At 61.8% G+C, this 57671-nt stretch carries 46 protein-coding genes, 1 tRNA gene and 1 pseudogene (1 of these 48 running past the window's edge); 24 read left to right on the top strand and 24 right to left on the bottom strand.

The genetic code is table 11. The features are described from left to right. From EN955_RS11140 to EN955_RS11090, 11 genes are all read left to right on the top strand, one after another. Nucleotides 1-505, top strand: the final stretch of a protein-coding gene (locus tag EN955_RS11140) for a sugar ABC transporter ATP-binding protein (protein ID WP_024505179.1). Its footprint begins 1079 nt before the window's first position; 505 of the gene's 1584 nt are visible here — the last part of the coding sequence; the start codon falls outside the window, past its left edge; it ends in the stop codon at nt 503-505. Further along, nucleotides 502-1449, top strand: a complete 948-nt coding sequence (locus tag EN955_RS11135) for an ABC transporter permease (RefSeq protein WP_027035675.1) — start codon at nt 502-504, stop codon at nt 1447-1449. The genes EN955_RS11140 and EN955_RS11135 overlap by 4 nt, the downstream gene beginning before the upstream one ends. 159 nt (nt 1450-1608) lie before the next feature. After that, on the top strand, nt 1609-3135 hold the full coding sequence (locus EN955_RS11130; protein ID WP_027035676.1) for a sugar ABC transporter ATP-binding protein: 1527 nt from the start codon (nt 1609-1611) through the stop codon (nt 3133-3135). Then, nucleotides 3132-4148 carry an ABC transporter permease gene (locus tag EN955_RS11125; protein WP_024505176.1) on the top strand — a complete coding sequence of 339 codons (1017 nt, stop codon included), beginning with the start codon at nt 3132-3134 and terminating at the stop codon, nt 4146-4148. The genes EN955_RS11130 and EN955_RS11125 overlap by 4 nt, the downstream gene beginning before the upstream one ends. Nucleotides 4149-4270: 122 nt before the next feature. After that, nucleotides 4271-5194, top strand: a complete 924-nt coding sequence (locus tag EN955_RS11120) for an ABC transporter permease (RefSeq protein ID WP_050580526.1) — start codon at nt 4271-4273, stop codon at nt 5192-5194. Between the two features lie 204 nt (nt 5195-5398). Continuing rightward, nucleotides 5399-6499, top strand: coding sequence for a sugar ABC transporter substrate-binding protein (locus EN955_RS11115; protein ID WP_245265401.1), 1101 nt, complete (start codon nt 5399-5401; stop codon nt 6497-6499). A 59-nt stretch (nt 6500-6558) separates the two neighbouring features. Then, nucleotides 6559-7848 carry a histidinol dehydrogenase gene (gene hisD / locus EN955_RS11110; protein ID WP_024505173.1) on the top strand — a complete coding sequence of 430 codons (1290 nt, stop codon included), beginning with the start codon at nt 6559-6561 and terminating at the stop codon, nt 7846-7848. Between the two features lie 59 nt (nt 7849-7907). After that, the gene (locus EN955_RS11105) at nt 7908-8951 is read left to right on the top strand and encodes a LacI family DNA-binding transcriptional regulator (protein WP_024505172.1); all 1044 of its coding nucleotides are present in this window, start codon (nt 7908-7910) and stop codon (nt 8949-8951) included. Next, nucleotides 8938-9501 carry a hypothetical protein gene (locus EN955_RS11100; RefSeq protein ID WP_024505171.1) on the top strand — a complete coding sequence of 188 codons (564 nt, stop codon included), beginning with the start codon at nt 8938-8940 and terminating at the stop codon, nt 9499-9501. The genes EN955_RS11105 and EN955_RS11100 overlap by 14 nt, the downstream gene beginning before the upstream one ends. Before the next feature lie 10 nt (nt 9502-9511). Further along, on the top strand, nt 9512-10402 hold the full coding sequence (locus EN955_RS11095) for an N-acyl homoserine lactonase family protein (protein WP_024505170.1): 891 nt from the start codon (nt 9512-9514) through the stop codon (nt 10400-10402). Between the two features lie 11 nt (nt 10403-10413). Beyond that, nucleotides 10414-11346 (top strand): 3-hydroxyacyl-CoA dehydrogenase, encoded by a 933-nt coding sequence (locus EN955_RS11090; protein WP_245265400.1) that lies wholly within the window; start codon nt 10414-10416, stop codon nt 11344-11346. Between the two features lie 240 nt (nt 11347-11586). On the opposite strand, the gene EN955_RS11085 is transcribed toward EN955_RS11090, so the two are convergent. The 5 genes from EN955_RS11085 to EN955_RS11065 all read right to left on the bottom strand — a co-directional run bounded on the left by EN955_RS11085 (nt 11587) and on the right by EN955_RS11065 (nt 16787). After that, entirely contained in the window at nt 11587-12969 is a 1383-nt protein-coding gene (locus tag EN955_RS11085; protein ID WP_024505168.1) for an MmgE/PrpD family protein, read from the bottom strand. 32 nt (nt 12970-13001) lie between these two features. After that, a complete protein-coding gene (locus tag EN955_RS11080) occupies nt 13002-13910 on the bottom strand; it encodes an NAD(P)-dependent oxidoreductase (protein WP_024505167.1) in 909 nt (302 codons plus the stop codon). Between the two features lie 45 nt (nt 13911-13955). Further along, complete coding sequence (locus tag EN955_RS11075) at nt 13956-14756, bottom strand: N-acyl homoserine lactonase family protein (RefSeq protein ID WP_024505166.1); 801 nt, start codon at nt 14754-14756, stop codon at nt 13956-13958. A gap of 59 nt (nt 14757-14815) precedes the next feature. Continuing rightward, nucleotides 14816-15646 (bottom strand): SDR family NAD(P)-dependent oxidoreductase, encoded by an 831-nt coding sequence (locus EN955_RS11070; RefSeq protein WP_050580524.1) that lies wholly within the window; start codon nt 15644-15646, stop codon nt 14816-14818. Between the two features lie 151 nt (nt 15647-15797). After that, a complete protein-coding gene (locus EN955_RS11065; protein WP_024505164.1) occupies nt 15798-16787 on the bottom strand; it encodes a LacI family DNA-binding transcriptional regulator in 990 nt (329 codons plus the stop codon). 202 nt (nt 16788-16989) lie between these two features. On the opposite strand from EN955_RS11065, the gene EN955_RS11060 reads away from it, so the two are divergent. Together EN955_RS11060 and EN955_RS11055 are read left to right on the top strand one after the other, a co-directional pair. Next, nucleotides 16990-17466, top strand: coding sequence for a hypothetical protein (locus EN955_RS11060; RefSeq protein ID WP_024505163.1), 477 nt, complete (start codon nt 16990-16992; stop codon nt 17464-17466). A gap of 22 nt (nt 17467-17488) precedes the next feature. Next, entirely contained in the window at nt 17489-18367 is an 879-nt protein-coding gene (locus tag EN955_RS11055) for an N-acyl homoserine lactonase family protein (RefSeq protein ID WP_024505162.1), read from the top strand. 133 nt (nt 18368-18500) lie between these two features. On the opposite strand, the gene EN955_RS11050 is transcribed toward EN955_RS11055, so the two are convergent. Next, nucleotides 18501-19283, bottom strand: coding sequence for an SDR family NAD(P)-dependent oxidoreductase (locus tag EN955_RS11050; RefSeq protein ID WP_024505161.1), 783 nt, complete (start codon nt 19281-19283; stop codon nt 18501-18503). Nucleotides 19284-19707: 424 nt separating this feature from the next. Here EN955_RS11050 and EN955_RS11045 point away from each other — a divergent pair, with 424 nt between their 5' ends. From EN955_RS11045 to EN955_RS11035, 3 genes are all read left to right on the top strand, one after another. After that, nucleotides 19708-20637, top strand: coding sequence for a sugar ABC transporter substrate-binding protein (locus EN955_RS11045; protein ID WP_024505160.1), 930 nt, complete (start codon nt 19708-19710; stop codon nt 20635-20637). A gap of 67 nt (nt 20638-20704) precedes the next feature. After that, nucleotides 20705-22222, top strand: coding sequence for a sugar ABC transporter ATP-binding protein (locus tag EN955_RS11040; protein ID WP_164752817.1), 1518 nt, complete (start codon nt 20705-20707; stop codon nt 22220-22222). Next, complete coding sequence (locus EN955_RS11035) at nt 22219-23229, top strand: ABC transporter permease (RefSeq protein ID WP_245265399.1); 1011 nt, start codon at nt 22219-22221, stop codon at nt 23227-23229. Before EN955_RS11040 ends, EN955_RS11035 begins: the two co-directional genes overlap by 4 nt. A 246-nt stretch (nt 23230-23475) precedes the next feature. Here EN955_RS11035 and EN955_RS11030 read toward each other — a convergent pair whose 3' ends face one another. The 7 genes from EN955_RS11030 to EN955_RS11000 all read right to left on the bottom strand — a co-directional run bounded on the left by EN955_RS11030 (nt 23476) and on the right by EN955_RS11000 (nt 32164). Beyond that, nucleotides 23476-24270, bottom strand: a complete 795-nt coding sequence (locus tag EN955_RS11030) for a glucose 1-dehydrogenase (RefSeq protein WP_024505157.1) — start codon at nt 24268-24270, stop codon at nt 23476-23478. A 43-nt stretch (nt 24271-24313) separates the two neighbouring features. Beyond that, on the bottom strand, nt 24314-25234 hold the full coding sequence (locus tag EN955_RS11025) for an ABC transporter permease (protein ID WP_050580522.1): 921 nt from the start codon (nt 25232-25234) through the stop codon (nt 24314-24316). A 116-nt stretch (nt 25235-25350) separates the two neighbouring features. Further along, nucleotides 25351-26952, bottom strand: coding sequence for a sugar ABC transporter ATP-binding protein (locus EN955_RS11020; RefSeq protein WP_024505155.1), 1602 nt, complete (start codon nt 26950-26952; stop codon nt 25351-25353). A gap of 15 nt (nt 26953-26967) precedes the next feature. Then, the gene (locus tag EN955_RS11015) at nt 26968-28287 is read right to left on the bottom strand and encodes a sugar ABC transporter substrate-binding protein (protein WP_024505154.1); all 1320 of its coding nucleotides are present in this window, start codon (nt 28285-28287) and stop codon (nt 26968-26970) included. A gap of 394 nt (nt 28288-28681) precedes the next feature. Next, nucleotides 28682-29410: an ABC transporter ATP-binding protein gene (locus EN955_RS11010; RefSeq protein ID WP_024505153.1), complete on the bottom strand. Its 729-nt coding sequence runs from the start codon at nt 29408-29410 to the stop codon at nt 28682-28684. Next, complete coding sequence (locus EN955_RS11005) at nt 29407-31254, bottom strand: ATP-binding cassette domain-containing protein (protein WP_024505152.1); 1848 nt, start codon at nt 31252-31254, stop codon at nt 29407-29409. The genes EN955_RS11010 and EN955_RS11005 overlap by 4 nt, the downstream gene beginning before the upstream one ends. Nucleotides 31255-31264: 10 nt before the next feature. Beyond that, nucleotides 31265-32164, bottom strand: a complete 900-nt coding sequence (locus EN955_RS11000) for a branched-chain amino acid ABC transporter permease (RefSeq protein WP_024505151.1) — start codon at nt 32162-32164, stop codon at nt 31265-31267. A gap of 552 nt (nt 32165-32716) precedes the next feature. Between EN955_RS11000 and EN955_RS10995 the strand changes: the two genes are divergently transcribed. Further along, nucleotides 32717-33883, top strand: a complete 1167-nt coding sequence (locus EN955_RS10995) for an ABC transporter substrate-binding protein (RefSeq protein WP_024505150.1) — start codon at nt 32717-32719, stop codon at nt 33881-33883. An 81-nt stretch (nt 33884-33964) separates the two neighbouring features. Here EN955_RS10995 and EN955_RS10990 read toward each other — a convergent pair whose 3' ends face one another. Continuing rightward, nucleotides 33965-34837, bottom strand: coding sequence for an MBL fold metallo-hydrolase (locus EN955_RS10990; RefSeq protein ID WP_024505149.1), 873 nt, complete (start codon nt 34835-34837; stop codon nt 33965-33967). A gap of 174 nt (nt 34838-35011) precedes the next feature. Beyond that, nucleotides 35012-35938, bottom strand: coding sequence for a LysR substrate-binding domain-containing protein (locus EN955_RS10985; RefSeq protein ID WP_032899629.1), 927 nt, complete (start codon nt 35936-35938; stop codon nt 35012-35014). A 215-nt stretch (nt 35939-36153) separates the two neighbouring features. On the opposite strand from EN955_RS10985, the gene EN955_RS10980 reads away from it, so the two are divergent. The 4 genes from EN955_RS10980 to EN955_RS10965 are packed head-to-tail and all read left to right on the top strand — an operon-like array spanning nt 36154 to nt 39668. Continuing rightward, nucleotides 36154-37047, top strand: a complete 894-nt coding sequence (locus EN955_RS10980; protein WP_024505147.1) for an NAD(P)-dependent oxidoreductase — start codon at nt 36154-36156, stop codon at nt 37045-37047. 24 nt (nt 37048-37071) lie between these two features. Beyond that, complete coding sequence (locus EN955_RS10975; RefSeq protein WP_024505146.1) at nt 37072-38493, top strand: MmgE/PrpD family protein; 1422 nt, start codon at nt 37072-37074, stop codon at nt 38491-38493. A 26-nt stretch (nt 38494-38519) separates the two neighbouring features. Next, nucleotides 38520-38918: a carboxymuconolactone decarboxylase family protein gene (locus EN955_RS10970; protein WP_024505145.1), complete on the top strand. Its 399-nt coding sequence runs from the start codon at nt 38520-38522 to the stop codon at nt 38916-38918. A gap of 9 nt (nt 38919-38927) precedes the next feature. Beyond that, the gene (locus tag EN955_RS10965; RefSeq protein ID WP_024505144.1) at nt 38928-39668 is read left to right on the top strand and encodes an SDR family oxidoreductase; all 741 of its coding nucleotides are present in this window, start codon (nt 38928-38930) and stop codon (nt 39666-39668) included. 70 nt (nt 39669-39738) lie between these two features. Here the strand turns inward: EN955_RS10965 and EN955_RS10960 are convergent, their stop codons facing one another. The 5 genes from EN955_RS10960 to EN955_RS10940 are packed head-to-tail and all read right to left on the bottom strand — an operon-like array spanning nt 39739 to nt 46502. Then, the gene (locus EN955_RS10960; RefSeq protein ID WP_024505143.1) at nt 39739-41232 is read right to left on the bottom strand and encodes a sugar ABC transporter ATP-binding protein; all 1494 of its coding nucleotides are present in this window, start codon (nt 41230-41232) and stop codon (nt 39739-39741) included. Further along, nucleotides 41229-42341: a hypothetical protein gene (locus EN955_RS10955; protein ID WP_024505142.1), complete on the bottom strand. Its 1113-nt coding sequence runs from the start codon at nt 42339-42341 to the stop codon at nt 41229-41231. The genes EN955_RS10960 and EN955_RS10955 overlap by 4 nt, the downstream gene beginning before the upstream one ends. Beyond that, a complete protein-coding gene (locus EN955_RS10950) occupies nt 42338-44458 on the bottom strand; it encodes an SMP-30/gluconolactonase/LRE family protein (RefSeq protein WP_024505141.1) in 2121 nt (706 codons plus the stop codon). The genes EN955_RS10955 and EN955_RS10950 overlap by 4 nt, the downstream gene beginning before the upstream one ends. Nucleotides 44459-44484: 26 nt before the next feature. After that, the gene (locus EN955_RS10945) at nt 44485-45489 is read right to left on the bottom strand and encodes a sugar ABC transporter substrate-binding protein (RefSeq protein WP_024505140.1); all 1005 of its coding nucleotides are present in this window, start codon (nt 45487-45489) and stop codon (nt 44485-44487) included. 35 nt (nt 45490-45524) lie between these two features. Then, the gene (locus EN955_RS10940; protein ID WP_024505139.1) at nt 45525-46502 is read right to left on the bottom strand and encodes an ABC transporter permease; all 978 of its coding nucleotides are present in this window, start codon (nt 46500-46502) and stop codon (nt 45525-45527) included. Nucleotides 46503-47471: 969 nt separating this feature from the next. Between EN955_RS10940 and EN955_RS10935 the strand changes: the two genes are divergently transcribed. Continuing rightward, on the top strand, nt 47472-47834 hold the full coding sequence (locus tag EN955_RS10935; protein ID WP_024505138.1) for a hypothetical protein: 363 nt from the start codon (nt 47472-47474) through the stop codon (nt 47832-47834). 368 nt (nt 47835-48202) lie between these two features. Here EN955_RS10935 and EN955_RS10925 read toward each other — a convergent pair. Both EN955_RS10925 and EN955_RS10920 read right to left on the bottom strand, forming a co-directional pair. Further along, nucleotides 48203-48279, bottom strand: a tRNA-His gene (locus EN955_RS10925). A 369-nt stretch (nt 48280-48648) separates the two neighbouring features. After that, nucleotides 48649-49107 carry a phasin gene (locus tag EN955_RS10920; protein WP_013530255.1) on the bottom strand — a complete coding sequence of 153 codons (459 nt, stop codon included), beginning with the start codon at nt 49105-49107 and terminating at the stop codon, nt 48649-48651. 248 nt (nt 49108-49355) lie between these two features. Here EN955_RS10920 and EN955_RS10915 point away from each other — a divergent pair, with 248 nt between their 5' ends. Further along, the gene (locus EN955_RS10915; protein ID WP_024505137.1) at nt 49356-53138 is read left to right on the top strand and encodes a PAS domain S-box protein; all 3783 of its coding nucleotides are present in this window, start codon (nt 49356-49358) and stop codon (nt 53136-53138) included. Nucleotides 53139-53463: 325 nt separating this feature from the next. On the opposite strand, the gene EN955_RS10910 is transcribed toward EN955_RS10915, so the two are convergent. After that, the gene (locus tag EN955_RS10910; RefSeq protein WP_024505752.1) at nt 53464-55422 is read right to left on the bottom strand and encodes an acetoacetate--CoA ligase; all 1959 of its coding nucleotides are present in this window, start codon (nt 55420-55422) and stop codon (nt 53464-53466) included. Nucleotides 55423-55675: 253 nt separating this feature from the next. Between EN955_RS10910 and EN955_RS10905 the strand changes: the two genes are divergently transcribed. Further along, nucleotides 55676-57529 carry an AsmA family protein gene (locus EN955_RS10905; protein WP_024505753.1) on the top strand — a complete coding sequence of 618 codons (1854 nt, stop codon included), beginning with the start codon at nt 55676-55678 and terminating at the stop codon, nt 57527-57529. Nucleotides 57530-57547: 18 nt separating this feature from the next. Here the strand turns inward: EN955_RS10905 and EN955_RS10900 are convergent. Then, nucleotides 57548-57671: pseudogene (locus EN955_RS10900) on the bottom strand (putrescine ABC transporter permease PotI); the annotation flags it as partial.

The following is a 57671-nucleotide window of genomic DNA, read 5'->3' as shown; positions in this document are numbered from 1 at the left end:
TGGCGGGCGCTCAATCGAGGAGAATCTTGCGCTTCCCCGGCTTTCCGATTTCTCGCTCGCGGGTCCCCTTGGGCCGATGGCGAAGGCGCGGATAGCGGCTCTGTTCAGACAATACCGCGACGACCTCAACATCCTGTGCCGCGGCCCCTTACAGAAAGCCCAGGAGCTTTCAGGCGGCAATCAGCAAAAGATCGTCTTCGCAAAATGGCTGGCAATGAAGCCGAAGCTGTTGATCCTCGATGAGCCAACTTCCGGCGTGGACGTCAATGCCAAGCGCGATATGCGCGAGCTTGTGCGCCGCACGGCGGGCGATGGCGTCGCCGTGCTGCTCATTTCTTCGGAACTCGAAGAACTCCTGGATTTGTCCGATCGCATTCTGGTGATGGCGCAGGGGCGGATAACGCGCAGCATGGGCAGCGCGCACGACGAGACCGGGCTTCGCGCGTTGCTGCAGGCCGAGGCCGCCAGACAAACCAGCGTACACGCTCAGGGAGTTGCAGCATGAAATCGTCCTCGATGCCGATGCGCGCTAGTGCGATGAATTTTTTCCGCGATCACATCACCTATGTGATCTTCCTGGCGATCACCCTCTATTTCGTCTTGTTCGCCCCCCACTTCGCGTCAGTCTCAACCGCAAGCGCCGTTCTGCGTATCACAGCCATCGTTTCCGTGATGGCGATCGGCATGACGTTCGTCATCATCTGCGGTGAAATCGACCTGTCGGTCGGTTCGGTTGCCAGCTTTTCAGGTATGATCGGAGCGTTGCTGCTCGATCAAAGTGTCCCGGCCTATGTCGCCGCCCTTCTGGTGTTGGGCGCCGGGGCCTCGATCGGCGCGGTGTCGGGCGTGCTTGTTACAAAACTGCGCATTCCATCGTTTCTCGTAACGCTTGGGATGTTGTCCATCTTTTCCGGACTGGCACTGACCATCACCGGCACCCGGCCCGTGTCGATCGTCGATGATGATTTTTCGAACCTGTTCTGGAACGGCAGTTTTCTGGGCATGCAGGCACCGATCTGGTGGACGATCGTCCTTACGGCCGTCGGCTACTACCTGCTGCATCAAATGCCCTACGGCAGGCGTGTTTATGCGACCGGTGGAAATGCTGTTGCCGCGCGCTTTTCCGGTGTGCGAACGGACGGCGTCAAAATCTTCGCCTTTGCGATATCCGGCATGACCGCGTCCCTTGCGGGCCTGATGCTCGCGGCCCGCTCCACGGCTGGCAATCCCAGCCTGGGAGCGGGTCTTGAACTGGACGTGATCGCGGCCGTGATCATAGGCGGGACAAGTCTCTTTGGCGGTTATGGATCAATCGTCGGTTCCGTCGTCGGCGCAATCTTCATAGGCATTCTCGGATTTGGTCTTCTCGTGCTCGGTCTATCGACCAGCATCCAGGAGGTCATCAAGGGAGCCATCATCATCATTGCGGTCTCATTGAACCGCCGTTGAAGGCAGCAGCCCGGGATGAAATCGGAAGATATGCGGTTCCGCAATTAAAGGGTCGATGATCTGTTGATCACAGCGCATTTCGATGAAATAGTAAAAAGAGAACGTTCTCACTGCGTGTTTTGGGATGGAAGAGGGCGTTTTGGAGGAAATCTGTTGAGTGTGTCGCCGCCACGATTGCAGGCCGTTGCCGTTACCAAATCCTACGGCGCGACCACAGCATTGGAAAATGTGTCGCTGGATCTGGCGGCGGGCGAAGTCCATGCGGTGCTCGGCGAAAACGGCGCCGGCAAATCCACGCTGGTCAAGATCCTCAGCGGTGTGATTGCGCCAAACAGCGGTCAGATGCGTCTCGACGGTGCGGTCTATGCGCCGCATTCGATCCTGCATGCGCGACAAGCAGGCGTCGCCACGGCTTTCCAGGAATTGAGCCTCGCGCCCAACTTGACCGTTGCCGAAGCGCTGCTGCTGCCCGCCATGAAGCGCGGGGCGTTCGGCCTGGTCTCTCCCTACCAGACAGCGCGAGCCGCAGCTGAAATCCTGCATCGCTATCGTTTGGATGACGTCTCGCCGATCGCCGGCATCGCCAGCCTGTCGCTCGCCCACAGGCAGCGGCTCGAGATCGCCCGAGCCATGCACTATGCCGAAAAGGTTCTTATCCTTGACGAGCCTACGGCAGCATTGACCGATGTCGAATGGCTGTTCGATCTGGTTCGCAGCACGACTGCGGCCGGGACCGCCGTCCTCTATATTTCACACCGCCTGGCCGAGGTGCGCACCTTGTGCAAGCAGGCAACGGTGCTGCGAAACGGCCGTTCCGTGGCAAGCGTCGGACTATCGGACGCCAGCGATGCCGATATTTTCGAGCTGATGGTCGGCCGCACGGAGATGGCGCACGGGCGCCGCACCCACTCGTTCGCTCGCGAGACGCGTTCCGCGCTCGAACTGAACAATGTCACCGGCGCAAAGCTCAAGGGCGTCACACTCGACGTGAAAGAGGGCGAGATCGTCGGCATCGCCGCTTTGGAAGGCCAAGGCCAGCGCGAACTTTTCCGCACCCTTGTCGGCCTGGATAAAGCGACGTCGGGACAAATCCTGGTCGGGGGAAAGCCCGTACAACCTAAAAGCCCACGTCATGCCATCGCGGCCGGACTGAGCTTCCTTCCCGAAGAACGCAAGGTGGAAGGGATATTCTCGACACTGTCGACGGCAGCAAACATCGTGCTGCCCGTCATCCAGAACATCAGCCGGACCGGTTTTGTCTGGCCCGCGCTGGAACGGCACAGTGCCGCACGGGCATCCGAAGGGGTCGAACTCAATCCTCGCTATCTCGATTTTCGTATCGCCGACCTCTCCGGAGGCAATCAGCAGAAGGCATTGCTTGCGCGTGCGATGTTTACGGGCGCGCGTACATTGCTTCTCTACGATCCGACCCGAGGCGTCGATGTCGGCACCAAGCAGGCTATCTACGCGGCCATTCAGGCCTTTGCCGACAGGGGTGGATCGGTGCTTCTCTATTCATCGGAACTTACAGAACTGACGCGTCTGGCCGACCGCTGTCTGGTGCTCTACGGCGCACGAATTTTCGAGCAGTTCACGGGCGAAGCCATCGAAGAGCGTGCGCTGGTCGCAGCCCTTACCGGTCATTCCCGAGACCCCGCAAAATCAAAGCGCGAGGCCGCGGCATGAGCATTCTTGCAACCAAGGCGGCAGCCACCTCTCACCGCCTCGCCCCGTCAATGCCGGCAAGGGCAAAAGCCTTACTGGCCAGCGGCACCGGCATCATCATCGTTCTCTACATCATCCTGTATGGCCTGTATTCCATATGGGATCCTACCGCGCTGACCGCCGACACAGTGCTCAACCTGACGAACAATGCCGTTCCCCTTGCGATCGCGGCGGCGGGTCAGACGTTGATCGTGCTGTCCAGAGGCTTCGACCTTTCCGTCGCCGGCGTCATCTCGCTAACCAATGTCATCATGGCGGCTTATCCGCTGGACGGCCCGTTGGGGGCAGTCGAAAGCCTTGCCATCTGCCTGGCGATCGGAGGCGTGGTCGGCCTGGTAAACGGTTTCCTGGTCGCCGTGCTGCGTCTCCAGTCGATCGCCGCCACGCTGGCGACGATGATCATCTGCCAGGGCCTTTCATTGGTCATCCTCGACGCGCCGGGAGGTACGGTCGCGGATTTCATCTCCTATGATCTGACCGACGTGCTTTTCGGCGTGATCCCGATCTCGGGGCTCTTCGTCGCGGGCGTTGTCGCTCTCTGGATGATTTGCCGACGCACGGCGTTCGGCACAGGCCTTTATGTCGTGGGGGCTGATGAAACAGCTGCGCATCTGTCAGGCATCAATGTCAAACGCGTCCGAATTCTAAGCTTTGTTATCGGTGGCATGCTCTACGGCCTCGCGGGTTTCATGCTCAGCGCTCAAACTGCGACAGGAAATCCCAACGCAGGCGCCTCTTTCCTGATGCTGACCTTCGCTGCCGTGGCGCTCGGCGGCACGTCGCTGAGCGGTGGGCGCGGCAGTGTCATCGCCAGCATCATCGGCGCCGCCACGCTCATGTTGCTGCAGAAGGTGCTGTTCGCCGGCGGCGTGTCGTCCTTCTACACCGGCATTTTCCAGGGCGTGGTGCTCGTGCTGGCGGTGGTGTTTGGAAATGTCGTGACGCATTTTGTTGAACGAAGAGGTGCAACGTGACCGAAGCGCACCCTCCCGGGGCGGCTGTAGCCCCTGCCCCGCGGGCCCAACGGCACACGGAACGTGTCGCCGACAATAGGCGTACCGCACGCTTGCGGCCAGAGACAATCACGGCGGTCTGCGTGTTCGGTATCAGTATCCTGCTGGTGCTGGGTTCACGCTTCGTCAGCCCGGCACTCGGTTCATGGGATCACGTCAACACCATAATCCTTCTGGCGTCGTTCCTGATCGTCGTGGCCTTCGGCCAGGGGATCGTCATCATGATCGGAGGTCTCGACCTTTCAGTCCCGGCGCTCATAACGCTTGGCGGCGTGCTGACGACCAGTTGGATCGATGCCTCCAGCGGCATGAGCTTGCCGCTGATACCGGCGATCTTGCTGATCTGCGCGTGCATTGGCGGGATCAGCGGCCTTGGGGTGACCTTGCTGCGTATCCCGCCCTTCATCATGACCATGGCGACGGGGATCATCACCGCTTCCGCAGCACTTGGGCTTACGAGCGGCACACCGCGCGGCGCGGCTCCCCCAATCCTGACCGCTCTGATGAAAGCGAGTTGGATCGGCATCCCGGTCATCCTCCTATTCATCCTGGTTTTCGCCATCCTCGGCTCAGTGCTGCAGGGTCGAACATCCTACGGTCGCCGCCTGACAGCCATCGGCGCGAATCCGGTCGCGGCTCATGTCGCGGGCATTGCAGTGCGCAGTTCGGTTCTGATCGCCTATATGCTGAGCGCAGCCGCATCCGGGTTTGCCGGCATGATGCTGGCGGGCTACGCAAACGGCGCAACGCTGCGCATGGGCGACGACTATCTGCTTCCCTCGATTGCGGCCGTCGTCATCGGCGGCTCGTCCATTCTTGGTGGCAGCGGCTCTTTCGTCGCCACGATAGGCGGTGCCATCCTGCTCACCGCGTTGAGTACGGTGATCTCGGCGCTTGGCATTCCACAGGGCTGGCGCACGGTCATCGAGGGCTCGATCATCCTCATTGCCCTGCTCCTGCTGAGGGAAAACACCTTCGCGTTCCTAAGACGCCGACTGGCGCGGTAAAGACCGCCCGCGCCCGGCGATCCGGGACGTTCAGTGAGAACGTTCCCATCAACAAGCGGTCAACGATCTGGGAGACCTTCGATGCCAAACTGGAAGAGAAAACTAAGTCTATGCGCAGCCGCTCTTTGTACTGCCGCGGTCAGCCTTTCGCTCACCGCCCCGTCGGCGTCAGCGCAGGACAAGAAGTTCAAAATCTACCTGAGCATGAGCTACAGCGGCAACTCTTGGCAGTCGGAGGCAGCCAACATCGTCAAGGCGCTTGCCGCCACCCCACCCTACGACAAGACCGTGGAACTGACCCAGGTGATCTCGGGCACGGATCCCCAGGCTCAGATCGCTGCGTATGAGAGCATGATTGCCGCCAAAGCCGACGGCATTATCAGCTTTCCGATTTCTTCCACCGCCCTCAATCGCGTCATCCACAAAGGCTGCGAGAAGGGCGTGAAGTTCTTCATGTACGACGCGACGGTCACCGAGCCCTGCGCCTACAACGTCAGTTACATTACCGCTGGCTTTGGCGAGAACAGCGCTCAGGCCCTGGTCAATGCGCTCGGCGGCAAAGGCAAGATCTTCCTCAGCCGCGGCGTTCCCGGCAACTCGGTCGACAAGCGCCACACCGATGGAGCCATGTCGGTCTTCAAGAAGTACCCCGGCATACAGGTCGTGGACGAATACTATTCCTTCTGGGACGACCGTACGACCCAGCAGGAAACAGCCAAGGCGCTCGCAGCGCATCCCGACGTCGACGGCATCTGGGCTCAGGCCGGTGAATACGGTGCGATCCAGGCCCTCATGGACAAGGGAAGCAAACTGGTGCCGATGACGGGCGAAAACTCGAATGGCTTCCGCCTTGCGCTGGCCAATCCAGATTTCCAGAAGCGTGGCCTGAAAGGCGTTTCCGCCGGCTCGCCGCCGGCCAGTGCTGGCTATGCTTTCAAGCTGATGATGGAAGCCCTGACTGGAAAGCGCGATCTCAAGCCGGGCAACATCGAATATCCTCTGCCATGGGTGCCCGCCGACCAGGTCAAGCTGTGCAAAGGCCAGACGTTCGAAGATGGTTGCAACGCCTTCCCGGAAGGCGTCGTGCCCAGTTCCTTCGTGACGGAGGTGTTCAGCCCGACGCTTCTGCCGGAGCTTTCCATCCAGTCGGCGCTTGAAGGCAAGCCAACCCCAGGCGCGACCATCCAGCCTTTGCCGGCCGATGTTCCGAAAGCCGCCGACGAGCCCGGCATCAACTGCCAGAAATGCGAGCCGCCGGCAGACCAGTACAAGCTCACCAAGGTTCAGCCAACCGTCAATCCGTAATGGCCAAGGCGGGCGGCGTCACGCCGCCCGCTCCACCTTTTTCAAGAACGAGGACGAACATGCCCAGTTATCTCAAGCGCGGCCAGGACGCGAGCACAGTGGCGGCGGTCGACGCCAGAACGCGATTGACCGTTGAAAATATTCTCGCCGACGTCGAGGCGAGAGGTGACGCGGCCGTGCGCGAGCTCTCTGAAAAATTCGACAACTGGTCGCCAGAAAGCTTTCGCCTTTCCGAGCAGGACATTGAAAAAGCCCTGTCCGCGGTTGCTCCACGCGATCTCGAAGACATCCGCTTCGCCCAGGCGCAAGTGCGCAATTTTGCCCAGCATCAGCGCGATTCCATCAGGGATATCGAAGTCGAGACCTTGCCCGGCGTCGTACTCGGCCACCGCAACATTCCAGTCAATGCCGTTGGCTGTTATGTGCCCGGCGGCAAATATCCGATGGTTGCTTCGGCGCATATGAGCGTAGTCACGGCGCGCGTAGCCGGCGTGAAGCGCGTGATTGCCTGCGCACCGCCTTTCCACGGCGGCCCGCATCCGGCGATCGTCGCCGCCATGCATCTGGGCGGTGCCGACGAAATCTACGTGCTTGGCGGTGTGCAGGCAGTAGCCGCCATGGCGCTCGGCACCGGTACTATCGCCCCGGTCGACATGCTGGTCGGTCCCGGCAATGCCTTTGTCGCCGAAGCCAAGCGCCAGCTCTTCGGCCGCGTCGGTATCGACCTCTTCGCCGGCCCGACCGAAACACTGATCATCGCCGACGAAAGCGTCGACGGCGAGATCTGCGCAACCGATCTCCTCGGCCAGGCCGAGCATGGGCCCACCTCGCCCGCCGTCTTGCTTACCACCTCCGAGAAGCTCGCCCGGGCAACCATGGCCGAAGTCGAACGGCAGCTTCTGCGGTTGCCGACAGCGGAACTCGCCGGCAAGGCCTGGGCAGACTACGGCGAAGTGATCGTGTGTGAGTCCGATGAGGAGATGGTGCGCGAGGCGGACCGCATCGCTTCCGAGCATGTGCAGGTCATGACGAGCTACCCTGATTACTTCTTGAACAACATGACCAACTACGGCGCCTTGTTCCTTGGGCCTCGCACCAATGTGGCATTTGGCGACAAGGTCATCGGCACGAACCACACGCTGCCGACCAAGAAAGCAGCGCGCTACACTGGCGGACTGTGGGTCGGCAAATTTCTCAAGACCTGCACATACCAGCGGGTCCTCACCGACGAGGCCAGTGGACTGGTCGGCGAATATTGCTCGAGGTTGTGCATGCTGGAAGGTTTTGCCGGACACGCCGAGCAGGCCAATATCCGCGTGCGGCGCTACGGCGGCCGAAACGCCGCTTGACGACCTTGAACAAAGCACGTCGAAACATGGTTCGCCGCTAAAACTGGAGCCTAGCAGCCATGACCGAAGTCGTCCTGAAGCAGCCTCACACGCCCCGCATAACGGTGAAAGATTTGGCAAGACAATTGGGCATGTCGGTATCCACGGTTTCGCGAGCCTTTTACGAGGACGCCGTGATCGCGCCAAAGACGCGCGCGAGAATCCTCGCGCGCGCGGCGGAACTCGGCTACCAGCCCAATCCGCTCGCACGCGGCCTCATCACCAAGAGCAGCCGCATCGTCGGCATCGTCGTGTCCGACATCACCAATCCATTCTATCCCGAAGTGCTGACGCGGCTGACAGGAAAGCTGCAAGCCCTCGACCTGAATGTGATGCTGGTGGTGACCGACCCAAAGCGCAGCGAGGATGAGACGCTTCGCGTCCTGCTCTCCTATCACCCCGACGTGGTGATCATCCTGGCCACGACGCTTTCTTCGGCATCGTCCGATGCCTGCCGCAAGGTCGGTACACCCGTCGTGTTCTTCAACCGCTACGATGCCAGCCAGCGCTCCTATGCGGTGACTTGCGACAATGAACTCGGCGGCAGGACGGTCGCCGACCACCTGATCGATCTCGGACACAGGCGCCTGGCCTATGTCGCCGGCTTGCCGAATGCCTCGACCAACGTCGATCGCTGGAAGGGTTTTCATGCCCGCTGCCTGGAAAGAGGCGTGCAGGCTCCTCTCAGCAGCGTAGGGCAGGAATTCAGCTACGCGGCTGGCTATGCCGCCGCGCATGGGTTTCTCTCGTCCGACGAACCACCGACCGCGCTTTTCTGTGCGAACGATATCCTGGCGATCGGCGCGATGGACGCGGCAAGACGCGATTTCGGCCTTTCGATACCGGACCGTCTGTCCGTCGTTGGTTTCGATGACATCGCGATGGCCTCCTGGCCGTCGCATGATCTCACAACTGTTGGTCAGCCAATGGAACTGATGGTGGAGCGCACCGTGGACCTGACGCTGTCCCTGTCGCGCAACGATGCCAGTCAGCCCGCCCTGCAGCGCATTCCGGGAAAACTCGTCGAACGCAGCACCACGAGGGCCATCGATGGCAGGCAATAAGTCTTCTCTGTCGATGCTGGACTGGGCGGCGCAAATTCATGGCCCGGACTGTGCTGGCTTTGGCCCCGCTCGCGAAGTCGCGGCCTTGTCTCTGCCTGAAGGTGTGGCGGATGAGGTGGTCGCCTATGGTCTCGAGGCCCGCCAGGTCTACAACGGTCTTAAGCGTTTAATCGGGCAGGTCGCTGGCCTGATGATCCTGCTGCAGGCAAGCGGCCGCCGCGAAGTGCTCGATCTTCCGTCTATCGCCAGTGCCGCGGAATTGTTCGACGAACTCCGCGAACGCCTTTCAAAGTTGCGGACAACGTCTCGCCTTGATGTGCATCTGCAGCAGTTGATCAGCGCACACAGGCTCGTGGGCACCTGCCTCGCTGTTCTGCGCGAGCAGCAAGCTGCCAAGAACACCCCAGACCTCGCCGAGCCGCTCGGTAATCTGTCGGCGGCTTACAGGCATCTGCAATCGGCATCCGAGGATCGCTTCGGAATGACCATGGTCGATTTCAGGCATTCCTGTTGCAACTGCGGGGCCGAAGGCCGCTTATCATCAGTCTAGGGAGGAAATAATGTCACAGTATTCGATCTGGATTCTCGAATATTCCTACGTCACCAAATACCACAAAAGTGGCGTTCTTTATGGTGCGCACAACCAGGGCTACGTCAAACTTCCGTACTGCTACGCCCTGATCAAAGGCAACGGACACGTTGCCATGGTGGATGTCGGCTACAACGACAAAGACTATGGAAAGCACCTTGGAGACAAGTTCGGCGTCGAGAACTGGCGCTCCCCAAAGGAGGTTCTCGCCGGGGTCGGCCTGACACCCGAGGAGGTCGATACGGTCTTCATCACCCACGCCCATTTCGACCATTTCGGCAATGTCGAGGATTTTCCGAAGGCGAAATTCTACATTCAGGAACGCGAGATCGCGAAGTGGACCTGGGCGATGTCGCTGCCTGACAGGCTCCGCTGGATGATGGTGGCTGTCGATCCCGGTGACATCATCCGTGGCGTCGATCTTGCGCGCCAGAAACGGCTCATTTGCGTCGATGGCACCGTAGAGAACGCTCTTCCGGGGATCGACCTTCATGTCGCCTACGACAGCCACACCTTTGCGTCCATGTGGGTCAATGTCCGCAATGACGGCAAGGCGCGGTCTTCCGATGCCTGGGTGCTCGCCGGCGACCTGGTCTATGTCTTCGAGAATGTCGAAGGCCCAGGGGGCGTCGTCGATGTCGATACGCCGATGTATGTGCCGGTCGGTCTTGCTCTTGGTAGCCAACAGAACCTGTTGATGGCCACCGAAGCGATGATGAAACAGGTCGGCTATGAAGCGCAACGTGTCATTCCAGTACACGAGGAAAGGCTCAAGGACCGCTTTCCGTCGCGGATCACCAAGGACGGACTGCGCATTTCGGAAATCTGCCTGGCTGACAGCGAGACATCCAAGGTACGATGATGTCAACAAACTTGAAGCAAGTCGCCGTTGTTGGCGGCGGCCTCGTCGGAAGCGGCTGGGCGCTGGTCTTTGCGCGTGCCGGCATCCCGGTTCGCCTATTCGACGCAAGTGAAGACATCCGGCAAGCCGCGCCCTCTCGTATCCGCGCCAGTCTTTTGGACATGCTAGAATTCGGCTTGGTCGATGACGTCGATGCAATCGCGCGGCGCATCGAAGTGGTCGACAGCATGGTCGATGCAGTATCGGCGGCCGACTACGTGCAGGAATCGGTCTTCGAACGCGCCGATGTAAAAACCGCCGTTTGCGCCGAGATCGGTGCAGCCATACGTGACGATGCGGTGGTAGGCAGTTCCAGCTCCGGCATACCGGCTTCGATGTTCACTGAACAGGCCCCAAGGCGATCGCGCTTTCTGATCGCCCACCCGGTCAATCCGCCGCATCTGGTGCCGCTTGTCGAACTGGTACCCGCGCCATGGACAGATCCGGAAATCGTTCCATGGCTGCGCGAGGCGATGGAACAAGTCGGACAGGTGCCTATCGTCGTCAACCGTGAGATCGAAGGCTTTATTCTCAACCGCCTCCAAGGTGCGCTGCTGAACGAGGCCTGGGCGCTGTTGGATGCGGGCTTGGCAAGTGTGGCCGACATCGATCGAACAGTTGCTCATGGTCTCGGCCTGCGCTGGTCGTTCATGGGACCGTTCGAGACGATCGATCTGAATGCGCCCGGTGGCATAGAGGATTACGCGCAACGTTTGGGAACGCTTTACCACTCGATCGCGCAGGATCGCCGCGATCCGAAACCTTGGTCTCCTGATCTGATAGAATTCGCCACGGCCGAGCGCCGGGAAGTACTGGCGAAGCCAGAGCTTGAGGCCCGTTCGGCATGGCGCAACCGTCGGCTTATGGCTCTGATTTCTCATAAGCGGGGTCAGCCGGAACGTTAGATTTTCCTCCTCCGCAAGAAGCGATCGAGGTCACATGACGTGTATGGGAATGGGGGTTGAGAGGCCGGCGAAATAGCGCCGTCCCGACCTTCGTCGCACTCCAGCAAGGCATCCTTTCACGACGCCTAGAGCAGTTCACCGTTTCACGGAAACGGCGACCCGCTCTAACTCCTTGTTTTTACGCAATTCCGGACGGAAAACCGTTTCACACTTTTCCTGGAATTGCTCTAGAGCAAGTGCCTAGGGATATGCCTCTTCGGGGCGAGCGAGCATCATGAGATCACCGACGTTTTTCTGATCGGCGAGCGTCCAAAGCCGATCGGCAAGCGAACGTACGGCAAGTTTCGGGCAACCGTAGCGGGCCAGGGCGGCAAATTTCTCCTGGAGCGCTGCGTCCGACATAGGTCGAGAGAGGCTGCCGGTAGCAACGCCTTCGGATACCGCTACAGAAGAGCCATCCGTGTACCGGATTGAGACATGCGCGGATTCGACCGACGCGCCAGCGTCGACCTCGACTGGGCGCACCTTGGCACGGAGAGCCTTGACCTGCGGATCGTTCACCGCGGCATCGCTGAAGTCTTCCGCACCAGCATGGCCGCGCAACAGACTGACGGCCACCGCATGCTGGGCGCTCACCTGCGCCTCGCGCCCCGTGGTGACTTCGGGGCGATCGGCGCGGGCCTTGAGCAAGGGGGCGCCGCGCACGACAACCCCGGCAATCTGGCCTGTTGAGAAATTGGGGGTGTCACGAGCGGCGAGGCAAGCGTCGATCACAGGGTTCAGCACCACTCCGCAGGGGTAGGGCTTGAACATATTGCGCATGATTTCCCACTCAGCGCCCAGTCCGTCCTCGATCCGCTCAGGCTTAGGCTGGTCCGAGCAGACTTTGAGGAAGCCGCGCGGCCCTTCGAGCGGCTGCGGCGGCCCTTCGACCCCGCACTGCGCCATCAGGGCGGAGATGAGACCACCACGGGCGGCATTGCCGACGCCAGTGCTCTTGGCCATGAAGCCGAGGGTCTCGACGAGACCTGAAGCTTGTGCCGAGGCATTGCCGAGTGACCAAAGTATCTCGTCCTCGGTCAGGTCGAGGAGCTTCGCCGCAGCCACGGCGGCGCCGAAGATTCCGCATGTGGAAGTAATGTGCCAGCCGCGGTCGTAATGGCCGGGCGAGACTGCATTGCCGATGCGGCAAGCGACCTCCACTCCGAGAGCAAAAGCATGAAGCAGTTTTGCGCCACTGACCGAGCGCATTTCCGCCAGAGCGAGTACGACCGGCAGGACGGGCGCGGTGGGATGGATGATCGTGCCGGCATGGGTGTCGTCGAAATCGAAGACATTTATCGCCGCGGCGTTCAGGAACGCGGCTGTCAATAGGTCCTGCCGCTGCGCTTGGCCGATGACGGTCGCGGTCTCGCCGGACGAAAAAGGCGCGAGGCTTTTGGTCAGCCGCAGCACTGCCTGATCGGCCGACCCGCCAAGCGCCGTGCCGAAGCCGTTGAAAACCGCCTTCATGGCGTGCGCGCGTACCGGTTCCGGGATGTCCTCCCAGCGTGAGCGATGCACGAAAGCCGCGAGCCGCCGCGAGAGGCCTGCGGCGGAAGGCTGTACAATGTCGCCGATCATAAACGCGTGTCCGATCTGCACATTGCCAAGGATCAACCCTTCGCCTTCATGCCGGCGACCGTCACGCCGGCCCAGTCCTCGATCGGCTTGATGATTTCGGTAAGATCCGCATCCGCGCCAAGATCGCTCTTTGCCACCGTCAGAAGTTGGCGAACGGCGGCGCCCACGATCATTGGCACGCCGAGCGCGTCGCTTTCCTCGAGGCAGAGACGAATATCCTTTGCAGACAGACCAATCGAGAAGCCGAAATCGAAGCTGCGCGTCAGCACAAATTTGGGTATCTTGGTCATCGTCGCATTCGAGCTTCCGCTGCCAGAGTTGACAACGTCGATCAGTATGTCGGGATCGAGGCCGGCCTTGGTGGCGAGCACCAGCGCTTCGGAGGCAATGGACAGCGCCGTGACCGACATCAGATTGTTGATCACCTTCATCATTTGTCCCATGCCCGGCTCAGCACCGACGTGGATAGGCTTGCCGAGTGTCTCGAGGATCGGTCGCACCGTCTCCATCGTCGACACGTCGCAGGCGACCATCATGGCAAGCGTGCCCTTCTCGGCCCCGCCGACGCCCCCGCTTACCGGACAGTCGACCGTTGTAATGCCAGCCGCTCTCAAGCCTTCGGCCATCTGCCGCTCTGTGCGCGGGCCGGTGGTCGACAGGTCGATGACGATCGTCGCGCCCTTGCCAGAGACAAGCCCATTGGACCCAAGCGCCACGGCATGCACGATCTCTGGCGTCGGAAGCGACAAGAGGATCACATCGGACAGGCCCATCAGTTCCGCCGGCGTCTTGGCCCTTCCCGCGCCCTCTCTCGTCAATGCCGAGACGACCGCGTCGTTGGTGTCGTAGACGCTTACTGTGTAGCCCGCCGCAATGAGCCGCTTCACCATCGGCGTTCCCATGCGTCCAATGCCGGCAAAACCCAGTTTAAGGTTAGTCATCGTGATCTCCGCTTTATAGGTTGAGTGCAGATCGCGTCTGCGCGCTCAAGGCGCTGCCGCAATCGGATCGAGGTCCAGGCGCACGATATCGTCGACCCTTGGCAATGCGGCCGGATAGCGCGTCAGGACGAGCGGGTCGTGGCCGGGGATGATATGTTTGGGCGAGCTCGCGAGCTTGCGCATCGTGTCGTAGCCCTCCAGCATGTCGGTAGCGCTCTCCAGCACCGGGAAGGGTCGGTTCTGCTCGAAATTGGCGTAGAAGTGCGAAGCGTCCGAGCCGAGCACGACCCAGCCGCGCGCCGTCTTAACCCTGACCACCTGCAATCCTTTCGAGTGGCCGCCGACACGATGCACCGTGAGGTTCGGGGCGACCTCGCTGACCCCATCATGGAATGTCACCCGCCCGGCGAAGAGCTTAGCGACCATGCTCGCCACGTCCTCGTAGGCGAAAGGGTGGCGCAGATAGTCGTGGCACATGCAACGCCCGGTGCAATAAGCCATCTCGACGTCCTGGACGTGGTAGCGGGCATGCGGAAACAGGTCGTGGTTGCCGGCATGATCAAAATGCATATGCGACAGGATGACGTCCTCGACCTTGTCGGGGTCGATGCCGATCATCTTCAGCCCCTCGCCGACCGGTCGCAGCAAATTTCGTTGTCGCTTCTTTGCCACCTTGGCGTCGAAGCCGGTGTCGAACACGAAGGTTCGCGTCTTGCCGACGATGACCCAGACAAAGTAGTCCAGCGGCATCGGACCATCATGCGGATCGCCGCCGATGAAGTTCGCGGCTGCATTGCGGTCGTGGTGACCGTAGCGAATTGCATAGAGTTCGTAGATATCATCCATCTGTGGCTCCTTTCGCTGCCAGGCCGCCGTGGTGCCGGATCATGCAGATCCGGATCCGGTCAGCTCGCAAGCCACCCTCCCTCGACCGGAAGCATGGCTCCCGTCATGTCACGGCCAATCGGTCCGCAGAGAAAAACCAGGAGATCGGAAACGCTCTGCGGTGAGACGAAGCTGCCGCCAGGCTGTTTACCCTCGAGAAAGAGGCGCTCCGCCGCACTGCGGTCGATGCCTCGATCCGCCATCAACTCTTCCACCCGGCTCTCGGTCCCGGGTGTCAGGACCGAACCCGGACAGAGACTATGGCAGGTGACGTCAACGTCCAAATTCTCCAACGCCACGGCCCGGGTAAGGCCCAGTATGGCCGATTTCGTGGTGACATAGCCGACACGGCTTGGTGTGCCGCGCATGCCGTAGACGGAGGTTATGTTGAAGATGCGCCCGAAATTCTGCGCCCGCATCGGCGGCAGCAACAGCCGGACCGCATGGAAAATGGCCGAAAGGTTCACGGCCAGCGCCAGATCCCATTGCTCGGGCGGAAAATCCATGATCGACGCGAAATGCCGCACGACCGCGTTGTTGATAAGAATGTCCACCCCGCCAAGTTCGGCGCCGGCGGCCGCGACAAGCGACTCCACGCCCGCCGACGTGGATAGGTCGGCCATGTGGTAGGCAATTTGCGCGCCCGTCCGGTGGGCCAGGGCTTGACGCTGCGGCTCGACCGTTTCGGGCGTTTCCAGCCCATGCAGCATGACGCTGCAGCCGGCCTCGGCAAGCCGAGCGGCGATCGCTTGTCCCAGCCCCCCGGTGGAACCGGTGATCAGTGCGCGGCGTCCGCTCAGAGCCTTCGCCGGGACAGGAAGCACCAGCGGTGCCGTCTCCTCCAGGCTCATACCCTGCTCCGCTGCTCTGTGAGCATCATCAACGTCCTCGTGCTTGGCCGAATAAAGGGCTGCGCGGCGATTCAAATCTGTTACCGGTAACAGATTTCGAGTTTAGAGCAGCGATGTCAGCGATGCAACGGGTGATACCGGATATCTGAAGTCAGGTGCTTTCGCGCTGGATCAATTCAAATTTCAGATCGATCACGCTGCCGCGCAGATGCTCGGCGCCGTCGATGATTCGACTCAGCAGGATTCGCGCCGTCCGTTCGCCGATGTCATAGCGCGGCAGCCTCAGCGTGCTGACGGATGGACTGACGTGGCGCAGAAGGTCCACGTCGTCGAAGCTTGCCAGGGCGATCCGGCCCGGGACCGGCCAACCCCGTTTCTGGCACTCAAAGAGAGCGCCAACCGCCAGCACGTCGCCCGCGCAAAACAGCGCGTCGACTTCCGGCACGCTCTGCACCACGCGTGCCATCACTTCCGCCCCGGCGGCGAGGCCGCGCTCGGTCTCCAGGACGATGCGAGGGTCGGGATCGAGCCCGAGCTGGTTCAACGCGGCATGATAGCCCTGCAGCCGATCCTGCGAGCGGTCGTTGTGCACCGAGTAGAGACTGGCGAAAGCAATCTTGCGGTATCCAAGACGGCCGAGATGCATCGTCATCGCATAGGCCGCTTCGCGGTTGGAAAAACTGACTACCATATCCAGCGGTTCTTCGGGTATATTTCCGTTCTCGACCACAGGTATGCCTGATTTCCGGATCTTCTCCGCCGCTTGCGGTGTATGCTCGGTGCTGTGCAGGACCAGGCCGCTCACCCGCTGACTGAGGAAGATCGTTATCAGTTCTTCCTCTTCGTTGGGGTCGTAGCCTGACTCCGCGATCATCAGCTGGAAGCCCGAGCGCTTGAGCACTTCCGACAGGCCCTTGACCGTTTGCGTATAGATAGAGTTGTCGATGCTTGGCACGATAAGGCCGATCGTCGTCGAGCGGCTCGACGAGAGGCTGCCTGCCAAATGATTCGGCAGATAGCCGATCTCGCGAACCACCCGGAGCACCTTTTCGCGCATCTCCTCGGAGACTTTGCCGGGTCCATTCAGCACGCGTGAAACGGTCATGGTGGAGACGCCGGCGCGCACCGCCACGTCGCGCATCCTGGCGCTCCCGGCCTGCGTGTTTCCGTCTCCAGACGATTTTTTTGGCATTCCTGTCACAGTCCGATGTAGCGGCAGAAATCAAATCATTGCGCACGCTCACAAACAAGCCTCTGCCGCATAATTTTGAGATTTTGTTGTTACCGCTACCAAAAACAGCTATGGCTAACGGGGGGCACCTGCAGGTGCCGCGGAGATCGCAATGGACAAAACGGCAGACAGCCGAGCGGACGAGACGGTGCTGCGCTATGTGGCGACTGCCCGGCCAGTTCAACAGCTCATCAGCGATACGCTGACACAAGTCGCTGGCTTTGCGCTGCTTCTGATGACCTCGCGCAACCGTGCCCCGCTCGCCGAAGGCGCGCTCGCCGGCGCGCGGGAGGCGGCAATGCGAGCATCCGAAGCGGTGCGCGCGCTTGCGGTCCCCAAGATTGCCGAACATCATCATCACCACCTGCGCGCTGCCGCCGCCGCCCTCCTCCAGGCCTGTGCCGCGACATTGGATTGCCTTCGGGTCGATGCCTCCGAGCAAAGCGACGCACTCGTGCGCATGCTGCGCTCGTCGAGCGATCACCTTCGGATGACGGCCCGCCTGTTACCGGGATTCGAACTTGTCGATTTCGGCCAGGCGTGTTGCGCGGCCCACGCGCCGCAGCGCCTGCTGCAGAACGTCACTTAGGAAAATTGTCAGGGAGGACAGGATGGCGGACTACTCGATTTGGGTGCTCGAATACGCGGCGGTGGAAAAATTCCCCTTCAGCGTCATGATGTACGGCCCACAGCACCAGGGCACACGCAAGCTGCCCTATGCCTATGTGTTGCTTAAGGGAAAAGGCGAGACGATCCTGATCGACACCGGCTACGACCACGTTGCCTATGGCGAACAATTGGCGACCGCCTACGGCGTGTCAAACTATCACGGGCCGCGCGCGGTCCTGGCCGAGTGCGGCGTTGCCCCGGAAGACGTGACCAGCGTGTTCATCACGCATGCCCACTTCGACCACATGGGCGCCATCCATCTGTTTCCAAACGCAAAATTCTATGTCCAGAAGAGCGAACTGGACAAATGGGTCTGGGCTCTGACCTTGAGCCCGGAATATCGTTTCCTGACCGGTGGCGGCGATCCGGCTGACATCGTGCGCGCGGTCGAGGCGGCGAAAGAGGGGCGGATGATCTGCATCGACGGCGACCAGGCGGATGTCTTGCCGGGTATCGATGTCCATCTGGCGGCGGATACCCACACCTATGGCAGCATGTACGTCACCGTCCGCAACGACGGCGCCAGGGACGGCGAGGACAAGTGGGTCTTCGCCGGCGACCTCATCTATACGTACGACAATCTGACCGGCCTTGATCCCGAGGCGCCACAGATCGTGCCGATTGGCCTGGCCGTCGGGAGCCAGCACAATTTGATATTCTCCAGTGCGCAAATGCTGAAGTCGGTGGGCGAGGAAGTGCGGCGGGTGATCCCGGTCCACGAGGATCGGCTGCGCACCACATTTCCTTCGCGCCTCACCGACAAGGGCTTGCAGGTGGTGGAGATCGCGCTTGCGAAGGGCGAGGAAAGCCGGGTCGGCTGAGCCAAGACGGGCGGGCGCGCAAGCACCCGCCCAAACGATACCAAGTCTCGACAGGAACCCAACGGCCTGGGACATTGCCAACCAAATGCCGGGATCCTGAAGCCCGACCTGCGGATAGCGTCCGGACCTATGTTCAGAGCTGGTCCGCGCCGGCGACGAAGCCGCCGCCATCGATCACGATGGCCTGGCCGGTGATGAACGAGGCCGCATCCGAGGCGAGGAACAGCACAAGCTGGGCTATCTCCGACGGATCGCTGATACGCCCCATGGGAATCATCGGCAAAACGGTATCTTTCGCGCTCTGCTCGCTGCCGAACATGCCGCTCAACAACGGCGTCATCACAGAGCCGGGCGCAATCGCGTTGACCCGGATGTTCTTGCGAGCCACTTCCAGCGCCACCGAGTTGGTCAGCCCGATGACGCCCCATTTGCTGGCGCAATAGACAGCGGTGGTGGCGAAACCCATGACGCCGAACAGCGAAGAGGTGTTGACGATGGCGCCGCCACCCTTTGCGGTCATATGCGGGATCTGATGCCTCAGCCCGTTGAAAATCCCACGCAGATTGACGTCCATCAGCAAATCGTAGTCCGCGTCGTCGAGTTCGTGCACGGGCGCCGTCTTGCCTGGCACGCCCGCATTGTTGAAGGCGACATCGATCCTGCCGAAGCGTTCGAACGCCTTCTGGTGCAGCACGGCCATCGCCTTGCCGTCGCGCACATCGGTTTCCAGGAACTCGATCTCGACACCAAGCGGCCTGACTTCCTCCTTGAGGCTCTCTCCGAATTTGGCGCCGATGCCCGAAACATAGAGATTGGCACCCGCACGGGCGAAGGCCAGCGCCGTGGCGCGGCCAATGCCGGTCGTTCCTCCGATCAAAATGACGTTCTTGCCGGAAAAATCGTACTTCACTTGCATGGTTGATCCTCCTGTAGCCATGACCGCAAGATATCTGCGGCAAAATTCACATACGCCCTCGCCATCCATAGCCTTGACGTGATACCGCTAACAAGAGAAAATAAGCAAAGACGCAAGAAGGCGATGACGGCTGTTCGTTTTTGAGCCAAAACCGGATTTTCGCGCGATTTCAGACTGTCCGGTTTCCGACTTTTCAAATGTGGACGTGATACCGCTATCAAATACGAGGGCTAAACTCCGAGCAAAGCCGTAGAATCCGATCTGCTGGCGCCGCTCGATTTTGGACAGGCATACCGCTTCGGCACTCTTCGGCGGCCGCGCTGGTCTTTAGGATACGAGGGCAAACCAATTCACGACCCCTCGTGCAAGCAAGGAACCGGCCTCGTCGTGGGGACGGACTGAAACGAAAGGGAGGAGTTTCCAAATGTATAAACTGCTGCTTGCCGCTTTGACGGCCAGCGCCATGATGGTGGCCACCGTCGCCGAGGCGAAAACGCTTGGCGTCGTTGCACTTCTGGCCAACGATGCGCTCAATATAGCCGTCATCGGCGGCGCCACCGAGGCCGCCAAGGCTGCCGGCTGGGATGTCAAGGTGACGGACACCCAGGCGAGCGCCGACCAGGCGAACGCTGCAATGAATTCTTTCGCAGCGCAAAAAGTCGACGCGATCTTCGTGCTTGCCTTCGCCAGCAGCTCCATCGGCTCCGGACTGGCCGCGGCGCGCGACGCTGGCATTCCCGTCGCCACATGGGGCGGCGAAATCGTTCCCGGCATCGTGGTGACGACAAGCGGCCGTCAGGTCGGCGACGACTCGGTGAAGTTCCTGACCGACAAGGTTGGCGACAAAGCCAACGTCCTGGCGATGACCTTCCATCCGGGAAAGCTCTGTATCGACCGCGGCGTCGCTTTCGACGAGGGCGTGAAGGCCAAGTCCGACGTCAAGGTGGATTACAGCGAAGTGGCGGCGCCGGGACAGGTCCAGTTCGGAAACGCGACCGCCGCGGCCTGGCTCACCGCGCATCCCGCCGGCGGGGACAAGCCGCTGGCCATCTGGGCCTGCTGGGACGAGCCGATGCAAGGGGCCGTCGCCGCGATGCGCCAAGCCGGACGCACCGACGTCACCACGGTCTCCATCAACGGCAGCCCACAAGCACTGCAACTGGTCAAGGAAGGCGACCTCACGGCGACCGTCTGGCAGCCGGCCTTCCAGGAGGGCAAGGAAGTGTTCCAGGCGGTTCTCGACTCGATCAAGGCCGGCGCTTCCTGGCAGCCGAAGGATATCCAGATCCCCGGCATCGTGGTCACCAAGGACAATATCGACAAGTTCATGGCCGAACATCCCAATGGACTGTGAGATCAGTTCGCGGCGCCTGGCGGGGCGGCACAGCTAGATGCCGTCCGTCGCGCCAGGCGGGCCCTGGATGCGCATCCGGGGCCTGACCAAATCCTTCGCTGGAGAACTTGCCCTCGACCACGCCGATCTCGACATCGAGCGCGGCAAGGTACATGGCCTGGTCGGCGCCAACGGCGCCGGCAAGTCCACGCTGATCCGCTGCCTCGCCGGGGTGACGGTGCCTGACGAGGGCAGCGTCACAGTGGCGGGCGAGGATCTGCAAAAGGGGTCGCCTAGAGCCTCTGAACAGGCCGGGCTTGCCTTCATCCATCAGGAACTGAACCTGATCCCGCATTTCAACGCGCTGCAGAACATATTGCTCGGCGCACCCAAGGTCACGCGTTTCGGCGTGATCGACTGGCAGCGTTCCGGTGTCGCCGCCCGCGCCGCCGCCGAGCGTGTCGGCATCCGTTTTCCACTCGAGACAAAGGTCTCCGAGCTCTCAGTGGCCCAGCGCTGGCTCGTCATGATCAGCAAGGCTCTCGTGCGCGACGCCAGCATGATCGCCATGGACGAGCCCACCGCATCGCTCTCGGGGCCGGAGAGCGAGCAGCTCTTTGCCATCATCCGCGATCTCTCCGCCCAAGGCGTCGCCATCCTCTATGTCTCCCACCGGCTGGAAGAAGTGCTTCAGCTCTGCGACAGGATCACCGTGTTGCGCGATGGGCGAATCGTCGATGCCGCGGAGCGCGGAACGCTCGACAAGAAGGGCCTGGTCAGAGCCATCATCGGCCATGACATACGCCCACCCGACGAGCGCGCCCGTTTCGCCGCCGACCGCAGCCGGCAGCCGATCTTCTCGGTCCGCGACGTCGCCTGGAAGAGCGCCGTGAAAGGCGTGAGTTTCGATCTCTACAGGGGTGAGGTCCTTGCGCTCGGCGGCCTCGTCGGTGCGGGACGTACCGAACTTGCCCATCTCGTGGCTGGCGTTGCCCGGCCGGATGCAGGCCATTTCGAACTCGACGGCAAAAGACTAGACATCGCCAACGAGGCACAAGCGGTTCGCGCCGGTATAGCTCTGGTTCCGGAGGAGCGCCGCTCGCAGGGAGTAATGCTGCAGCAGTCGGTGGGCTTCAACATCAACATATCCACCTTGAAGAAGCTGCGCGCCATTCCAGGTCTGCCGTTCGTCTCCGGCTGGAAGGCCCGCCGTCACGCGGAGGGCCTCGTAGCTCAGCTAGGCATCAAGACGCCCGGCATCGAGACGAAAATCGGCGGCCTTTCAGGCGGTAACCAGCAAAAGGCGCTGATCGCCCGCTGGCTCAATGCCGGAACCAAGCTCCTCATTCTCGACGAGCCGTCGCGAGGTGTCGATGTTGGCGCTCGTGAAGAAATACACGATGCGATCCGCGCGCTTGCCCGGTTCGGTGTCGGCATCCTGGCGATATCATCTGATGTCGAGGAACTCACGCTTCTCGCCGATCGTGTCCTTGTCATGCGCGAAGGCCGCATTTCCGGCGAGTTGACCGGCTCCGATATCACCGAGGCGCGGATCATCGAGCTCAGCTACCACGACACCAATGACGCAGAAGGAGAAATCGCATGATGGCCCAGGCCGGAACCGCGGCGAAGGACGTGCCGCTGCGCAAATCCTCATGGAAGCGAACCGCGCTGATATGGCTCTCTCGCTACGGCACGATTGTCGGGCTCCTGCTGATGGTGGTCTTTTTCTCGGCGAACGCGCCTGGAATCTTCCTGTCCCGCGCCAACTTCCTCAATATTCTCAGCCAGGCTTCCCTCACCGCGATCATCGCCTCCGGGCTGACCTATACGCTTGTTGTTGGTGAGTTCGATCTGAGCATCGGCTATGTCGCGAGCTTCGTCGGCCTGATCGTGACCGGCCTGATGGCTTACCAGGGTTTTCCGATCTGGCTCAGCATTGTCTGCGCACTGCTGCTCGGTGCGGCGATCGGCGCCTTCAACGGGATACTGGTGACCAAGGTGAGGATCAATGCCGTCATCTCGACACTGGGTGTCGGAACGATGCTGACGGGCATCGGCTTCACCTATAGCTCCTTCCCGATCGCGACCGGCATCCCGCGTGCCTTCACCGATATTGCGCTCGGCCGGCTGGTCTTCGGCCTGCCCAACCCGGTGATCATCATGGTGATCGTGCTGATTGCGCTTTGGGTCATCTTGAACAAGACCGACATCGGCCAGAAGATGCAGGCTGTCGGCGGCAATCTGGAGGCAGCAAGGCTGTCGGGCATCCGGGTGGACCGCATCAAGATCTTTGCCTTTGCCACCGCCGGCTTCTGCGCCGCATTGACCGGAACGCTGCTGTCCTCGCTGCTCGGCAGCGGTACGTTGGCGGCCGCCGACGGCTATCTTCTCGACGCCTTCGCCGCTGTATTCCTGGGGTCGGCCACGCTCAAGGAGGGTGAGTTTCACATAACCGGAACGTTGGTCGGCGTGCTCATTCTCGCGGTAGGATTCAACGGGCTCAGCATCTTCGGCGCCCCCACCCATTTTCAGCCGATCTTCAAGGGCGGGATTCTCGTGCTCGCGGTCGGTATGTCCGCGCTTGCCCGGCGCTACGCCGCTTCGGCATAGCAGAGCAATTCCGGGAACGGTGTAAAGGCGGTTCTCCGTCGGGAATTGCGTCAAGACGAAGAGATGGAGCGGTCTTGCGTTTCCGCGTGAGACGATGAACCGCCCTGTCTAAAGCGCGTCGCGTTCTACCAAAACCGAAGTCTCTTCCAGGCGACGTGTCTCGGGAGACGTTGGTGAGACCGTTCCAGTTGGCTGGAGAGGCCCCACTTTCGTCCAATGCCTGCGCGGCTCGAAGATCGGTAGAGGCTAGGCGACGGTCTTATCGGCGCCGGCGACAAAGCCGCCACCGTCGATGATGACAGCCTGTCCGGTGATGAACGAGGCTTCGTCCGATGCCAGAAACAGCACCAGGCGGGCTATCTCCGACGGGTCGGCGATCCGCCCCATCGGCAAGGACGGCAGGACCGTGTCCCTTGCACTCTGCTCGCCGCCGAACATATTGGTGAGGAGCGGGGTCATGGTCGAGCCCGGTGCAATCGCGTTGATACGGATATTCGATCTTGCGACTTCGAGGGCGGCCGAATTCGTCAACCCGATCACGCCCCATTTGCTGGCGCAGTAGACGGCCGTGGTGGCGTAGCCCATCACGCCGAATAGCGACGAGGTGTTTACGATCGCGCCGCCGCCATTCGCCAGCATATGCGGGATCTGGTACTTCATGCCGAAGAAGATGCCGCGCAGATTGACCTCGGTGATCAGGTCGAAGTCGGCCTGGTCGAGTTCATGGATCGGCGCCGTCCTGCCGGGAACCCCTGCATTGTTGAAGGCGACGTCGATGCGCCCGAAGCGCTCGTAGGCAGTTTCGTGAAACTTGCGGACAGCGTCCTCGCTGCGGACGTCGACCTCGGCGAATTCGATGGCGATGCCGGGATGACGCTTGCCGACCTCTTCGATCAGGCTGCGGCCTTCAGCGGCGCCAAGGCCGGCCACGTAAAGATTGGCGCCGGCCTCCGCAAAGGCCAGGGCCGTCGCACGTCCTATTCCGGTCGTACCGCCGATGACAAGCACCGACCGTCCGGAGAAGTCATACTTCGCTCGCATTATTGCCTCCTAAGCAACTGAAAGATCGTCTCATGTCTATCGGTCATTTAACCGACAAGAGCCGCTTGCGGTCCATGTTGACGGCAACGGCCGCGATGACGCCGGCGCCAAGAACAACGTTCTGCAGGAAGGGGTTCACATTGGCGAGATTCATGCCGTTCTGCAGGATCGTTATGATGAGAACGCCAAGAATCGTCCGGTGCGGTCCGCCGACACCCCCGGTGAGCGGCGTACCGCCCATGACAACAGCGGCTATCGCCGGCAGCAGCATCGGGTCGCCCATCGTCGGGTCGCTGCCGCCGATCCGCAGCATAAGGAATATCCCGGCCACACCGGACAGGAAGCCGGAGACCAGAAAGGCGTAGAGCTTATAGCGCGCCACCGGCACGCCGCAGAGTTTGGCCACGGTCTCGCCGCCGCCGATCGCATAGATGAACCGGCCGAAACGGGTCCGTCTGGCGACGAAAGTGGCTGCAAGCGCGATACCGATCGCCCACAGCGCGACCGTGGGCACGCCCAGCAGACTGCCGTTGAAGATCGATCCGATTACCAGGTCCGTCGGAAGGTTGATCGCCGCGCCCTGCGTGACATAGAGCGTCATGCCGTTGATCGCGTAGAGCATGCCAAGAGTGGTCAGAAACGACGGAAGCCTGGCGTAGGCGAAAAGCACGCCGGCGATAGCGCTGACGAGCATGGTGATGAAGGGCACCAGAATGACGGCCCATTCGCCGTGATCGCGGATCAGCATCGCTGCGCTCATTCCGGCCAGTGACACCATCGAGCCCACGGCGAGGTCGATGCTGCCCATCAGGATGATGAAGGTGCCGCCAACGCTGAGCACGATAAGAACGGCCGCCTGCTGCAGGATGTTGATGGCATTGCCGATGGTAAGGAAGCGGCCGTTCAACGCCGTAAACACGATGATCATCGCGATCAGCGCCAGCCACGGACTGATGGCTGCCACGGAGATTTGCGGCCGCCAGGATTGTTGCCGAAGGCTGGAATGGCCGGTGGGCCGCGCCGCGGCGGATGGGTCCTGCGTTGTAGGTTGAATTGTCCTGCTCCCTGATTGCCCGCGACCTAGACCATGTCCGCGACGAGTTCGACCTCGCCGGGCTTACCGTTCGGCGGCGCCGGCACCTCGCGCACCAGGGTGCCGCCGCGCATGACGAGAATGCGGTTGCTGAGCCCGATCAACTCGAGCAGGTCGTCACTGACCAGAAGGATGCCCACGCCCTCGGCGGCGATGCGCCGGAGGACGCCGTAGATCTCTTCCTTCGCCCCGGCATCGACACCGTTGGTCGGGTTGTCGAGGATGAGAACCTTGGTCTGACGGAGCAGCCAGCGTGCGAGCAGAACCTTCTGCTGGTTGCCGCCGCTCAGGGTCGACATCTGCGCGTCGATCCCGGCCGTCTTGATGCCCAGTGTCGCGACGAATTCGACCGCGTCGCGCCTCTCGCCCGCCAGGTTGAGCCAATAGGGCTCGCCGTGGCGGGTCAGCCGGGCAAGGCTCATATTCGAGGCTACGGAAAGCGGCGGTATCACGCCGTCCCGGCGATCGGGCGGCAGATAGCCGATGCCCAAGTCACTCATCACCCGGATTGAGAGGTTCTTCGGAACGATCGTGCCGCCGACCCTGATGGTTCCAGTGGCCCCGGACAAAGCGCCCGCAAGCACCCCACCAAGATCGGATTTGCCCGAGCCGAGCAGACCGGCCACACCCAGGATCTCCCCGCCACGAAGATTGAACGCCACATCGGCGAAAGACCCGGTCCGGGACAGGCCGCCCACCTCAAGCACCACCTCGCTCTGCGGCTCCTGCTGCTTGTGCTCGCAATAGAAGAATTCATCGCGCGTGCGTCCGACCATCAATTCGTGCAGCCGGTTCTCGGCCAAGCCGGTTGCCGGCAGTTCGGCAACCATGGCGCCATCCTTCAGCACATAGAGGCGGTCGCTGATCTCGATGACTTCGGACAGGCGATGCGAAACATAGATGATCGCCGCGCGCTCTCGCGTCGCCTGGATGAGCCGCATCAGGAATTCGACCTCGTCACCGGTCAGCGCCGCCGTCGGCTCGTCCAGCAGCATCACCGGCGATTCAATTCCCGCCAGTTTCGCCAGCGCAAACGACTTGATGATTTCAATGACCTGCCGGGTGGAAAGATCGTAGGTTTCGACCTTCCGCGACGCATCGATGCGTTCATGACCGAACTCAGCAAGGAGGTCGGTGACATGCCGCAGCATCGCCCGATTGTCGATCACGCCGAAGCGGGAAAACGCCGCCTCGTGTGCCAGCAGCATATTCTCGTAGACCGACAGGGTCGGGATCAGGGCGAGATCCTGATAGATGTGGAAAATGCCTTCCCGGTTGGCATCGGCATAGTTGCGGAGCGAGACATCGCGGCCGCTCACGAACAAGGCGCCAGAGTCGGGCCGGAGGTTGCCGCTGATCGTCTTCAGCAGCGTCGATTTGCCCGCGCCGTTCTCGCCGACGAGGCCGATGACCTCGCCCTTGCGCAGCGTCAGGCTCACACCGGAAAGCGCTCGGACGCCGCCGAAGCTTTTGCCGATGTTCCGTATTTCCAGGAGCGGCGGCGATGCGTTTCCAATGCGCTCGCTCGCAGCCGTGCGGCCGGCACCAAGTGTGCCGGGCCGTTCAGTCGCTGACGAAGAACCTGCCATGGCCGCCGAGCGCGTCTAGTTCGGCCCGATGACGATCGGACCCTTGTTGGAAGTCAGCTCGCGCACCGGTGAAAACGGATCCGACGAGAAGCGATCGGCATAGAGCTTGGCGACGCGTTCAAACTCGCCCTTGTCCTTGGCCTGCGCATATTCCTTCGGCAATTGATAGCCGGCCGGCTTCTCGCCCCGCCATGTCCAATGATCCTCGGGCACCAACGGAATGAGCAGGTTCTGCGGATTCCAATCGTCCGGATGCAGGACCTTCGACATTTTCAGGAAGTCATAGGGTGAAGCCGATCCCGAATTCAGTTCCTTGTACTTCTTTGCAGCCTCGGGCGTATCAAGTATGTAGCCGCCGAAAATCATCATCCGTTCGGGTAGCGAGGGACGCCATCCGTTGACATAGTCGAACACGGCCACCGTCGAATAGGCGCCCAGCCAGGCCGGACCATAGGCATAAGTGTTGAAGGCGCGTCCGTTGGCGATCATGTCGATCATATCGGGAATTGCGTCGCAGCCGCTGACCAGCGCCTTGATGCCACGCTGCTCCAGGGCGTTGACGACGGCGACCGCGGAGTCGTCGTTGGAGACGATCACGGCGTCGATGTCGGGATGCGCAGTCAGGATATCGGCGATTGCCGGCGCGGTCGTGGTGCGGCTCCAACCGCCGGGGCGACGGGCGACGAGTTCGATGCCCGGATAGTCCTTCAGCGCGAGGTCGAAGCCATGACCGCGCTCGGTCTCGACCGGATTTCCGAGGATACCCTCGATATAGACAACCTTGCCCTTGCCGCCCAGCTTCTCGAACACCTGTGCCGACCGTGCCCGGGTGGCTGTGACATTCGCGGGAGCATGGAACGCGACATAATAATCGCCACTGTCGACCGGCGTATTCCAAACCGCCTTTGTGTGATTGTTGACGGTCGGGATGCGCAACCGGTTGACCAGCCGCAGCAGATCGATCTCCGACCCCTCGGTCGCGGCCACCATTGTGATGCCGTCTATGCCGAGGTTCGGGGCGTTCTCCACATGGCTCTTCTGGACGTTGACGTCGCCATTGTTCAACTCACGCGATTCCGCGATGTTGAGCACCGCGGCGGCCTGCCCGGCACCACTGTCCATCTGATTGAAGTAATCGTTGTTCAGCGTGTAGAACGAATCCATGAAGTTCAGGCGCTTCTTCAGTATGCCTGCGGAGTCTGCGGCATAAGCCGACCTCCCCATCAACGGAACCGCCAACCCGGCGGCGGCGAGCAACTTGAAAAATTCCCGCCGCGAGCGGCCTCCCTCCATTTTGCTCGCAAGCAATTCCGCGAGCGCCACATCATTGCGCATGAAAAACCTCCCCAGGCCGTTTGGAATTCTTTTGCCATCCGATTGGCGTGCTAGCCGCCAATCGAAGGCAAACTAGGCCGGTTCAGGAACCTTTGCAAGGAACAATGTTAGCGGTAGCAGACTCGTTCCATTATCGCTATCGCGCACAATTTTTCCAAATAATCGTTGAATATCAGATCATTACGCGAAATTTTTGCCCCTTACGGCAGAGCCGTTGAAGCTGCCGACTTAAGAGAAATAAGCAGTATTGAGATACCGGTAACAGCAAACGCGCATCTAGGCGAGTTCCCCTGGTCCATGGCACAGGCGCCCCCCTGGCAGAACCGAGCGTCAATCGGAAGGCTCGGCCACGACCGCGTTTGTCATTGCTTCGAAGGGCTATGCGTGCCTGCCGCTAGCCAAGATATCTGCTGAGTATCGACATGCCGCCCGAGCGAACCGTTTCGGGGGTCATTTCCTCGACGATCTCGCCATGCGCCATGACATAGAGCCGGTCGCAGACCCGGGTTGCGACATCGATGCGTTGTTCGACGAGCAGCAGCGATGCACCACGCTTGCGCAGTTCCAGCATCGCCTTGACCACGATGTCGACGGCGACCGGCGACAGCGCAACGGAGGGTTCGTCGAGCAGCATGATCTCGGGATCGCTCATCAGCATGCGGCCGATGGCAACCATCTGTTGTTCTCCACCGCTTAGGAACGACGAAAGCCGATGGCGGTAGTTCCTGAGCACCGGGAAAAGGTCGTAGACCGAGCTCAGCAGCCTCTCGACCCTGGGCCGATCGTGCCGCAAATGCAGCGCGCCCAACAGCAAATTGTCTTCCACCGACTGGTCGAGAAACAGGCGCCGTCCCTCCGGCGCGATGGCGGCGAGGCCTCGCGCTATGCGATGAGTAGGCAGGTCGGAGACATCGGTCGAGCCAATGCGGATCAGGCCGCGGCGCTGCTTGACCAGGCCCATGATCGCGCGCAGCACCGTGGTCTTGCCGGCGCCGTTGGGGCCAAGCAGTGCCACCGCTTCACCCTTGCCAACCGAGAGCCCGATGTCGCGCACGACGTCGAAGCGACCATAGCCAGCGCTCAGCGAGCTGATCTCCAGTACGGGGGACGATTGTTCGTTCATTCGCCGAGATAAACCTGTCTGACCATGGGGTCGGCACGCACCTCGTCGGCCGACCCGGTTAGGATCACTTCGCCGGCGTTGAGCACGGTGACGCGATCGCACAGCGGAAACAGAAAGCGCGTCTGATGCTCGATGATAATCATCGTGACGCCCTGGCTCTTGAGATTGGCGAGGATCGTGGCCAGATGTTTCACCTCCTTCGCCGAGAGGCCGGTCGCCGGCTCGTCGAGAACGATGACATCAGGCCCCGCCACGCAGACCGACGCGAGCTGGGTGAGCTGTTCGATGCCGTGCGGAACACCTCCGACCTGCCGGGACGTCCATTCGCCGGCCCCGACAAGGGCAAGGGTTTCGGCGGAGCGACGATGCATTGCCGCCATATCGCGGCCGCCGGACGCAAGCATCGGCCAGAACGCGGCACGGCCCATGATGCGCGGCACCCGATCGAACAGGCCGACCATGACGTTCTGCGTCGGTGTCAGTTCCTTGACCAGTTGCGCGGCCTGGAAAGTTCGCCGGAGCCCGAGTTTCGAGCGGCTGCTCGCGGGCATGCCGTCGACCCGTGTCCCCTTGACCAGAACCTGGCCGGCATGAGGCGTGAGACGGCCGGAAATGACGTTGGCGAGCGTGCTCTTTCCGGAGCCGTTCGGACCTATGAGGCCGTGAATGTGGCCGCGCTGAACCGCGAGATCGACATTGCGCAGCACCTTCGGCCCAAGTCCATAACCGAATTCAATGCCGCGGCATTCGACGATGATCTCGGGCGGTGTGGTCGGGAGCGCGGTGGCGGGAAGGATTGCCGCAGCGGGGGGCGGTTCGTCGACGGCAACAATCCCGCTCGCCGGTGCAGAACCTCCAACGAGAGGCGCCAACAGGCGCTTGGCCACTCCAACGACGCCATCCGGCAAGAGAGTGATGGCAAGGATGGAGAGTGCGCCGTAGACGATCTCCTGCAGCCATGGATTGATGTTGACGACATTCGGGAACATCGAGACGAACATAGCGCCGATCACAGGGCCGACCGTGGTGTTGATGCCGCCGATAAGCACCATCACCAGCACGTTGAGCGACACTGACCAGTCGAACTGGCCCGGAGATACGACACCAAGAAAGGAAAAGAGCCAACCCGCTCCTCCAGCCATCGCGGCCGAGACGCCGAAGACGCCGACCTTGATCGCGGCTGTCCGCGCGCCTGCGGCCTCGGCAAACGGCTCGGCATCGCGGATCGAGAGCAGGACCGGATAGAACGGCGAATGCCTGACGTTCCAGACCAGCGCGAGACTGAGGAAGAGCCCTGCCATGGTGCACCAGACCAGCGGCGCGCCGAGCCATTGCAAGCCGCCTGGGAAATCCGGAAAGGCCGGGCCAAGCAGGCCCTGGAGGCCGCCCGTGACATTGACCATATCGGTCGCGAGGACGGTCAGCACCAGCGTGAAGATGAAGGTGGTGATGGCGAAGTAGAGGCCGCTGACACGCAACGACATGGCGCCTACCGCCACACCGACGAGGCCGGTCGCGGCAAGGACGAGGACAAGCAGTGCGAAGACATTCCAGCCATAGTCGTTGGCGAGAATTGTCGTCGCATAGGCGCCGATCCCGAAAAACCCACCCTGACCAAGAGAATAGAGGCCCAGCATGCCCGCTACGAGGTCCAGGCTGATGGCGAGGATGCCGAAGACGGCGGCCACCAACACGAGGTTCTGAAGGCCGAGATCGGATTGCGCCACATAGGCCGTCGCCGCCAGGTAAGCGAGGCCGACGGCAAGAAGCCCCACGGTGCGCCAGCTGCCGGCTTGTGATCCCGGGATGGCCGCCGATGCCTGGCGATCGCTCGTCAAATTCATACCCCGACCCTCAGCGGCTCGCCGCCGCCGGACGGCGCGGACGGAAGAGCGGATTGCTGGCGCTGAACAGCCCCTTGGGCGAGACGATCAGGATGACGACAAGCACGATGAAAGGAAACCAGTCCGAAGCCTGAGAGTTGATGAGCCCGTTGGCGCCTTCGGCGCAGATGCCCAGCACCAGCCCGCCGAGCATGGCAGCGATCGGCCGCTCGGTGCCGCCGCCGATCATCATGGCTATGAAGCCATAGGTGCCGAACGTGTCGCCCAGATAAGGATTGGCGAAGGTCGTCGGCCCGATGAGCAACCCGGCAATGCCGGCAAAGGCGGCGGAGACGGCGAAAGCGACGATGGCGACTACCGTGGTGTTGGCGCCGATGGCGGATGCCATTTCCGGATCCGCCGCCGTCGCCATGCCGAGCTTGCCGAACAGCGTGTATCGCCGCACGATTTCAAAGCCGGCGGCAAGAATGGCGGCCGTGACGATCGCGAGAAGCTGCTGGCCAGTGAGCACGGCACTGCCGATCGGTACGCTGATGTTGTTGAGGATTGGCGGGAAGGCCTGCGACGTCGGACCCCAGATGTAGGCAGCCGCGTTCTCGACGATCACCGCGAAGCCCAGCGTCGATACCAGCCAGCCGAAGCTGAAGCGGTTCGACAGCAGGATTGGCCGCACCGCGATCAGATAGGACAGAATGCCAATGATACACGATGAGACCAGACCGGCAGCCGCGGCCAGCCAGACAGGATAACCGGACGATACCAACTCGGCGGTGATCATCACCGTCACCATCATCAGCTGGCCCTGGGCGAAATTGATGATGCGGGTGACATAGAACGAAATCGCCAATGCCATGCCGATGAGACCGTAGATCGATCCTATGGCAATGCCACTCAGCAAGAATTGCAGCACCGTTGGCTCCCCCCATCATCCGGACGTCACCGGCTTTTTGCCGCTTCAACAGCTCCGCGGAAGTCGCATGGGCCGAGCTTTCCTGTCGCAACGTCCGGATTTGGCATGTTGCGCCGATACTGAACAACTAGTCGAAAAAGCCCACGCGGAAATAGCTTATGCCGGTGACATAACAGCTATGAGGAACGCGACGAACGGTGCGCCCGACCCGATCGATGGCGTAAGCCGTAAGCTCTGATAGGAAACGTATGACTGAGTTATGAATCAATCGCATGCGGGACGATAAATCGTTTAATACCAATGACATAATCTAATGAAGGAGCGCGCTAATATGAGCTTCGACCGCCGAGATCGCGCCGATGGAATTCCTTCCGGAGGCTGGATTTTGGGAGAGGTCTCAACCCGTCTCGAGTACCTTGCCCCGCGTTGACAAGATGGGGGTCGTGGGTGGCAAAATTCCGGGCGAAGACACGCGCGTCCCGATGAGGCGCAGGGCAAAACGGGCGATCGGATTGTCGGAGACAGGCCCGCCGATCGCAGGGAGGGAACAACATGAATAAGCTCGCGACGACGTCTACCTTGCTGCTGGCCGCAACGATCTTATGCGGTGGCACCATCCAGACGAATGCTGCCGACGACTATCTTGTCGGCCTGATCGCCGGCACCACCGGTGCCTACGGTTCGACAGGCGTTGCCACGGTCAACGGCTCGCAGATGGCGGTCGATGAGGTCAACGCCGCCGGCGGCGTCGACGGCCACATGTTCAAGCTCGACGCGCACAACGACAACGCCTCGGCAACACTGTCGGGCCAGCTCTACCAAAAGCTGATGTCGGCCGGCGCCATCGTCATCGCGGGTTCGCCCGATACCGGTCCGGTGACCGCGCAGCTTGCCGAGCGTCACAAGTTCCCGACCATCGGCGTCGTCGACGATGGCGGACTGACCGTCAACCCGAAGGGGCCGACGAGCCCGCCCAATCCATGGGTGTTCGACTTCGGTCTCAACACCTTCGCCTGGGGCGAGAAGATCGGCGAGCATGCCCTGAAGCATTGCCCCGACGGGCTTGCCGTGCTGCACGATCCCTCGACCTACGGACAGGGCGGACTCTTCGGCATCCAGCTGGCCTATGACAAGGCCGGCAAGAAGATTGCGATGGATCACACCATCACAGAAAACTGGTCGACAGGAGCCACCGCCGGCCTGATGCCCGAAGTCAACGCCATCAAGGCGGCAGGGATCAAATGCGTGGATGTATGGCTGACGCCGCAGGACCAGGCCGCCTTCATGCAGGACCTTCATTCGATAGGCTACGAAGCGATCGTCTACGGCAATGACGAGACGAATGCCGACGACACCTTCTCAAGCCTTGCTGGCGACCTGTCCGACGGCATGATCACCGCCATGCTGACCACGGAACTGCACCCGAGCCCGGAACTCCTGGCGTTCCGCGACACCTATAAGAAGAAATTCAGCGTCGATGCCACACCCTTCTCGGCAGGCGCCTACGACAGCATCAAAATGCTGGCGCAGGTGATCAAGGATGTGAAGTCGACGAAGCCGGGGGACCTGCAAAAAGGCTTCAACGCCGTGAAGGACTTCAAGGGCATGACAGGCAATATCGGCTTCTCGGAGACAAGCCACATCACCATCACCGCGGCTCAGGTCACGCTCGTCAAGCATGACGCCAAGAGCAAGACCTGGGTTGAAGTCACCGACTGATCGGACTGTCGCACCTCCCAAGCGCGAACAGAAACGGGCCGGCTCCCCCTGGAGCCGGCCCTTGGCATTTTCATGAACCGCCTAGAGCTGGACCCGCCAGGCTTCGGGTACAAGCCGAAAGCCGTCATCCGCCTTCACCAGATGGGCAAAGCCCGGCAGATGCAGGTGGCCGCCAGTGACGAGCAGGCGCTCGCTTGCAACATGGTTGAAAATCTTGCGGCGGTTTTCAGCTGCCAGCGCCTCATCGACATCGAACTCGCTGGTAATCTGAGGCAGGGGAATCTGGAGTTCCGGCACGTGCACCGTGTCGCCCCACATCACCAGCGTCTCGCCGGCCGAATCGAGTTGATAACCACTGTGGCCCGGGGTGTGGCCGGGAAGCGGCAACTGGGTGATGCCCGGCATCACTTCGCCTCCGTCCACCGGGCGAAAACGCCCGCGATGGCTTGAAAGCAAGGCGTCGGCGGAACCTGTGTAAGGTACCGCAGCCGCCGAGCGACCGCGTCGTTCGGTATCGGACCAGAAGTCGAAGTCATCCTTGTGAACGATGATGTCGGCGCGTGGGAAGAGTGGCTTGCCGGCTTCGTCCATCAGCCCGCTCGAGTGATCGGGGTGGATGTGGGTCAGAAGAACCGTGTCGAAGTCCGAGAGCTTGAAGCCCGCCGCGGACAGGTTGTGCGGTAGTTGCCCCATCGAATACACCGTTGTCGACCCGCCGCCGGCGTCGACGAGCATCGTGTTCCTGTCAGTCTCGATGACAAACGCATTGACGGTGAGGCGGGGACCGCCCTCGTGGAAATGCTCCCGCATCAATGCTTCCATGTCGCCACGTTCCGTCCCACGCAGAATGGCCATCGGGATATCGAGGAAGCCATCATTGATCACGGTGACCATGGCATCGCCGACCTTGCGTCTGTAGACGCCGGGGGTCTGCTTTCGCGGCTCATCGGTCATTTTTGGCCTCCTCCACCAGACGACGTACGCACGCAGGTCCTCCCTCGCGTGTCGTCACAATGTGACGCTCACGCACGGCCAAGTGAAGTGAACTCAATGCTCAGCTTTGCGATAGCAGATATATCGCTTCCGGCATGAATGGCACCGATGACCAGGAGAGAGCCGATCCGTTGCTTACGGCTTCGGCTCCCAGATTCCCATTTTGCGCAAAGCGCGCACTTCGTCCCGTATCATGGTCGTCAATGCCCGGATAACGGTGGTGGTTGGCCGCTGACTTGATGTTGCGAGCAGCAGTTCCCTTTCTATCGATGGATTCTGGATCCGCCAGTAACTGATCTTGCCTTGCGCAACCAGGTCGTGGCAGCTCGAATAGGACAAGATCGTATAGCCCATTCCGGCCTCCACGAGGCGCAGTGTCGAAGGCATCGCCTCGACCTCGACTTCGATCCTGGGCTCGATGCCGACCGCGCCGAAGATGTGGTCGAGCAACACCCGCAGTCCATGCGGACGGGCGGGAAGGATCATCGGTATCTTCGAAACCACCGCGGCGTCGACGGGCGAGGAACCGAGATTGCAGGGATCGTTCTTGGCGCCGAGGAGGAATAGCTCATCGCGCAGGATCGGCTCCGCGAGCAAGTTGTTCATGCGTGGCGCATTGTAGAGCACCGCCACGTCGATCTTGCCCATGACAAGCCATTCGAGGAGATGGCCACTGAACCCCTCGACCACCCGCATGCTCACCTGCGGGAACTGCTCGTGAAAATGCTGGACGAGCGGCGCGGTCAGGACAACTCCCACGGATGGCGGCATTCCAAGCACGATCGCGCCGCGCGGGTTCGACCGCATTGCTCCGAGTTCGCTCGTCGCACGCGAGGCCTGCTCGAGGATTGCGGACGCATAGTTCTGCAGAAGCTTGCCCGCCTCGGTCAGGACAATGCCACGACCGTTGCGGTAAAGAAGCGCGATACCGACGCTCTCTTCCAGGGATTTGATTTGCCTGCTGAGAACCGGCTGGCTGACCGATAGCGCGACGGCGGCCCGCGAAAAGCTCCCGAATTCCGCAACTGCTATGAACAGCTGGAGCTGCCTTAGATCGAACATGGGCTTGCCTCGTTGCAAAATGCGGAAGATCGGATTTCCGTTGTCATGCAACGAATTGAGGAGTTTGGGATACATCGAAAGCGTTGACAAGCGTTCGGCGGGCCCTTGGCAAAGCTGTTATGCGCGTGGCGAGCATTATCGCAAGGGCAGGAACTGGCCTACTCTGAGCCAATCCGAAGGCTGGCCAAATCCAATATAGTTAGAGAGGAAAAGTCGTGCAGCGTCAAACGCTTGGGTTCATCGGCCTCGGCCGCATGGGTGCGCCAATGGTGCGCCGACTGACCGAAGCCGGTCACCACGTGGTCGTCCACGACACGCGGCCGGACGCTGCGAGGGAGCTGCCCGCGGAACACACGACATTTGCCGCATCCCCCAAGGCCGTCGGTGACGAGGCCGGTATCGTGTTCTGCAGCCTGCCGACGCCTCCCATCGTCAAGGAGGTTGTGTTGGGCGCGAACGGAATCGCGGCCGGCTCGAAGGTCAAGACCATTGTCGACGTGTCCACCACAGGACCGACCATGGCAAAGATCATCTCGGAGTCCTTGGCGGCCAAAAGTATCGCATGGGTGGACGCACCGATATCGGGTGGGATCGCCGGCGCGAGCAACGGCACGCTCGCCGTTATGGTTTCTTGCCCCAAGCAGACCTATGAGGAAGTCGAACCGGTGCTGGCCAATTTTGGCCGCAGGTTTTATTGCGGAGAAACGCCCGGAAGCGCTCAGGTTGCCAAGCTTGGAAACAACATGATCGCCGCCGGCGTCATCCTTCTGTCGGCGGAGGCTCTCGCAATGGGCGTCAAGGCCGGCCTGGATCCCACGGTGATGTGCGACATCATCAATGCTTCGAGCGGGCGAAACAGCGCAACGCAGGACAAATTTCCTCGTGCCGTGTTGCCAGGAACCTTCGATTTCGGTTTCTCCACGGCTCTGTCGTACAAAGACGTGCGTATGTGCGTCGATGAGAGCGAGAACTTGGGCGTTCCCATGGTTGGTGGTTCTCTGGTGCGCCAGATGCTCGCCGCCACCAACGCCCGCTTTGGACCGGAATCGGATTTCACGTCGATGGTGCGCATCATCGAGGAATGGGCCGGCGTGGAGATCCGCGCCTAGGGCCCGCGTTGTGGAGAGCAGCACATGACGACGCGCTCACTGGAACTGGCAACTGCATTGGCCAACCTTGCCGCGCCAGTTTTTGGTCCGGCAACCATCAGCAAGGCCAAGCTGTGCCTGCTGGATTTTCTTGGCTGTGCGTTCGAGGCTTCGGAACTGGAGCCAAGCCGACAGGCGGTCGCTGCGATGCCGGCAGCGCCTGGCGGCCACATGATTGGCGAGAGCGCGACGGCGACCCCGGCGGACGCAGCATTCGTGAATGCGGTGAAAGGCCATGGCCTCGTCAGGGAAGACATGCACGCAGCATCGGTTTGCCATCACGGCGTGGTTGTCTGGCCGCTGCTTCTGGCCCTGACTGAAACGGATATCGTTTCCGGCATTGAACTGCTCCGGTCGGCGGTAGTCGCCTATGAGGTCGGCGGACGTCTCGGAAGGATGCTGATCGATCCGACGGTGTCCTCACTTTTCCGCCCGACTGGACTGGTCGGCCCAATCGGATCGGCATGCGGTGGCGCCTGGATGCTGAAGCTCGACCAACAGCAGATGGCGGCAACGATTGCCTTGGCTGCGAACACAGCGTCCGGGCTTAACCAGTGGCCGCACAGCGGCGGCTCGGACATGTTCTTCCATCCCGGCTTTGCGGCCCGAAACGCCTGGATGGCGGTTCGGCTGGCCGAAGCAGGGGCGTTTGGAAGTCCTGACATATTTGAAGGACGTTCGGGATACTTTGCCGCGCTCGCGAGGCGGCCAATGCCTGGCCGGATCGAACTCTTTCCCGATGGGGAGGCGGATATCCTCAACGTCTATCACAAGGCGGCGCCGGCCTGCAATTTTGCCCAGACGGCCTGCCAGACCGCATTGAAGCTCGTCGAGATGATCGGCCCCGATGCCGCACCGGTCGCGCGCATCCGCATCAGCGTTCCCACCGCCGCCGCCGCGTATCCAGGGTGCGACCGGACCGGACCGTTCGACAGAGCGCTTCAAGCGAAGATGAGCATTCCATTCGGCGTGGGAGCCGTGTTTGCGCACGGCCGGCTGTCGGAGGATATCTACAGCGATCTCGCCGACCCCGAGACGGTACGCCTGATCGGGGTGAGCGAACTGGTTGCCAGCCCGGATCTAACCGCGCTCTTCCCTAGCCAGCAGGGCGCGGCGATCGATGTGGTGCTCGGCGATGGCCGCAAACTGTCGATGGGCCTGCCCGACGTCGTGCCCGCTACCGAGGCACAGGTGCGCGAGCGCTTCCGCCTGGCGGCGGCGAACATCCTCGGCGCTGCCGAAGCCGATGCCATCGAGGAATTCGTCGACAGGCTGGACACCAAGAAAGATGCCGGTCGGCTGCTGCCGCTTTGCGCGGCAAAGCGAGTAGCCGGAAGACAAAGCAACGCGAACGCGAGCACAAGGCCTGGCGAAGGTAAGCGTCTGCCGTCGAGGCAGAGTTTATAGACATCCCCAAAACAGGAGCAGTTCATATGTCTAAGGAAGTCCTCGAACGCGGTTTGGCGATCCGCAAGGAAGTGCTGGGCAAGGAGTTCGTCGAGAAGTCGTTTGCCGCGGCGGACGACTTCAACCGTCCCATGCAGGAGCTCGTGACCGAGTATTGCTGGGGTGCAGTCTGGGGTCGCGAGGAACTGCCACGCAAGACGCGCTCGATGCTGAACCTTGCCATGCTCAGTTGCCTCAACAGGCCGCACGAGCTCAAGATGCACACCAAAGGCGCCCTGCGGAATGGCGTCAGCCGCGAAGAGATCCGCGAAGTCCTCTTGCAGGTGGCGATCTATGCCGGAGTGCCCGCCGGGGTGGACTCGTTCCGCATCGCGCGCGAGGCCTTCGCCGAGTTCGATGCTGAAGAAGCGTCTGCGCAGCGCTGAAGTCCGAGCATGAACGACGACCGGCAAAGGATCGCTTTCATCACCGGTGCCGCGAGCGGCATCGGACGAGCGGTTTGCCTGAGCCTTCATGGCAAGGGCTGCCGCATCGTGCTGGCGGATCGCGAGGAAGACAGCCTCGCCGTGTTGGCTGGCGAGCTTGGCGCCGGCGTCTTCCCGCTCCACCTCGACATCACCGACGGCAATGCAGTAGCCACCTGCCTCGAGCGCTTGCCGCCGGAATTCCGCGACATCGACATACTGGTCAACAATGCCGGTCATGACATCGGCGGGCGTACCCGCTTCGACATCGGCTCGGCCGACGATTGGGCGGCGATCATCGAGACCAACCTCATCGGCCTGATGCGCGTGACGCGGGCGATCCTGCCGGGAATGGTCGAGCGCGGTCGTGGCGACATCGTCAACATGAGCTCCATCAGCGCCATCCGCATGGTGCCGGACCAGGCGCCCTACTCCGCCAGCAAGGCCGGCGTGCATATGCTAAGCGACATCATTCGCGGCGAATTGGCAGAGACCGCCATCCGCGTGATCGAGATCTTGCCGGGGCTCACCCGCACCAACATCGTCGCGTCCCGCCTTCGCGGCGACGAGGAGGCGGCCCAGGAATATTTCGAGCGGTTCGGAATGGCGCTCGACCCCGAAGACATCGCCCGGTGTGTCTTATTCGCATTGGATCAGCCTCCTCACGTCCAGATCGCGCAGATGTTCGTCGTTCCCACCAACAGGTGGTAAAAACGCCGAGCATCAGCATTAAAGCGTGCGCGCATCTTTCCTTGCCAACCCGCGGCAAGCCATGGCGAACTCAGTGGACGGCCGCATACATGATCCGGCTTTCGGTTGCCTCGTCGATGTCCATCTCCTCGACGATCCGCCCCTGCCTCGCCACAAGGATCCGGTCTGACAGCGTCTTGATCTCGGGCAGGTAGGACGAAATCACCACCACGGCCATGCCGCTGTCGGCAAGCTCGTTGATGAAGTTGTGAATCTCGACGATGGTTCCGACGTCGACCCCGCGTGTCGGCTCATCGAGGATCACCAGCTTGGGCTTCTGGATCAGCGCCTTGGCCAGAACCACCTTCTGCTGATTGCCGCCGGAGAGTTCGATGACGCGGGCATCGGCATCGATCGCCTTGACGCCGAGCCGCTTCGTCCACTCGACAGCCAGTTCCCGGCCCTGCCGCGGAACGACCGGCGTCAGAAGGTTGTTGCCTTTGGCAAGGTGTCCGAGCTGGATGTTGCCGGCGATCGTCATGGTTTCGAAGAAACCCTCGATCTTGCGGTCCTCGGTGACATATACGATGCCGTCACGCACCGCCGGCCGCGGCGTCCGGTAGCGGACGGGCCTGCCTTCGAAGCGCACCGTGCCGCCGTGGAAATAGTCGCGCTTCAGCACCCCGGCGACAATCTTCATCGTTTCCGTGCGTCCAGCACCGACAAGTCCGAACAAGCCTGTCACCTGGCCGGCGAACACGGAAAACGACGTGTTGCGCACCGTATTGCCCATCGACAGATTTTCGACGCTGAGGATCTTTCTGCCCATCGGCCGCGCCACGCGTGCCTGACCGGAATAGAGTTCGCCGGACAGGCTGCGGCCGACCATTGCCTGCACGATCCGCTCGCGATCGAACTTGCTCGTCTCATCGGTCACGACCACCTTGGCGTCGCGCATCACCGTGATGCGGTCCGCCAGGTGCAATGCCTCCTCCAGCGCATGGCTGATGAAGATGATCGCGATGCCCTCTTCCTTCAGGCGGCGGGCAAGATTGAAGAAATGGAACTTTTCCTCGGGGGTCAGCGTGGCGGTCGGCTCGTCGAAGATGATGAGCCGCGCATTGTGGTGAACGGCGCGTGCGATCTCGACCAATTGCTTCTTGCCGGCTCCCAGGAAAGACACCTGGGCGGTGGGATCGACGTAGAAGTTGAGCGACAGCAGATAGCGCTGTGCCTGAATGTTCAACCCGCGCAGCCGGTTGAACAGCTTCTCGTCGCCAAGGTAGATATTCTGCGCCACCGACATCGATGGCACCAGATTGGTCTCCTGGAAGACCATCGCTATTCCGCGGTTCAGCGCGTCGGACGGCGAATTCAGCGTCACCGACTGGCCGTCCAGCAGCATCTCGCCGGAGCTCGGCTGATAGACGCCGGCCAGCACTTTCATCAGCGTCGATTTTCCCGCACCGTTCTCGCCCAGAATGGCGTGTATCTCGCCCGGCCGGATTTCGAAATCGACGTTCGAGATCGCCTGGACGCCACGGAAATCCTTGGAAACGCCGCGCAGTTGGACGAGCGGTGTCATGCCATGTGCCCCGCCAGTTCTTGGATCGCCACGATCTTTCCCGATCCCCTTGCACCAACGAGGAGCTGGTCACCGACTTCGCACAGTGAGGTCACGCCGTGCACATCGCCATCGGCGCGGCTTTGATAATTTCGCACCATGGCCATCTCCTTGTCACAGCGCACGACGAGGCCCGTCGACCAGGTCGGCGACCAAGGCTTCAGCATGTTGAGCTTCTTGCGCGCACCGCCCTGTATGGGTTCGAGGAAGCTCCTTCCGGTGGCAAGCGCGGGCGCGATCCAATAGTCCGGGTCGATTGTTTCGATCATGCGCGCGCGATACTCGTCCTCCTTCAGGACGAATTCGACAAGCGGGTTGCGCGGCGCGAACATGGCCAGCCAGAAGCCGCCTTCCGATGCTGGCGCGATGCGCCCGGGATAAGCGGGCAGCGAGCCCAGCGCGATCTGTTGGCGTGAACCGTCGACACCCATCGAAAGGACACGGTGGCGCCATGCCTCCGAGACGAAGACGCGGTCGTTCGACACGATGATCCCGGATGGAAACGCGAGCCCCGAGGCGATCGAAACGGCGGTGCGTGTGCCGATGTCGATACGCCAGATCGATCCCGCCGCCGTCTTGGTCATCAGATCGCGCTTCCAGCCATGCGCCGGATTGCGGTCGGACCCGACCGCGACGAGCAAGGTGGAGCGATCGGCGAAAGCCATCGCGGTGACGCAATGCGCATTGAGTGTCTCGATTGCGATCAACTCCGAGGATGCACCGTCGGGGCTCTCGATGCGGATACCCTCGCCTTCGACGGCGACAGCCAGCAGGTCCGCGCCCGCCGCCATGCTGGTCACCGGTTTGTCCATGCTTCTGGATCGGCTGATGGAAAGCGCGTACCCGCTATCGCCGGCCGTCGGCGCCAGCGTATGGATCTCCCGACCGACCGAACAGACGATCCGTTGCCCGCAGACCACGAGGTTGTCGACATCGGCAAGATCCAGCAGCACCGGAGCCGCGTCGAGCTTCGAATTCGGCCGCAGCGGGCCGTCCATCGGCGGCACCGTACTGCCAGTCAGATCGAAGCCACGGAAGTTCGCCCACGCCTGCTTGATGGCGCCGATCATTTACGCGGGCCCCAATAGGCATCCTGCGCGCACCAGTTGGGGTCGGCATCGGGCAGCTTGTAGCGGCCGATCCGGTTGTTCGAAACGCCGCCCAGATACAGCCATCCCCTGTGCTCGCGCATCGAGGTGATCATCGGGTGGTTGCGGCCCCCGAGATCCCACAGATTGTCGAGGATCTCTCCCTTCTCGTTGAACTTCACCACGCAGCCGGTGTTGATGTTCGGATACAGCCACTGATCAGGCGCGACGCGGCGGGCCATGCGCTTGCGGAAGCCGGGCATGCGCATGGCAAGATCGAGCGCCGGCCCGCGCATGCCGAGCAGCGCCAGCCAATAATTGCCGTCCGAGGACCGGTTGATGTTGTCGGGGTAGCCGGGCAGGCTGGAGATGACGCGCTCGGTCTTGCCCTTCTTGGGTCCGTCGAACCAATATCTGCTGATGGAACAGGTCCAGCTCTCCGCGAACATGAAGGACTGTCCGTCGGGACACATGGTGACGCCGTTGGCGAAGACCAGCTTTGGAATCTCGGTGTGGGTCTTGCCCGTCTTCGGATCGTAGCAGATCATGCGCCCGCTCGCCCGGCTTTCCAGTGCGTCGGTTGCCCAGTCCTCCTGCTCGTAACGGATCGTTGCCTCGCTGAAATAGATGCGCCCGTCGGGTGCGACGTCGACGTCATCGGCCAGGCGAAGACGTGAATCGTCCACCACGGACGTCCAACTCCTGTTCGTCTCGTCGGTGAGTTTGGTGACGGTCCTGTCGGGGGCAACCTGGAACAGACCCATGCCGCCGATGCAGACGAGCAGGTTTCCGCTGCGATCGAATGCCATTCCGAGGGGATGGCCGCCGATATGCGCGAACACTTCGGAACGTTTGTGGTCGGGACCGAAGAAACGGACAATATCGCCATGCCGGGTGCCGCAATAGAGATTGTCGTCGCAGTCGAGGATGACGTCTTCAGGGCCCTCGATCTGCCCAAGCCCGATGATCTCAACGGAACGCAAACGATCGTTCAGCACATAGGGCGACCCGGGTGCGTCGACCTTCGGAGCCGGCGGCAGGGAAAGGTAGGCGGGCGAGACATAGACCTTGGCGAGAATGCGGTGGCGGTGCTTCTGCCAGCGCATGTCGACGAAGACGGCCGTGAGCAGGATCACCCCCAGGATGGTCGAGGTGATCGGGCCGCTGATGCCGAGGTTGATCAGGCCGTTGGTGAGCATCAGCACCAGCAGGCTGCCGATGATCGCCTTTGCCACCGAACCCCGGCCGCCGCCGATCGCCGTGCCGCCGAGGACGGCCGCGGTGAGCGCCTGCACTTCGAGCCCGACGCCGGTGTCTGATCCGGTGCTGCCCAGCCTGGCCGCGAACAGGAAGCCGGCCAGCGCGCACATGGTGCCGGAGGCGACATAGGTGAGGAACACCATGAAGCGCACGTCGATGCCGGCGTTGAAGGCAGAACGTCGCGCCCCACCCACAGCGGTAAGCCGCCAGCCAGGACGCATCCGCGACAGAACGAGATGCCAGGCAAGGGCAATAACCAGCGTGATCACCAGCGAGGTCGGGACACCGAACACCGTGCCTTCGCCGATGAACAGCCAGAGGTCGGACATGGAGAAGCCCGACATCATGGACGTCGACATCTTCACGAAGACGATCTCATAGATCGAGCGGAAGATGATCAGGCTGACCAATGTGGTCAGGAAGGCGCGCAGCCGCAGATAGCCGACAAGCAGCCCGTTGATGGCGCCGCAGCAAATGCCCATGACCAGGATGCCGGCCAGCACGACCGGTATTGGCAACTCGTAGACGTTTACCCCGATCAGCGAGAACAGGACGGCCAGCGAGAAAACGGAAGCGACCGAAAGGTCGATGCCGCCTGAAATCATCACGACTGTCAGGGCCAGAACCACGAGCCCGAATTCGGCGAACTGCCGGGCGAGGTCGGAAAGGCTCGACAGGGACAGAAAGTCGGGAATGATCGAGCCCAGTATCACGATCGTGAGCACTAGGGCGGAAAACGGGATCGCATTGTCGACCCAGCGTTTCGACAGGATCTCCCCGATCAGGTGATCGGGGAGATAGCGCGAACGCAGATAGGCAATTGTGTCGCTGCTGGCCATGATGATCTTTGATGTCTTCCGTTGGCCTACTTCAGCTGGTCGAGCTGCCAGCAGGTACGCGGACCGATATTGTCCTTCGTCAGCAGCGTGAGAGGCGTGTAGTAAGAGGTCTTGCTCTCTCCGGCCTTGGCTGGCGACAGCAGCGATTGCACGATCTGCTGGTTGATAGCATTGCCCTGGAGCGGGACATCGTAGCTGATGATCAGGTCGAGCAGGCCCTTCTTGATGTTGTCGCAACCGATCTGGTTGCCGCCGCCGGAGGTGACGACATAGACGTCGTCGGCCTTTCCGGCCGCCTGGATCGCGGCGCCGGCGCCGACATCCTGGTTGTCCCAGTTTCCGACGACGCCACAAAGGTCGGGATGCTGCTGCAACACCGTCTCCATGATCGCGCGCGCCTTGGCAGGATCATACTGAGCCGCCTGTTCCGACACGATCTTGATCGACGGATCCTTGGCGAAGGTTTGCTTATAGGCATAAAGCTCGTAAAGGTCGGAAGCAGCGGTAGGCTGACCACGGATGATGGCGATCTTGCCCGACTTGCCGGAACCGGCCCCGCACTGTTTCACCAACGCATCTGCCTCGATGTAGCCCACCCGCGACCAGTCGGCGCCGACATAGGCGTCGGTCGGAACCACGGATTCGAGATTGAGCTGGACCACCTTGATGCCGGCGTCCATGGCACGCTTCAGCAAGCGAGCGTAGGATTGCACATCGGGATTGTGCGCGATGATGAGGTCGGGTTTCTCGGCGATCAGCGCGGTCAGCGCCCGCGTACCCGCATCCGTGCTCCAGTTCGGATCGCGGATTTCGAGCGTATAGCCAAGATCGGCCGCTTGCTTGCGCATGATCGCGGCCCACCCCTCCGTAAGGTCGAACCCCATCGCCAGGGGGATGAAGACAACGCGCTTTCCCTTCAGCCCGTCGTAGAATGGATTGCGCGACGGGTTATCCAAGCCGTCATCGGCATGCGTGGTGCCCACCAGCCCGAGGGCCATCAGCCCTGCGGCCAGAATAGTGCGAATTTTCATGGTTTCCTCCCGTTGAATCGCAAACAAGATATCGTTCAGATGTCCCCTTGGCTTTGTTGCGAGGTCTGCTCGTCCCTGGGGTTGATGAAGCTGTCCACCATGATCGCCAGCAATAGGATCAAGCTCTTGATCAGGTTTTGTGTGGTGTAGGTGATGTCGAGAATGGTCATGCCGTTGAGCAACACGCCGACCAGCAGCGTTCCCACCAGCACGTTGCGCACGCCGCCACGGCCGCCGCTCAGGCTTATACCGCCCAGCACTACGACGAGCAGTACATCGTAGATCATGGTGGAGTTGTAGACACGCGTGCTCATGCCGGACACAGCCGCCGCCATGACGATGCCAGCAAGGAAGGCGATCAGCGAACTCACGACATATTGCACCACGATCAGCGGCCTTAGCGGCAAACCAGTGATGCGGGCCGCCAGCGGATTGTCCCCTGCCGCGTAGACGAACCGGCCAAAACGGGTGCGCAGCAGCAGCAAGGCAATCAGGGCCGCAAGTACGGCGAAAGCGGCGATCGGCATCGGCAGGCCGAACAACAAGCCACGTCCGAGAAAGTCGAACCATTCGACGCCGGTCGGGGAGTTCTGCACGTCGATCTCAAACAGGAAGGCGCGTCCTGATCCGTAGATCACCAGCCCCATGGCCAAGGTCGTGAAGATCGCCGGAATGTCCGCATAGGCAATCAGGATGCCGCTCGCCAGACCGATGGCGACGGCGAGCAGGAAACCATACGCCAGGGCGGTATCGAACGGCGTGCCGGACTGCGCCATGGACAGGACCCACGACAGCGAGACCACCATCGTGGCGACCATTGCGAGGTCTATTCCCCGGCCGATCACCACCAACCCCATGCCGAGCCCGAGGATGCCCAGAATCGAGACGCTGCGCACCAGCGCTATGAGGTTGCCGGCGGTCAGGAAATTGTTGAGTGAGACCGCGAAGACGGCGAACATCGCAACGGCCAGTGCGAACACCACGCCCTCTTGCGACAATTGCACCTTCCCCATTCCGGACCTCCCAGACCGGCCGATGCCGATCCGCGGATGCGAACCCGCGCGATCGGCATCAAGCTGGCACAACATCCCTTTTTTGGAGGAGCCGAGACAGACCCGTCGATGGAATATCAGTTATGCTGGCCCGCCGCTCTATCGAGTCCGCGGCCCAAGCGGTGCCAAGCCCGTGTGGTCAGTCCGCGGCCCAGCCGCCGTCGATGATCATGGCGTCCCCGATCATCGAGCAAGACGCGTAGGTTGCATGATGGGACTATTTGGCCATGGGCTGCATTGATGGTCGATTTTAACGGAGGGTTTGCCATGTCCGCCATCGACAGCATCACTGGAATTTTCTCCTCGAAGCAAGAGGCCAAGAGGGCGGCGTCTGCAAAGGCTGCTCCTAAGAAAGCCCCTGCAAAAAGGCTGTTCCGGCTAAGTCAACAACGACCAAGAGCAGCGGCCCCGCACCCGCGATGGCAGCCCATTCCAAAGATGCCGCGAGCAAGGGCAAGTCTGGCCAACCTAAGGCTGCCAGCTCAGAAAAACCGGTTGAGCCAAGAAGGAAAACCCGCTTTGGCGGGTTTTTGTCGCCGAACGAGAGCCATATGTGCAAGCAAGATGGGGCTCGCTGATCTGGCCGCCGGTCCGCCACTATCGACGGTCGTCCTACAGGACACTGGGCTCCGAGTCGCTGCCTCCTTCTCGCGAAGAGTGCTGCCGAAGGCACCTTGTTTGGCTCGCGGACGTTGCTGGCAAAAGGCTGCGTTGATCGTAGCATCACAAGGAATGGGTGGCCGGCAGCGCGTCGAACGGTCCTCGAAGGTCGCAGAGGCGACACTGCTTTTCTTTTCGAACGGACCAACAGTCCCGGCCTTGGGGCGGTGTGGACGCGCTTACTGGCGTGACCGGGTCTCAGGATGTTTTCCTGTGTGAAGACTGACGGTAGGGATTGCCGATTGCAAGAGCGGGTCCATAGTGACGCGGATGGGGGCGCAGTACGTTGATCTCGTTTTACTCGAGCAATCGCTGGCCGATACCGGTGGTTCGAATCGCCCGTTCTCTGATCGCGTGACCGACATTGCGCAGAAGACGGCTGGCTCCGTGCTGTTCGACGTTCGCGTCTACGACAATCCTGGCATTCAACGGATCGCGGCAATCGCCTACGGAGCGGACGGCGTCGTCGCGATCGTTATGGCCAGCGATGGAGGACTTGCTTCGGTGCCAGTCGATGAGGGCAACTACGTCCTGATCGCGGAACTTAGCGCCTGGTACGCGCTGCCGATGGCAGAACAGATAAACACCAGTTACCTCGAGGCGGCGACCAAGCTGCTTGTCGAGATCGCCTAGGCTGGCCGCATCCACAGGCGCATTCCGCTGGGAATCCTCGTCGGAAAGCGCCGTCACGAGCTTGATGGCCTCGTTCCAATGTCGCGCCACGTCAGCACGGGTAATGGTGCGGTCAGGTCGATAGGCCGGCAGAGCCCGAAAGTGCCTTCAGGTCGCGCAACACGGACGCAATGTGCGGCCATGGGAAATCGGTCGGATCGCCAATATCCCTGTCGGCGCCAACAATCATCTCCAGCTTTGCGATGACCTAGCGAGCTACAGCCCCATTTGTACCACAATAGGTAACACAAAAATGGAAAATTGCCGCGAGACCGCTCACCGGAATCCGGAAAGTCTATAAAGAATTCAATGGCCTATAGGAAAGCCGATGGTACCGTTGGCTGGGATCGAACCAGCGACCTCCGGATCCACAATCCGGCGCTCTAACCATCTGAGCTACAACGGCACGTTGCCTGAGCGGATCGAAACAGAAACTCATCCGCCGCTCTGTCGTTCGGCGATGCGTCCTTACGGGCTTATGGATTCTAATTCAAGGCTTTTGGAAAGCAAAGGTCACTTCCCCACATCGGCGCGGCATTCGCCCAGCAAGAAGGCGCAGGCAAGGACCAGGCGACGGACAAAGAAAAAGGCCGGCGGGAGGAGGTGCCGGCCTTTTCCTGTTCCGAGCCAGCGGGAGGAGGTGCTGGCTGGTCACCCCGGGGAGCAGAGGGAGGAGGTTCCACTCACCGGGTATTCCTTGATGGCTGCCATCATACACCTGATCGTTTTTAAGAAAATGCGACCTTTTGTTGCATCTTCAGATCATGCGCAAATGTTAGGCAACCTTGATTTCCTTCATCGCCTTCTCGAAGGCGGTCTTGATCGGCTTGGAGACGTCCTCGGCGGCCTTGGAGGCAACGGCCTGGAAGTCCTTGGCCTGCTCGACGGTCGATTCGACGCGCTTGCGCAGGAAGGCGGTCTGCAGCTCGACGACTTCCGACAGCGACTTGGCGCCGATCAGGGCTTCGAGGTGGGAAAAACCGGCCTCGGCATTGGCACGCAAAGCGGAGATGGTCTTGAGCGACAGGTCGTTGGAAACGGTCTTGGCGGTCTCGTAGGTCGACTCCAGAGCCTTCTGGGTCTCCTCGGCGCCGGTCTTCAGCTTGGCATAAGCCTCTTTCGACTGCTCAACGCCCTTTTCGGCGAAAGCGCGAATCTGGTCAGTCGCCTTGGAAGCGTCGAAGCTCGGGAATTCAACGTTTTCGATCGTCTCGGCGGTCTTGGTCCTGGACATTTTCCATCCTTTTCAGCGGCAGCGGCTTTGACAGAAAGCCGTCTCGTTCATGTATGATGGCAATATAAAGGCAAATTTTGTGCATTGCAATATCTTTGTTGCAGTGCACCATAAATTTCTTTTGGGCCGTTAACCAAGAGCCCAGATTCCAGCCTTTGCACGTTCTGGCTTGTGGACCTTCGCGCCTCCGGCTTTTATTAACAAAGCGTTAACTGCAAAATCGCCGCTCCGTGAGGTCCGCCAAGCGCATGCCGTCCGAATATTCCTTCCTTGATGTCGCCGTGCTCGACGCGGTCCGCCAGGGCTTTGCCGCAGGCGACGCGATCGCGATCCTGTCGGCGGATCTGGAGCAGGTGATCTGGGCCAATGGGCCAGGAGCCGCGATGTTCGGTTATCCCGACATCGAGGCGATCATAGGCGCCTCGGCGCAGTTGCCCGTGATCGCCAGGCGCCAGATCATGGCGACCAGCGGATTTCCCGAGATTGGCAGCGACCGCGCCATCATGGTGCGGCTGGCGACCGGCATGACCAGCCGCGCCGTCGGCTTCCTGGCCAGTGCGGTGACCATGCCGGACGCCGAGAAGGCGATCATGCTGGCAGTGCCGGCGGCTCAGACAGGGTCACGCAGTGCCGGCGAAATCGCCGCGCGCGCCATTAGCGGCTTCACCGAGGATGGTCATTTCATCGCCTTTGTCGATGCCAGGGGCAACGTTGAGGCGGCCTCGGAAGGATTTTCGGCACTGGGCATCCTGCCGGAGACGCTGGCAGCACTGGTTGCCGACGTCGCAGCCGAGAGCGACCGCATCGTCAAGCGCCTTGTCCCGGGCGGCACGGCCTCCTACCCGGCAGGTCTGGCAAGATTGACCGAGGAGCGGCATCTGCTGGTGGTGATCGACGAGGACCAGCTCGACGACACAGCCCCTGCGGGCGAACACCTCACGCAAACCATTGCCGAGGCGGCACCAGCTGGCGATGCGGCTTCGCAGCCGGAACAGGGTGGCGAGACACCGACCGAGGAACCAGGCGCCGCACTGCCGACCGAGGACGTCGCCGCATCGCAGCCGCATGCGATCACCGACGCGATCGGGCAGGCGCCGACGGCTGCCAATAGCGATCAGGCGGCAGCAGAGCCCACACCGGCGCAACACGACCATTGGTACTTCAACGCCGGCGAGGACGGAGGGGAACAGGCGCCGCGACCAGCTGCGTCCGGACCTGAAGCGCCTCAAGAACCGGCGGCCCTGGAAGTCCAGTCCACCTCCGCGGCCACGCCGACGACCGTCTCGGCGATAGACCGCGCAGCGGCGCCGGTGCGCTTCGTCTGGCGCACCGATGCCGAAGGCAAGTTCAGCGCGCTGTCGCCGGAATTCGCCGACATCGTCGGCAAGCCGGCGGCCGACGTGATTGGCCGACGCTTCAGGGATGTCGCCGCCACATTCGGCCTCGACCCCTCGGGCGAGATATCGGGGCTCCTCGAACGGCGCGATACCTGGTCCGGACGCTCGGTGCTGTGGCCGGTCGTCGGCACCGATCTGAAGATACCCGTCGACCTGGCGGCGCTGCCTGTCTATGGCCGCAGCCGCGCCTTCGAGGGTTTCCGCGGCTTCGGCGTCGCCCGCGCCAGCGACGCGGTCGTCGATCCGGAGGCCATCGGCATGGCGCTGGTGCCCAATGGCCGGGCGCCGGCAACGCCGGAACCGCAAGTCATCCAACCCGCGCCCGAACAGCCGAAGGCTGAGGAGCCCAGGGCCGAGGACGCTCAGGCATCGGATCCGTTCAAGGGCGAGGTGCCGGCGCTGACCATCGTGCCGAAACAGGAGCGGCGCTTTGCCGACAAGGTGATCCGGCTCGCCGAACATCGGCAGCCAGCCAACGACAAGGGCCTCTCGACCCTGGAACGCAGCGCCTTCCGCGAAATCGGCGAGCGGCTGAAGAAGGAGAGTGCTCCGGTCGAGCCACCAGAGACTGAGACTGCTGAGGCGTCGGCAGCGGAGACCGAGGCTCCGGTCAAGGCGTCCGACGACCCGATGCGCACCGGCGGCACCCCTGCCTCAGGGCCAGAGAACGAACCGGCCGAGCCATCCGAGACCGATGTCGATGCCGAAGACGAGCAGGATCTGGCACGGCTTGACGGTCACCCGGACGAAGCGGCTCGTGAAGCCCCCCCTGGGATGAATGTGACGGGCTCGTTGCTGGACTATGCCGGCCAAGATGACGAACGTGGCCCCGTGGCGGCGGAACCAGAAAACACCGCTGCGGTTTCGCCCGGCGAAGAGCCTGAAGCCACTGACACGACACATGACGTCCTCGATGACGACAGCATGACGACAGCAGATTTTCGCGATGCCGAAGACAGCGAGGATTGGGCGCAGCCCGACGAGGAAGCCGCATCGCCTGACGAGCAGGCGGTTGCCGAGCAAACCGTCAATGCAGGCGACGCTGCGGAAATACGCGTCGAGCGCCCTCGCCTGCAGGTTCCGCCGCTCAAGGCCGAAGGGTTCGTGCCGTCGGCGTTTTCCGCCGGAGATGAACACAAGGCCCCGGACACGTCGCTGCTCGGTAAGCTGCCCGTGCCGTTGCTCATCCATTCCGGAGACCAGTTGCACTATGCGAACGAGGAATTCCTCAGCCTGACCGGCTACGAGGCGCTCGACGATCTGGCGGATGCCGGCGGCCTCGGCGCGTTGTTTGCCGACCCCTATGCCGACGACGGCGTTTCCGACGGCACCGATCGCGCGCTGCGGTTGAAGACGCGTGATGGACAGGAATTCCCGATCGAGGCCATTTTGCGCTCTGTCCCCTGGCGCGACGGCAAGGCGCTGATGCTGGTCGTGCGACGCTCCGGCGAGGATGATGCGCCGGCGAGCCTGCATGTGGTTGGCGACGAGCAGACGCAGCCGGATATTTCCGAGCTCAAGGCGCGCATCGCCGAGATGCGCACCATTATCGACACCGCCACCGACGGCGTCGTGCTGATCGGCCGTGACGGCACCATCCGATCGATCAGCCGGCCAGCCGAAGCACTGTTCGGCTTCGACAGCGACGATGTGACCGGCAAGCCGTTCGCTTCGCTGTTTGCCATCGAAAGCCAGCGCGCCGCACGCGACTATCTCAACGGACTGTCCGAGCCCGGCGTGGCGAGTGTCATGAACGATGGCCGCGAGGTGATCGGGCGCGAGTCGCAAGGCCGCTTCATTCCGCTGTTCATGACCATCGGCCGGCTGCCCAACGACAGCGGCTTCTGCGCCGTCGTTCGCGATATCACGCAGTGGAAGCGGGCCGAAGAGGATTTGACGCAGGCGCGTGCCGTGGCCGAGCGCGCGTCCTCGCAGAAGACCGATTTCCTCGCCCGCATCAGCCACGAGATCCGCACCCCGCTCAACGCCATCATCGGCTTTTCCGAACTGATGGTCGACGAGAAGTTCGGGCCGGTGGCCAACGACCGCTACCGCGACTATCTGCGCGATATCAACCGCTCGGGCAATCATGTGCTCGACCTGGTCAACGACCTGCTCGACATCTCCAAGATCGAGGCTGGCCAGCAGGAGATGGCCTATGAGGCGGTGTCGCTCAACGACACGCTGGCCGAGACGGTGGCGATGATGCAGCCGCAGGCCAACCGCGAACGGGTCATCATCCGCTCCAGCTTCGCTTCGCGGCTGCCGGAAGTGGTGGCGGACCTGCGCAGCGTGCGCCAGATCGCGCTCAACATCCTGTCGAATGCCATCCGCTACACCCAGGCCGGCGGCCAGGTGATCGTCTCGACCGCCTATGAGACGTCGGGCGACGTCGTCATGCGGGTGCGCGACACCGGCATCGGCATGAGCCATGCCGAGATCGAGCAGGCGCTGAAGCCGTTCAAGCAGATCAACGCGCTGAAGCGCGGACGCGGCGACGGCACCGGGCTTGGACTGCCTTTGACCAAAGCGATGGTGGAAGCCAACCGTGCCCGGTTCACCATCAATTCGACACCGGGCGAAGGCACCTTGGTCGAGGTCGCTTTTCCATCGACCCGTGTGCTCGCGGAATAGATCAGCCCTCCACGCTTCGATCCCGATAAAAAGAAAAAGGCGCCCAAAGGCGCCTTAAGAGATGGGATTGCTGTCACAACGGGGGCTTGAGCGAATTCGGATCCTCGGGGCTGAGGAACGGGATTTCTCCCTCAAGTTACCTGCGACTATCGAGGCCGGACCTTAACAACTCCTTACCGGGGCGCCGGAAAATTTACGAATGTGTACCACTCATGAAATCTAGGTAAATTCTAGCGAGATATTTCGTTAACCATTCCGAAGTCACTCTTTCATACGTGTCGTTGCCTCAAAACCGGGGCCACTTTTGAGCGACATGCATTAGCAGCTACTCGGCCAATTGCGGCAGGTTCTTGAACAGCTCAAGCGCCTCTGGATTGGCGAGCGCCTCCTTGTTCTTGATGGCGCGGCCATGCACCACGTCGCGCACCGCAAGCTCGGTGATCTTGCCCGATTTGGTGCGAGGGATGTCGGTGACGGCGACGATCCTTGCCGGCACGTGACGCGGGCTCGCGCCGCTACGGATTTTTGCCCGTATGCGTTTTTCCAGATCCTCGTCGAGCTGCACGCCGGCGGCCAGGCGCACGAACAGGATGACGCGCACGTCGTTGTCGAAGTCCTGTCCGATGCACAAAGCTTCCAGGATCTCAGGCATCTGCTCGACCTGATTGTAGATCTCCGCCGTGCCGATCCTCACCCCGCCCGGGTTGAGCGTCGCGTCGGAGCGGCCATGGATGATGAGGCCGCCATGCTCGGTCCATTCGGCGAAATCGCCATGACACCAGACATTGTCGAAGCGCTCGAAATAGGCCGCCCGGTACTTCTTGCCATCGGGGTCGTTCCAGAAGCCGATCGGCATCGCCGGAAAGGCTTTTGCGCAGACCAACTCGCCCTTCTCCTGTCGGACCGGCCTGCCGTCGTCGTCCCAGACATCGATGGCCAGGCCGAGGCCGGGTCCCTGGATCTCGCCGGTCCAGACCGGCTGCGTCGGCACGCCGAGCACGAAGCAGGAGACGATGTCGGTGCCGCCGGAGACCGAGGCCAGATGTACGTCCTTCTTGATGCCGTCATAAACGAAGCGGAAATCTTCCGGCGACAGCGGCGAGCCGGTGGAGGAGATTGCCCGCACAGTGGACAGATCATGCGTGCGGATCGGCTTGAGGCCGGCCTTGCGCACGGAATCGATGAACTTGGCCGAGGTGCCGAGGAAAGTCATCTTCTCGGCATCGGCGAAATCGAACAGCACATTGCCGTCGGGATAGAAGGGCGAACCGTCATAGAGCAGCAGCGTGGCGCCCGAAGCGAGACCCGACACCAGCCAGTTCCACATCATCCAGCCGCAGGTGGTGAAGTAGAAAAAGCGGTCGCCGTCGGTGAGACCGGCATGCAGCCGGTGTTCCTTGACATGCTGGATCAGCGTGCCGCCGGCCGAATGGACGATGCATTTGGGAATGCCGGTCGTTCCCGACGAAAACAGGATGTAAAGCGGATGCGAAAACGGCAGCGGCTCGAAGGCGACGGGCTTGCCGGCGAAGGGCGACAGCGCCTCTTCCAGCGCCACCGCCTTGTCGATGATCCCGGCGACATCGCTCGATGTGCCGAGATAGTCGACGACCAGGATCTTGCGGACAGTGCCGAGCTTGGCCGCGACCGCGGCGATCTTGTCGGCGACTTCGATCGCCTTGCCATTGTACCAATAGCCATCCGGCGCGATGAAGACGACGGGCTCGATCTGGCCGAACCTGTCGAGCACGCCCTGCTCGCCGAAATCGGGAGAGCAGGACGACCAGACGGCGCCGATCGAGGCGGCTGCCAGCATGGCGGCGACGGTCTCCGGCATGTTGGGCATCATGGCGGCAATGCGGTCGCCCTTCTTCACCTTGAGCGACAGGAAAAGCTGCTGCAGCCGCGAGGTCAGCGCGTGCAACTCGTTCCAGGACAGCCGGCGCTCGACCTTGTCTTCGCCGCGAAACACGATTGCGTCGCCTGAGCCGGTCTTCTTCAGCAGATTCCCGGCGAAATTCAGTGTCGCATCGGGAAAGAAAGAAGCGCCGGGCATCTTGTCGCCGTCGACGAGCAGCTTGTCGCCCTTGTCGCCGACGATGCCGCAGAAATCCCAGACCAGGCTCCAGAACCCTTCACGGTCCTCGACCGACCAGGCGTGAAGCTGCGAATACGAGGAAAACGCTACGCCGGCTTTCACTCCGGCGGCCTTGGTGAAGGCGGTCAAGGGTGCTGCGTCAATCTGGTCTTGCGTCGGTGTCCAGAGCGGTTGTTCGGCAGCCATGATCGTTCCTCCACGGTCGCCATCGCTTATGCATATCGCGGCGCAGCAGAGCAAGATTTTGTTCGGCTGATGCGACCAGATGTGCGCAAATGCCATCGCCGGGCCATAAAGACTTGAAATGCCTCAGCCCTAAGTCGTAGTGACAACTTGAAGTCGTAGTGACGGCCGGAAGTCCTGGTGACGACCGGGGCCGTGGTGACGACCGGGGTTACACCCGTCGGGCGATTGTCGGAATGGAAGCATACGGGGCCATATGCCATCATCTATGATCCGGCGCGGAATATGGGCGATCGGCGCTGCCGTGATCGTCGTCGCGCTGGTCGTTGCCGCCCTGCCGCTGATTGCCTCCACCCGTATCGTGCGCGACCGCATCGCCTGGGAAATGAGTGCGTGGAGCGGCTTCCGTGTCGCCATCGACGGTTCGCCGCGTATCGAGGTCTGGCCGACATTCCGCGCCATCCTGACCGATGTGACGCTGTCACAATGGACCGACACCGAGGCGCCGCCGGTGGTCGAGGCAGAACGGGTCGAGGTCGACCTTTCCGCCATGGCGGCCTTGCGCGGCGACGTGGTGTTTTCGACGGCGCGGCTGGTGCGGCCGACGATCCGGGTCCAGCGCACGCCTGCCGGCCTTTTCCTGCCCGCTGTCCCGACCGGCGGGCGCATCACGCGCTCCATCGACACGGCGCGCGGCCTGGTCAACGCCGACCCCGCCAAACCGGACCTCGACAAGCTGCCTACCGACACCTTCGGCACGGTCGAGTTTCGCGACGGCCGCATGGTAGCCTCCATCGGCGGCAAGGACGTCGAGATCCTGAGCAGTTTGAACGGTCAGGCAAATTGGGCGGCGATGAACAGCAATGCGACGCTGTCGGCAACCGGCATCTGGCGGGGCGAAAGCGTCGCGCTGGACGTCGCCTCGGCCAAACCGCTTGTGCTGTTTGCCGGCGGCACGGCGCCGCTGACACTGTCCTTCAAGGCGGCGCCCGCCACCTTCTCGTTCGACGGCACGGCCAGCATGTCTGAAAATACCTATTTCGACGGTCAAGCGAAGTTCTCGGCACCCTCGCTGCGGCGTGTCCTGGAATGGTCGCAGGCCGGCATCGCTCCGGGTGCGGCGATCGGCTCGGTCAGCATTTCGAGCAAGATCACCGCGACCGGCGGGCGCGTCAAGTTCGACAACACGGCGATTGCACTCGACAACAATCCGGGGATGGGTGCGCTGGACCTCTCGCTTGGTGAAGCACAACCTGTGATCTCCGGCACGCTCGCCTTCGACACGCTCGACCTCAGATCGTTTCTGTCGGCCTTCACCCCGCTGGTGCCGACCGGAGGAGCGGGGCCTGGCGAAATCGACACAAGTTTCGCCGACAAGATCAATCTCGATCTCAGGCTGTCGGCGGCGCACGCCACGGCGGGGCCGATCCAGCTCGCCGACGTCGCCGCCACCGCACAGGTCAAGGATGGTCTGTCCGTCTTCGACATCTCCGATGCCTCGGCCTTCGGCGGCAACATCCAGACCAGCCTTCGCTTCGATCGCAAGCCGGAAGGCTCGCAGGTCGAAATCCGCCTTCTGGCGTCCGACATCGACGGCGGTGCTTTCGGCACGGCGGCGGGGATGACGCGGCTGGTGCCGGTCGGCACGGGCACCGTCTCGGTGATCCTCAAGGGGCCGGGCAGAACCTGGGATTCCATCTTCGACAATGCCGACGGCTCGGTCTCGGCGACCTTCGGGCCGGGTGCGTTGAGCAAGCTCAACCTGCCGGCCTTCCTCAAACATACCGAACAGGGCGGCTTCTTCGCGCTCGACGATGTCTCCGACGCAACATTGCCGATCGACGGTGCCGAGATCAAGGCCACCATTTCGAAGGGCGTGGCGCGAATCGACAAGGCCGAGGCCAATTCAGCGAAGTACAAGATCTGGCTGTCCGGCATCGCGTCCTACGCCGGGCGCGGACTGGCCTTGTCCGGCGGCGTCATTCAGCCGGATCAGGCGGCAACGCAGGCCAACGGCCAGCAAGGCCCCAACCAGTCGTCGTTCTTCGTCGGCGGAACCTGGAGCACGCCGTTCATTTCCCCGATCAGCCGCGGCGTTTCGGGGGAATAAGCGGTCGCGTTTTCATCTTCACCCGCGCTGCGCGGCCTGCTCGTCGAGCTGGCGCTGCACCTCACGCCGCTTGTTGGCAAGCGAGGCGATGATGACGCCGATCGCCACGACGGCGATCAGGATGGTGCAGGCGGCGTTGATT

The sequence above is a fragment of the Mesorhizobium sp. M7A.F.Ca.CA.001.04.2.1 genome (genome assembly GCF_003998485.1).
GTDB lineage: Bacteria > Pseudomonadota > Alphaproteobacteria > Rhizobiales > Rhizobiaceae > Mesorhizobium > Mesorhizobium ciceri.
Note: the sequence above shows the minus strand (reverse complement) of the source record. Positions and strands in the feature narration are given on the sequence as shown.

What these genes read in the sequence shown, in the direction of transcription:
- EN955_RS11135 (WP_027035675.1), top strand. Translation starts at nt 502, where the DNA reads ATGAAATCGTCCTCGATGCCGATGCGCGCTAGTGCGATGAATTTTTTC.
- EN955_RS11125 (WP_024505176.1), top strand. Translation starts at nt 3,132, where the DNA reads ATGAGCATTCTTGCAACCAAGGCGGCAGCCACCTCTCACCGCCTCGCC.
- EN955_RS11115 (WP_245265401.1), top strand. Translation starts at nt 5,399, where the DNA reads ATGAGCTACAGCGGCAACTCTTGGCAGTCGGAGGCAGCCAACATCGTC.
- hisD (WP_024505173.1), top strand. Translation starts at nt 6,559, where the DNA reads ATGCCCAGTTATCTCAAGCGCGGCCAGGACGCGAGCACAGTGGCGGCG.
- EN955_RS11105 (WP_024505172.1), top strand. Translation starts at nt 7,908, where the DNA reads ATGACCGAAGTCGTCCTGAAGCAGCCTCACACGCCCCGCATAACGGTG.
- EN955_RS11100 (WP_024505171.1), top strand. Translation starts at nt 8,938, where the DNA reads ATGGCAGGCAATAAGTCTTCTCTGTCGATGCTGGACTGGGCGGCGCAA.
- EN955_RS11095 (WP_024505170.1), top strand. Translation starts at nt 9,512, where the DNA reads ATGTCACAGTATTCGATCTGGATTCTCGAATATTCCTACGTCACCAAA.
- EN955_RS11085 (WP_024505168.1), bottom strand. Translation starts at nt 12,969, where the DNA reads ATGATCGGCGACATTGTACAGCCTTCCGCCGCAGGCCTCTCGCGGCGG.
- EN955_RS11080 (WP_024505167.1), bottom strand. Translation starts at nt 13,910, where the DNA reads ATGACTAACCTTAAACTGGGTTTTGCCGGCATTGGACGCATGGGAACG.
- EN955_RS11075 (WP_024505166.1), bottom strand. Translation starts at nt 14,756, where the DNA reads ATGGATGATATCTACGAACTCTATGCAATTCGCTACGGTCACCACGAC.
- EN955_RS11070 (WP_050580524.1), bottom strand. Translation starts at nt 15,646, where the DNA reads ATGAGCCTGGAGGAGACGGCACCGCTGGTGCTTCCTGTCCCGGCGAAG.
- EN955_RS11065 (WP_024505164.1), bottom strand. Translation starts at nt 16,787, where the DNA reads ATGCGCGACGTGGCGGTGCGCGCCGGCGTCTCCACCATGACCGTTTCA.
- EN955_RS11060 (WP_024505163.1), top strand. Translation starts at nt 16,990, where the DNA reads ATGGACAAAACGGCAGACAGCCGAGCGGACGAGACGGTGCTGCGCTAT.
- EN955_RS11055 (WP_024505162.1), top strand. Translation starts at nt 17,489, where the DNA reads ATGGCGGACTACTCGATTTGGGTGCTCGAATACGCGGCGGTGGAAAAA.
- EN955_RS11050 (WP_024505161.1), bottom strand. Translation starts at nt 19,283, where the DNA reads ATGCAAGTGAAGTACGATTTTTCCGGCAAGAACGTCATTTTGATCGGA.
- EN955_RS11045 (WP_024505160.1), top strand. Translation starts at nt 19,708, where the DNA reads ATGTATAAACTGCTGCTTGCCGCTTTGACGGCCAGCGCCATGATGGTG.
- EN955_RS11040 (WP_164752817.1), top strand. Translation starts at nt 20,705, where the DNA reads ATGCGCATCCGGGGCCTGACCAAATCCTTCGCTGGAGAACTTGCCCTC.
- EN955_RS11035 (WP_245265399.1), top strand. Translation starts at nt 22,219, where the DNA reads ATGATGGCCCAGGCCGGAACCGCGGCGAAGGACGTGCCGCTGCGCAAA.
- EN955_RS11030 (WP_024505157.1), bottom strand. Translation starts at nt 24,270, where the DNA reads ATGCGAGCGAAGTATGACTTCTCCGGACGGTCGGTGCTTGTCATCGGC.
- EN955_RS11020 (WP_024505155.1), bottom strand. Translation starts at nt 26,952, where the DNA reads ATGGCAGGTTCTTCGTCAGCGACTGAACGGCCCGGCACACTTGGTGCC.
- EN955_RS11015 (WP_024505154.1), bottom strand. Translation starts at nt 28,287, where the DNA reads ATGCGCAATGATGTGGCGCTCGCGGAATTGCTTGCGAGCAAAATGGAG.
- EN955_RS11010 (WP_024505153.1), bottom strand. Translation starts at nt 29,410, where the DNA reads ATGAACGAACAATCGTCCCCCGTACTGGAGATCAGCTCGCTGAGCGCT.
- EN955_RS11005 (WP_024505152.1), bottom strand. Translation starts at nt 31,254, where the DNA reads ATGAATTTGACGAGCGATCGCCAGGCATCGGCGGCCATCCCGGGATCA.
- EN955_RS10995 (WP_024505150.1), top strand. Translation starts at nt 32,717, where the DNA reads ATGAATAAGCTCGCGACGACGTCTACCTTGCTGCTGGCCGCAACGATC.
- EN955_RS10990 (WP_024505149.1), bottom strand. Translation starts at nt 34,837, where the DNA reads ATGACCGATGAGCCGCGAAAGCAGACCCCCGGCGTCTACAGACGCAAG.
- EN955_RS10985 (WP_032899629.1), bottom strand. Translation starts at nt 35,938, where the DNA reads ATGTTCGATCTAAGGCAGCTCCAGCTGTTCATAGCAGTTGCGGAATTC.
- EN955_RS10975 (WP_024505146.1), top strand. Translation starts at nt 37,072, where the DNA reads ATGACGACGCGCTCACTGGAACTGGCAACTGCATTGGCCAACCTTGCC.
- EN955_RS10970 (WP_024505145.1), top strand. Translation starts at nt 38,520, where the DNA reads ATGTCTAAGGAAGTCCTCGAACGCGGTTTGGCGATCCGCAAGGAAGTG.
- EN955_RS10965 (WP_024505144.1), top strand. Translation starts at nt 38,928, where the DNA reads ATGAACGACGACCGGCAAAGGATCGCTTTCATCACCGGTGCCGCGAGC.
- EN955_RS10960 (WP_024505143.1), bottom strand. Translation starts at nt 41,232, where the DNA reads ATGACACCGCTCGTCCAACTGCGCGGCGTTTCCAAGGATTTCCGTGGC.
- EN955_RS10955 (WP_024505142.1), bottom strand. Translation starts at nt 42,341, where the DNA reads ATGATCGGCGCCATCAAGCAGGCGTGGGCGAACTTCCGTGGCTTCGAT.
- EN955_RS10950 (WP_024505141.1), bottom strand. Translation starts at nt 44,458, where the DNA reads ATGGCCAGCAGCGACACAATTGCCTATCTGCGTTCGCGCTATCTCCCC.
- EN955_RS10945 (WP_024505140.1), bottom strand. Translation starts at nt 45,489, where the DNA reads ATGAAAATTCGCACTATTCTGGCCGCAGGGCTGATGGCCCTCGGGCTG.
- EN955_RS10940 (WP_024505139.1), bottom strand. Translation starts at nt 46,502, where the DNA reads ATGGGGAAGGTGCAATTGTCGCAAGAGGGCGTGGTGTTCGCACTGGCC.
- EN955_RS10935 (WP_024505138.1), top strand. Translation starts at nt 47,472, where the DNA reads ATGGGGGCGCAGTACGTTGATCTCGTTTTACTCGAGCAATCGCTGGCC.
- EN955_RS10920 (WP_013530255.1), bottom strand. Translation starts at nt 49,107, where the DNA reads ATGTCCAGGACCAAGACCGCCGAGACGATCGAAAACGTTGAATTCCCG.
- EN955_RS10915 (WP_024505137.1), top strand. Translation starts at nt 49,356, where the DNA reads ATGCCGTCCGAATATTCCTTCCTTGATGTCGCCGTGCTCGACGCGGTC.
- EN955_RS10910 (WP_024505752.1), bottom strand. Translation starts at nt 55,422, where the DNA reads ATGGCTGCCGAACAACCGCTCTGGACACCGACGCAAGACCAGATTGAC.
- EN955_RS10905 (WP_024505753.1), top strand. Translation starts at nt 55,676, where the DNA reads ATGCCATCATCTATGATCCGGCGCGGAATATGGGCGATCGGCGCTGCC.